Source organism: Ruminococcus sp. (genome assembly GCF_024691275.1).
In the GTDB taxonomy this organism is placed as follows: Bacteria; Bacillota; Clostridia; order Oscillospirales; family Ruminococcaceae; genus Ruminococcus.
Genome location: NZ_JAILNU010000088.1, coordinates 1 through 57671 on the forward strand (window position 1 = coordinate 1; position 57671 = coordinate 57671).

The 57671-nt window shown below is 44.4% G+C and carries 51 protein-coding genes, 1 tRNA gene and 1 riboswitch (1 of these 53 running past the window's edge); of the genes, 11 read left to right on the forward strand and 41 right to left on the reverse strand.

The genetic code is table 11. From position 1 onward, the window contains the following. Positions 1-126: 126 nt before the first annotated feature. The 6 genes from K6G33_RS10705 to K6G33_RS10730 all read right to left on the reverse strand — a co-directional run bounded on the left by K6G33_RS10705 (position 127) and on the right by K6G33_RS10730 (position 4147). Complete coding sequence (locus tag K6G33_RS10705; RefSeq protein ID WP_296779264.1) at positions 127-288, reverse strand: hypothetical protein; 162 nt, start codon at positions 286-288, stop codon at positions 127-129. 140 nt (positions 289-428) lie between these two features. Then, positions 429-983: an N-terminal phage integrase SAM-like domain-containing protein gene (locus K6G33_RS10710; RefSeq protein ID WP_296779266.1), complete on the reverse strand. Its 555-nt coding sequence runs from the start codon at positions 981-983 to the stop codon at positions 429-431. 448 nt (positions 984-1431) lie between these two features. Further along, positions 1432-1713, reverse strand: coding sequence for a hypothetical protein (locus K6G33_RS10715; protein WP_296779267.1), 282 nt, complete (start codon positions 1711-1713; stop codon positions 1432-1434). A gap of 252 nt (positions 1714-1965) precedes the next feature. Beyond that, complete coding sequence (locus tag K6G33_RS10720; protein WP_296779268.1) at positions 1966-2208, reverse strand: DUF3781 domain-containing protein; 243 nt, start codon at positions 2206-2208, stop codon at positions 1966-1968. Continuing rightward, positions 2208-3476: a DUF1015 domain-containing protein gene (locus K6G33_RS10725; protein ID WP_296779270.1), complete on the reverse strand. Its 1269-nt coding sequence runs from the start codon at positions 3474-3476 to the stop codon at positions 2208-2210. Before K6G33_RS10725 ends, K6G33_RS10720 begins: the two co-directional genes overlap by 1 nt. A gap of 116 nt (positions 3477-3592) precedes the next feature. Next, positions 3593-4147 (reverse strand): nucleoside triphosphate pyrophosphatase, encoded by a 555-nt coding sequence (locus tag K6G33_RS10730; protein WP_296779271.1) that lies wholly within the window; start codon positions 4145-4147, stop codon positions 3593-3595. A 293-nt stretch (positions 4148-4440) separates the two neighbouring features. Between K6G33_RS10730 and K6G33_RS10735 the strand changes: the two genes are divergently transcribed. After that, positions 4441-5991, forward strand: coding sequence for an MATE family efflux transporter (locus tag K6G33_RS10735; RefSeq protein ID WP_296779273.1), 1551 nt, complete (start codon positions 4441-4443; stop codon positions 5989-5991). A gap of 122 nt (positions 5992-6113) precedes the next feature. After that, positions 6114-6185, forward strand: a tRNA-Gln gene (locus K6G33_RS10740). 123 nt (positions 6186-6308) lie between these two features. On the opposite strand, the gene K6G33_RS10745 is transcribed toward K6G33_RS10740, so the two are convergent. Further along, positions 6309-8948 carry a CotH kinase family protein gene (locus tag K6G33_RS10745; RefSeq protein ID WP_296779275.1) on the reverse strand — a complete coding sequence of 880 codons (2640 nt, stop codon included), beginning with the start codon at positions 8946-8948 and terminating at the stop codon, positions 6309-6311. Between the two features lie 586 nt (positions 8949-9534). Here K6G33_RS10745 and K6G33_RS10750 point away from each other — a divergent pair. Then, a complete protein-coding gene (locus K6G33_RS10750) occupies positions 9535-10017 on the forward strand; it encodes a dCMP deaminase family protein (RefSeq protein ID WP_296779405.1) in 483 nt (160 codons plus the stop codon). A 122-nt stretch (positions 10018-10139) separates the two neighbouring features. Next, complete coding sequence (locus K6G33_RS10755; RefSeq protein WP_296779277.1) at positions 10140-10892, forward strand: radical SAM protein; 753 nt, start codon at positions 10140-10142, stop codon at positions 10890-10892. A 170-nt stretch (positions 10893-11062) separates the two neighbouring features. Here K6G33_RS10755 and K6G33_RS10760 read toward each other — a convergent pair whose 3' ends face one another. After that, a complete protein-coding gene (locus tag K6G33_RS10760; protein ID WP_296779279.1) occupies positions 11063-12994 on the reverse strand; it encodes a GGDEF domain-containing protein in 1932 nt (643 codons plus the stop codon). Positions 12995-13365: 371 nt separating this feature from the next. On the opposite strand from K6G33_RS10760, the gene K6G33_RS10765 reads away from it, so the two are divergent. The 3 genes from K6G33_RS10765 (at position 13366) to K6G33_RS10775 (ending at position 18265) form a co-directional block, all read left to right on the forward strand. Further along, on the forward strand, positions 13366-13896 hold the full coding sequence (locus tag K6G33_RS10765; protein ID WP_296779280.1) for an inorganic diphosphatase: 531 nt from the start codon (positions 13366-13368) through the stop codon (positions 13894-13896). 75 nt (positions 13897-13971) lie between these two features. After that, positions 13972-15117 (forward strand): ribose-phosphate pyrophosphokinase, encoded by a 1146-nt coding sequence (locus tag K6G33_RS10770; protein WP_296779283.1) that lies wholly within the window; start codon positions 13972-13974, stop codon positions 15115-15117. Positions 15118-15298: 181 nt separating this feature from the next. Beyond that, positions 15299-18265 carry an ABC transporter ATP-binding protein/permease gene (locus tag K6G33_RS10775; protein WP_296779285.1) on the forward strand — a complete coding sequence of 989 codons (2967 nt, stop codon included), beginning with the start codon at positions 15299-15301 and terminating at the stop codon, positions 18263-18265. A 261-nt stretch (positions 18266-18526) separates the two neighbouring features. On the opposite strand, the gene K6G33_RS10780 is transcribed toward K6G33_RS10775, so the two are convergent. The 8 genes from K6G33_RS10780 to K6G33_RS10815 all read right to left on the reverse strand — a co-directional run bounded on the left by K6G33_RS10780 (position 18527) and on the right by K6G33_RS10815 (position 25981). Then, entirely contained in the window at positions 18527-19516 is a 990-nt protein-coding gene (locus K6G33_RS10780) for a guanosine polyphosphate pyrophosphohydrolase (protein ID WP_296779286.1), read from the reverse strand. A gap of 4 nt (positions 19517-19520) precedes the next feature. Continuing rightward, positions 19521-19715, reverse strand: a complete 195-nt coding sequence (locus K6G33_RS10785; protein WP_296779288.1) for a hypothetical protein — start codon at positions 19713-19715, stop codon at positions 19521-19523. Positions 19716-19724: 9 nt separating this feature from the next. Next, a complete protein-coding gene (locus K6G33_RS10790; protein WP_296779290.1) occupies positions 19725-20648 on the reverse strand; it encodes a M14 family metallopeptidase in 924 nt (307 codons plus the stop codon). Further along, positions 20648-21586, reverse strand: coding sequence for a M14 family metallopeptidase (locus K6G33_RS10795; protein ID WP_296779292.1), 939 nt, complete (start codon positions 21584-21586; stop codon positions 20648-20650). Before K6G33_RS10795 ends, K6G33_RS10790 begins: the two co-directional genes overlap by 1 nt. 91 nt (positions 21587-21677) lie before the next feature. Continuing rightward, positions 21678-22448: a transglutaminase family protein gene (locus K6G33_RS10800; protein ID WP_296779295.1), complete on the reverse strand. Its 771-nt coding sequence runs from the start codon at positions 22446-22448 to the stop codon at positions 21678-21680. Further along, positions 22445-23146: an alpha-E domain-containing protein gene (locus K6G33_RS10805; protein WP_296779296.1), complete on the reverse strand. Its 702-nt coding sequence runs from the start codon at positions 23144-23146 to the stop codon at positions 22445-22447. Before K6G33_RS10805 ends, K6G33_RS10800 begins: the two co-directional genes overlap by 4 nt. Before the next feature lie 88 nt (positions 23147-23234). Then, on the reverse strand, positions 23235-24569 hold the full coding sequence (locus K6G33_RS10810; RefSeq protein ID WP_296779297.1) for a circularly permuted type 2 ATP-grasp protein: 1335 nt from the start codon (positions 24567-24569) through the stop codon (positions 23235-23237). A 128-nt stretch (positions 24570-24697) separates the two neighbouring features. Then, a complete protein-coding gene (locus K6G33_RS10815; RefSeq protein ID WP_296779299.1) occupies positions 24698-25981 on the reverse strand; it encodes an FUSC family protein in 1284 nt (427 codons plus the stop codon). A gap of 202 nt (positions 25982-26183) precedes the next feature. Between K6G33_RS10815 and K6G33_RS10820 the strand changes: the two genes are divergently transcribed. Beyond that, positions 26184-28106: an NAD(+) synthase gene (locus K6G33_RS10820; RefSeq protein ID WP_296779300.1), complete on the forward strand. Its 1923-nt coding sequence runs from the start codon at positions 26184-26186 to the stop codon at positions 28104-28106. Positions 28107-28170: 64 nt separating this feature from the next. On the opposite strand, the gene K6G33_RS10825 is transcribed toward K6G33_RS10820, so the two are convergent. The 9 genes from K6G33_RS10825 to K6G33_RS10865 form a co-directional block, all read right to left on the reverse strand. After that, positions 28171-29811 carry a hypothetical protein gene (locus K6G33_RS10825; RefSeq protein ID WP_296779303.1) on the reverse strand — a complete coding sequence of 547 codons (1641 nt, stop codon included), beginning with the start codon at positions 29809-29811 and terminating at the stop codon, positions 28171-28173. Positions 29812-29827: 16 nt separating this feature from the next. After that, a complete protein-coding gene (locus K6G33_RS10830; RefSeq protein WP_296779304.1) occupies positions 29828-30484 on the reverse strand; it encodes an HAD family hydrolase in 657 nt (218 codons plus the stop codon). Continuing rightward, a complete protein-coding gene (gene ribE / locus K6G33_RS10835; RefSeq protein ID WP_173449940.1) occupies positions 30484-30951 on the reverse strand; it encodes a 6,7-dimethyl-8-ribityllumazine synthase in 468 nt (155 codons plus the stop codon). The genes K6G33_RS10830 and ribE overlap by 1 nt, the downstream gene beginning before the upstream one ends. A 21-nt stretch (positions 30952-30972) precedes the next feature. Further along, positions 30973-31491 carry a hypothetical protein gene (locus K6G33_RS10840; protein ID WP_296779305.1) on the reverse strand — a complete coding sequence of 173 codons (519 nt, stop codon included), beginning with the start codon at positions 31489-31491 and terminating at the stop codon, positions 30973-30975. A 15-nt stretch (positions 31492-31506) separates the two neighbouring features. Then, positions 31507-31995 (reverse strand): hypothetical protein, encoded by a 489-nt coding sequence (locus K6G33_RS10845; RefSeq protein WP_296779308.1) that lies wholly within the window; start codon positions 31993-31995, stop codon positions 31507-31509. 11 nt (positions 31996-32006) lie between these two features. Further along, complete coding sequence (locus tag K6G33_RS10850) at positions 32007-33206, reverse strand: bifunctional 3,4-dihydroxy-2-butanone-4-phosphate synthase/GTP cyclohydrolase II (RefSeq protein WP_296779309.1); 1200 nt, start codon at positions 33204-33206, stop codon at positions 32007-32009. A gap of 159 nt (positions 33207-33365) precedes the next feature. After that, positions 33366-34010: a riboflavin synthase gene (locus K6G33_RS10855; RefSeq protein ID WP_296779311.1), complete on the reverse strand. Its 645-nt coding sequence runs from the start codon at positions 34008-34010 to the stop codon at positions 33366-33368. Next, on the reverse strand, positions 33995-35101 hold the full coding sequence (gene ribD / locus K6G33_RS10860) for a bifunctional diaminohydroxyphosphoribosylaminopyrimidine deaminase/5-amino-6-(5-phosphoribosylamino)uracil reductase RibD (RefSeq protein ID WP_296779314.1): 1107 nt from the start codon (positions 35099-35101) through the stop codon (positions 33995-33997). The genes K6G33_RS10855 and ribD overlap by 16 nt, the downstream gene beginning before the upstream one ends. Before the next feature lie 31 nt (positions 35102-35132). Then, positions 35133-35528, reverse strand: a complete 396-nt coding sequence (locus tag K6G33_RS10865; protein WP_296779317.1) for a DUF3021 family protein — start codon at positions 35526-35528, stop codon at positions 35133-35135. A gap of 78 nt (positions 35529-35606) precedes the next feature. Then, a riboswitch (FMN riboswitch) is annotated at positions 35607-35721 on the reverse strand. A 223-nt stretch (positions 35722-35944) separates the two neighbouring features. Between K6G33_RS10865 and K6G33_RS10870 the strand changes: the two genes are divergently transcribed. Next, positions 35945-36775, forward strand: a complete 831-nt coding sequence (locus K6G33_RS10870) for an Mrp/NBP35 family ATP-binding protein (RefSeq protein ID WP_296779320.1) — start codon at positions 35945-35947, stop codon at positions 36773-36775. 136 nt (positions 36776-36911) lie between these two features. On the opposite strand, the gene K6G33_RS10875 is transcribed toward K6G33_RS10870, so the two are convergent. The 14 genes from K6G33_RS10875 to K6G33_RS10940 form a co-directional block, all read right to left on the reverse strand. Continuing rightward, entirely contained in the window at positions 36912-37775 is an 864-nt protein-coding gene (locus K6G33_RS10875) for a hypothetical protein (RefSeq protein ID WP_296779323.1), read from the reverse strand. Positions 37776-37877: 102 nt separating this feature from the next. Further along, the gene (locus tag K6G33_RS10880) at positions 37878-38897 is read right to left on the reverse strand and encodes a rod shape-determining protein (RefSeq protein WP_296779324.1); all 1020 of its coding nucleotides are present in this window, start codon (positions 38895-38897) and stop codon (positions 37878-37880) included. Between the two features lie 14 nt (positions 38898-38911). After that, a complete protein-coding gene (locus K6G33_RS10885; protein WP_296779327.1) occupies positions 38912-41134 on the reverse strand; it encodes an ATP-dependent RecD-like DNA helicase in 2223 nt (740 codons plus the stop codon). A 90-nt stretch (positions 41135-41224) separates the two neighbouring features. Further along, entirely contained in the window at positions 41225-41578 is a 354-nt protein-coding gene (locus K6G33_RS10890; protein WP_296779329.1) for a hypothetical protein, read from the reverse strand. A gap of 21 nt (positions 41579-41599) precedes the next feature. After that, positions 41600-42373, reverse strand: coding sequence for a GNAT family N-acetyltransferase (locus K6G33_RS10895; protein WP_296779333.1), 774 nt, complete (start codon positions 42371-42373; stop codon positions 41600-41602). A gap of 56 nt (positions 42374-42429) precedes the next feature. Continuing rightward, the gene (locus tag K6G33_RS10900; protein ID WP_296779335.1) at positions 42430-43479 is read right to left on the reverse strand and encodes an acyltransferase; all 1050 of its coding nucleotides are present in this window, start codon (positions 43477-43479) and stop codon (positions 42430-42432) included. A 12-nt stretch (positions 43480-43491) separates the two neighbouring features. Continuing rightward, positions 43492-44319 carry a hypothetical protein gene (locus K6G33_RS10905; RefSeq protein WP_296779338.1) on the reverse strand — a complete coding sequence of 276 codons (828 nt, stop codon included), beginning with the start codon at positions 44317-44319 and terminating at the stop codon, positions 43492-43494. 14 nt (positions 44320-44333) lie between these two features. Further along, entirely contained in the window at positions 44334-45773 is a 1440-nt protein-coding gene (locus K6G33_RS10910) for a dockerin type I domain-containing protein (RefSeq protein ID WP_296779340.1), read from the reverse strand. 145 nt (positions 45774-45918) lie between these two features. After that, on the reverse strand, positions 45919-47217 hold the full coding sequence (locus K6G33_RS10915; RefSeq protein ID WP_296779343.1) for a hypothetical protein: 1299 nt from the start codon (positions 47215-47217) through the stop codon (positions 45919-45921). Next, the gene (locus K6G33_RS10920; protein WP_296779346.1) at positions 47214-47675 is read right to left on the reverse strand and encodes a sigma-70 family RNA polymerase sigma factor; all 462 of its coding nucleotides are present in this window, start codon (positions 47673-47675) and stop codon (positions 47214-47216) included. The genes K6G33_RS10915 and K6G33_RS10920 overlap by 4 nt, the downstream gene beginning before the upstream one ends. A gap of 312 nt (positions 47676-47987) precedes the next feature. After that, positions 47988-49499 (reverse strand): serpin family protein, encoded by a 1512-nt coding sequence (locus K6G33_RS10925; protein WP_296779348.1) that lies wholly within the window; start codon positions 49497-49499, stop codon positions 47988-47990. 174 nt (positions 49500-49673) lie between these two features. Further along, a complete protein-coding gene (locus tag K6G33_RS10930) occupies positions 49674-51008 on the reverse strand; it encodes a dockerin type I repeat-containing protein (RefSeq protein ID WP_296779350.1) in 1335 nt (444 codons plus the stop codon). Positions 51009-51045: 37 nt separating this feature from the next. After that, positions 51046-51897 carry a hypothetical protein gene (locus tag K6G33_RS10935; protein WP_296779352.1) on the reverse strand — a complete coding sequence of 284 codons (852 nt, stop codon included), beginning with the start codon at positions 51895-51897 and terminating at the stop codon, positions 51046-51048. Continuing rightward, positions 51884-52438, reverse strand: a complete 555-nt coding sequence (locus tag K6G33_RS10940; protein WP_296779355.1) for an RNA polymerase sigma factor — start codon at positions 52436-52438, stop codon at positions 51884-51886. The genes K6G33_RS10935 and K6G33_RS10940 overlap by 14 nt, the downstream gene beginning before the upstream one ends. A gap of 441 nt (positions 52439-52879) precedes the next feature. On the opposite strand from K6G33_RS10940, the gene abc-f reads away from it, so the two are divergent. Together abc-f and K6G33_RS10950 are read left to right on the forward strand one after the other, a co-directional pair. Beyond that, positions 52880-54406 carry a ribosomal protection-like ABC-F family protein gene (abc-f, locus tag K6G33_RS10945; protein WP_296779358.1) on the forward strand — a complete coding sequence of 509 codons (1527 nt, stop codon included), beginning with the start codon at positions 52880-52882 and terminating at the stop codon, positions 54404-54406. Positions 54407-54470: 64 nt separating this feature from the next. Beyond that, the gene (locus K6G33_RS10950) at positions 54471-56024 is read left to right on the forward strand and encodes an ABC-F family ATP-binding cassette domain-containing protein (RefSeq protein WP_296779359.1); all 1554 of its coding nucleotides are present in this window, start codon (positions 54471-54473) and stop codon (positions 56022-56024) included. A gap of 17 nt (positions 56025-56041) precedes the next feature. Here the strand turns inward: K6G33_RS10950 and K6G33_RS10955 are convergent, their stop codons facing one another. Both K6G33_RS10955 and K6G33_RS10960 read right to left on the reverse strand, forming a co-directional pair. After that, a complete protein-coding gene (locus tag K6G33_RS10955; RefSeq protein WP_296779362.1) occupies positions 56042-57409 on the reverse strand; it encodes an HD-GYP domain-containing protein in 1368 nt (455 codons plus the stop codon). A gap of 208 nt (positions 57410-57617) precedes the next feature. Continuing rightward, on the reverse strand, positions 57618-57671 hold the end of the coding sequence (locus tag K6G33_RS10960; protein ID WP_296779365.1) for a GNAT family N-acetyltransferase. The gene runs 606 nt beyond the window's last position; only the last 54 of its 660 coding nucleotides appear in the window; the start codon falls outside the window, past its right edge — the gene reads right to left on this strand; it ends in the stop codon at positions 57618-57620.

Here is a 57671-nt window from a genome sequence, read left to right on the forward strand (position 1 = left end):
TCGTATTCCTCCTATGTCTAATTTAGTCCTGTTTACTCCATAGACTATTTTAGATACTCTAATTTAGTCTATGGACTCGCTTAGACTTTATTATACATCAGATTCCTTTTGGAAGGAATACGTCCTTTATTTTACGCTTACCATTGAAAGCGGTAAATGTGTTGATATATTAGTATAAAATGCATTTGGGAATTTTGATTTAATATATGGAAAAGCACTGTCAAAAATAATTTCATCGCCTAAATTTAAAGTGCTTATTGACGGATTATACAATACTATTTGCTTCATATCCAGACACCTTTCTGTTATTTGATTTCACTTATGATTGAGATGTTGCTTTTTATACGTTACTCTTTTCAATATATGTTAAACATAGCATATGGGCAAACATAAAAATAAGAAAATAGTAAGGAGTTTCAAAGCCTACATTAGTTGATACAATAGCCCACCAGCTTCTTCTGCTGTTCATCGTCCATTTTGTGAGGCTTTTTCTTTTCCGCTTTCGGGAGCGACACGTTTTTTAGCGACAGCTTAAAGGAATATTCCTCCTGCGCATACGCCAAAAGTTCCTTGAAAACGGTGAATAGGTCACGCACATAGCCTGCGGACAGTCCGCTGTCCACTTTTTCCTTTATAAAAGCGTTAATCGTGGCTGAATTGATCGAAGTGCAGAGCATTTCCCCAAAATACGGCAGGATATGCTTCTCGAATTTCATCGTATAGTTGGCGTATGTAGACTCCTTAACACGGTTCACGATAGCATTGAGCCACTCGCCGTATACCTTTTTAATAGTAATGCATCTGCCGGAGAGATAATTGCTTTCGATCTCACGGGCTATGCGGAGCTTCTGCTCGGCTTCATCGTAGGACTTGCCATAGACATATTGATAGACAGGCTTTCCGTTCGACTCATGGTCGATAATGAATCGCCCCATAAAACGCCCGTCTTTACGCTTTGTGATTGTCTCTCTATCTTGCAGCATAATGTCTCTCCTTTTCTTCTTTTACTCCATCGTAAAATACAAACAGTATATTCAACACTATATATTACAGATAAATCATTCTACCATGATAAATGTGTAGCAATTAACGAAAAACCAAGCTCGGCAGTTTGTGAAAATCGCCTAATTTGTAAGAAAATTTTCGTATCTGCTTGATTTTGTATACATCAAGTAGTATAATATAAATATATTAGTGTATATTGTTTCCTATATCGTTTCAAGTCTCTGTCCAGTGATTTGAAGCGGTACGGAGCAGTTTTCTCGAAATTTGTAATTTTGCGAAATACAGGTTTCGGATAGAATGATTAGAATTATACTAAATAAAAAAAGAGTATCAACCCCCTATCTTATAGGAGATTGATACTCTTTTTGCTATATTTTGCTTTTAGCGGTATAAGGTCACTTTCGGGATACTACCCATTTTGGAATCTTATCTTGGTATGAAGCAATGCTGAAGGGCATAGAAAAAGGCGGGTATGAGTATTGTCGCATACTTGTTCCTGATATGGTTCACGCCGCAGCCAAGGTACAGACCGTCCTCGGCAAGAGCGGTCGTAACAGGCAGGACTGCGATGTTCAGCACAGCTGATATCAGCGGTATGGGCTCGACCATCATAGGCGAAGAATAGGGGAGAACTCCGTAACATATATAGCCTGCTATGTAAAGCCCTGCCATTCCTATCATAATGAAGCCGATTATCGGCAGGATCATTTTTTTTACAGGAGTTTTTCCTTTTTGCAGACCGACGAGCTCGCTGTAACTGCTTCCTGTTCGTTTAGCAGAAATGACCAGAAAAATAATAGTTGCTGCGTTAACGATGCTTGCGATTATTGACCACCAACTGCTGATATCGTCAACTTTCTGTTAAGTGATAAATGCTCCTGCGAGAAAGATGACAAGGAATAAAATGCAGCGGGCAGGGAGAAAGCATTTCAGACAGCTTGTATTTTTCATTCTGACACCTCAGTTATCTTTTATTTTATGAGCGGTTATAATCGTATAGCTGTAAGCATTTACAGTGATGATACAGCCGTTCACGGTTATGTACCAGTTCTTGCCGCGGCGCTCGATAACAGCGTCGGGCGAAAGTATCTTTTCCCTGCACCATTCCACAGCATCATCGTGATCGAGGGAAAGATTCCTCTTTATACGAACTGCGCCAAGCTCCGTGGTATGGAGCTTGGCGATATTGTTCAGTAATTCCATTATTCAGTAATTCTGCGAGTTTCGATGTAGAATCTCTTATCCTCAGCGTGTCCCATTGAGAATGTCTTTCGTGGGAGCGCTCCGTCCTTGATAACGGTAGGGAAGAGCTGCGACTTGTCCATATCAGGAAGAACGAATGAAATGCCGTTGTGCTTCTCGGCGAGAGACTTAACAGTATCAGCACCGTGGATATAGTCGATCTTGCCGCCGTTTGCCTTGATATAGCTGTCAAGGAAGTTCTGGAGCGAACCAACGGAAAGATTTGAGGACTTCTTGTTGATGTAGAGCTTCTTCTCGGAGCCGCCGCATGAGCAGATAACGTACTGGTCGGACTCCTTAGTCTCGGAAAGATCAAGTGCGGAAGTGAGCTCGTTTATGAGCTTTTCGCAGTCTACATCGTATACAAGGCGGTGTATAGCCTCGAATTTGAGAGCGTCGCTGTGGAGATTAACGATCTCGGCAAGTGCATAGCGAGCAGGGTGATTTGAGAGATCCTTGTCCGGGTTAGCTTTTTTCAGCTGCTCGTAGAACTCCTTTGCGGTAGCGAGAGAGTGGTTGCCGTCGCCCATAGCATAGAGGAGTACAGGAGTTTTGCTGAGACCGTACTTCTTGCAGAAAGTGTCGGGGTCAGCAAGTGCGCAGAGAGCCTTGTCGATAGTCTCCTGTGCGGACTTGTCTACCAGCCAGCCCTTGATGCTGCCGCCGTTCTGCATAAGCTCGAAATCGTAGAGCTTTCTGTCGTCGGAAACTGTCTTTGCGAGCGGCTCGATAACAGTATTGTCAGGATCGTCAATAAGTATCATAATATGGGGGAGCTCAAGAGGTGCGCCCTGTCTTACCTTGATACGGGGAGGTATACGCTCGATGACAGTAGCTTCGGTAGCTCTTACCTCGGAGGTGCTGCCCTTTGAGAAGTCGTACTTTTCGAGGTCGATAGCGCCAACGATGCCCTGACGGAGGATACCGTTGCTCTGGGTGCGCTCAACGTATACCATAGCGTCCTTATATTCTGTGAAAATACCGTCTGCAAGGTACTTGTCCATAGCTGTGTGGATATTGTCTATGCGCTGTGCAACTCCGTCCTGCTCAAGATAAAGCTCGGGGAGGATAAGGTTCAGCGTTGACGGAGCGTTTCCGACTGTAGCGCTGACCTCGTCCCAGTACTCAGGCTCACTGGTGTACTGGTCGCAGGCGATAACAGACCACTTGTGCATATCGCAGTCCTTGGGAATAAGAATGTCAGCAGAATGAAATGCGGTTGAGTTCATGGTAAATACTCCTTTATAGTTATTGGTTTTTAGTGCTTAGTGATTAGATATTTGTAGGGGCGGGTTTCGCTCGCCCGTGATATTTTATCGTGACCTGCGGATGCGCAATGCGCTGTCTACAGAGCACTTTTCAGTTCATTGAACAGTCTGCCGACAGGCAGTCCCACCACGTTGAAGAAGTCGCCGTCGATGTGGGAGATAAGAGCCGAGCCGCGTCCCTGTATACCGTAGCCGCCAGCCTTGTCATAGGGCTCGTCAGTGTCGGCGTAGGCTTCTATCTCAGCTTGGGTAAGCTCTCGAAAAGTAACATCTGTCATCTCTGAAAATGAGCTTGCCTTTCCGCCGCAGATTATGCAGCAGCCCGTGATGACCTGATGTGTTCTGCCTGACAGCTTCGATATATCGGTTATGCACTGAGCTTTGTCCTTGGGCTTGCCTAATATCTCGCTGCCAAGTATTACGGTCGTATCGCAGCCGATGACTATGCAGTCAGGGTACTTCTCAGCCGCAGCTTTTGCTTTCAGTACAGCAAGGTACTCGGAAGCCGCTGTCGGCTCGATATTATCGGGGAGAGTTTCGTCACAGTCCGTGGAGACTGCCTCGAAGTCCTCGGTTATGTATCTCATCAGTTCTCGCCGTCTTGGCGATGCCGAAGCAAGTATAATTTTCATGAGTTCTCCTTAAAGTATCTTTTACAATGCATAATTTTTAACTGTTAAGTTTTGTGGACTAAATTATTTTTGATTAATTAACGTAATTATGCTATATTAATTATTTTACCACATCTGGATAGAGCTGTCAAGGTCAAAAATGATAGCTGGTTGTTGAAAATGCATTATGATTGACAAAAAGTATTGATAAATTTTTACTATATCATTTTTGTGCCGCTTATTGTTTTTTGTCGTTAAATGTTGTATAATTAATTAGAATTTATGAATTGAAAAAAAGAAGGTTAGGAAAAATTATGTATGACAGAGCTTTAGACGGACCTCCCGTCGGCTATGGCGGACCTCCTCGCGGCAAAGGTGGACCGCCCCAGGGTGCAGGCGGACCACCACCGGGTGCAGGAGGGCCACCACCGGGTGTAGGCGGACCACCACCGGGTGCAGGAGGGCCACCGCGGGGTGCAGGAGGCCCCCCTGGAGGACCTATGGGCAATCCTCTTGGAAATGCCCCTGTGCGCTCACTTATGATAAAATTTGCTATCCCGAGTATCATTGGTATGCTGGTAAGTGCCCTATACAATATGGTAGACCAGCTGTTCATCGGCAAGGCAGTAGGTACTCTCGGAAATACGGCAACTTCTATCGCATTCCCTTTTACTACGGGCTGTATGGCGCTTGCATTGCTGTTCGGCATTGGCGGTGCATCGTGCTTCAACCTTACAATGGGAATGGGCGACAAAAAAAGAGCGCCTTATTTTGCAGGAAACGCGCTTACACTTCTTGTTGTGAGCGGCATCATTCTTTCAACGGTCACGTTATTGTATCTTACACCGCTTCTTAAACGTTTTGGAGCAACACCTGCGGTGCTTCCGTATGCGAAGGAATATGTCAGGTATACAGCATTCGGCTTCCCGTTCCTGATACTCACAGCGGGCGGCGGTCATATAATCCGTGCGGACGGAAGTCCGAAGATGACAATGATATGCAACATTACAGGTGCGGTCATAAATACTATTCTTGACGCAGTGTTCGTTCTCGGCCTTGGCTGGGGAATGAAGGGAGCTGCTATTGCTACAGTTATCGGACAGTTCGCTGCGGCAGTCATTGTTATCGTATACTGTATGAACTTCAAGACCGTCTACCTTTTTGGAAGGCATCTTCTCCCGTCAGGCAGTATCATAAGCAGGATTTGCTCGATCGGTATGGCTTCGTGTTTCAATCAGCTTGCTATTGCCATTGTGCAGATAGTTCTGAACAATTCTCTCAGACATTACGGTGCAGCTTCTCATTACGGTGCGGAAGACCCGATCGCTGTTGCAGGTATCGTAATGAAGGTAAATATGATCGTATTCTCAATAGTTATCGGACTTGCCCAGGGTACACAGCCAATTGAGAGCTTCAACTACGGTGCAAAGAAGTACGATCGTGTAAGGAGCGCATTCTGGATGGCTGTGAAAGCAGGCACAGTGATATCAATTGTTGCTTTTGTGCTGTTCCAGCTTTTCCCGAGGCAGATACTGGGGGCATTTGCAAATGAAAACGCAAGCGAAGGATATTATGAGTTTGGTGCGAAGTTCTTCAGGATATTCCTGTTCTTCACATGGATCAACGGATTGCAGCCTATAACATCAACATTCTTCACTTCAATAGGCAAGTCGATAAAGGGCGTGTTCCTGTCGCTTACGAGACAGATACTGTTCTTCCTGCCGCTTCTGATATGTCTGCCGCTCATTTTCGGCATAAACGGTATCACCTATACAGGACCGATTGCGGACGGACTTTCTGCTGTTGTGGCGATCTTGATGGCGATGCATGAATTTAAGCTCATGCGTGAGCTCGAATGGTACTGATTCGGCGGTATATGGTCGAAAGCTTTCAGTCTATCGGAAACGATATAAAGTTAAAATAAAAATAAAAATCCTGCGGTATTGATTTATTGCAGGATTTTTGTTATAATATTATGGTGATATTTTGGGGTGTAGCCAAGCGGTAAGGCACAGGACTTTGACTCCTGCACTCGTGGGTTCAAATCCCGCCGCCCCAACTGACTCAGCACCGCAGGTCGGCATAGCCGATCTGCGGTGCTTTTTATATTAGAAAAGCTCACCCGTTTCGTATGAAGTAGGTGAGCTTTCTGTTGCTGTTTGGTTATAATAAACTGTTGATATTACGAGAGGTCTTCGAGTATAGCTTTTCTCATGCTTACGACATCGAAGATGTCAAGTTTGCCGTCGACACAGAGGTCGCCGTTTTCCCATTCCTGGAGAACAGCATTCTTGTCTCCTGATATCCATCTCTGCATAAGTACGAGGTCGGCAACATTGAATTTTCCGTCTGCGTTTACGTCGCCGAGGATACTTTCCTCAGTTTCGCCCTCGTAGACTGCTTCGATCTGTGCAACTGAATCAAGCTTGATGCTGATAGATGCTGAGTTTACATCGCCGTCTGTTATCTGTGCGCCTTTTATCTTCCAGTGTGAGAAGGTCTTACCTTCAGCGGGGTGAGCCGAGACAGTGATATCATAGTCGGAGTGGTACTTTCCACTCCATTTGCCGTCAGTATCGAGGTGGAGGGTATTGAGGTCTATTGTACCGTTGTTTATGCGGTTCACAACGGTAAGGCTGCAAGCCTCTGATGAGAGCTTCAAGGCTGACCTTGTGGTTCGTTCAGCATATGAGAAGCGGTTTGCATAGAAATTAGAGATCGTTGAGTAGGCGTTCTCAAAAGTTCTTTCGCCGTTTGAGCCTGACATACTTCTTGACTGGAAACGTGCAAAGGTATCGAGTACCTGCTGTTTGTAGTTCTCTTTATAGCTGTTTATAACGGTCTTTGTCTTTTCGGGTGTGAAGTTGTAGTTTGCGAGATCCATAAATGTTCTTGCGAAATCAAGACGGAACTCCTGATTTTCGAGAAGCTTGTTGAACATCTTGCTGAAATCGTCATTGCTCTGACTTAAACGTTGGTAGCAGTCGGCGTTTACGGATTTGTCATTGCTGCCGTAAAGACCTTGTCCTGACTCCGTATCAAAGAGCACAGGTCTCCATTTTCCGTCTGCATAAGGATTTGTCTCATCTATAGCATCTGAGCGCCACATAATGTAGTTGCGTTTTGGCCAGTCTGCATTAGCCCAGTATATCTGAGCTGCTACATAGTCCATATAAGCCTGTATATCGACCTTGCTGCAAAATTCTTCGTATGATAACCTGCCCTCCGAAGATGCTTTTACAAGCTCATTCCAGTCGTTGAGATCCTTGTCAGTGCCTTCTTCGAGCTCGCCGTTCTTTATCATGGCGATATCGCTTTTCTTAACACCGAAGTGAGAGCTGAGATAGCTTTTATCGGTTTTTTCGAGGACCTGATAGATGCCCCAGAATTCGCCGTCGATGAATACGACTGCTGCTGAAGAAGCCTGATAAGCAAATGATCTGTCGGTTATAAGGCTCTGGTTTATGGAGTCTCTGAAGAATGCGGCTGTGTTGTCATTTCCGCCGTTCCTGAGGACTATGCCCTCGTATTTTTTAATAGCCTTGCCGTTCTTGGCTTTTGTTGCAGTACCTGAGAAGAAGTCGTATTCAAGCTCAGATTTGCCGTAGTCCTGACGGGCGTATATATTGAAGCTCTTCTGCGGGAGACAGCGTGAATAGTTGCCCTTGATGCGAATACCAACGTTCTGCTCAAGCATTTTTTCGCCGTTCTCGAAAAGAGTGAAGCTTGCAGGACGCTCCCATTCTCTGCCCTTCTTTGAGTAGTTTGCGATAATATCCCAGACGTTGACCATTCTGATGCTGCCTGCACGAGGATCCTTTCCGCCGCCTGCGGGTTTGTTTTCTTCGTCGTAGGCTTTTCCGAGGCAGTAGATACCTTTATCGTAATCAAAGAGATTATCTGGATCGGTGACAAGTGAGACCACTTTCATATTAGGGTAGTATCCCGAATTGGTCTTGCCGATGAAATATGTGTTTGTAACGATATCGCTGACGCGCCCCTCTTTATCAACGGATACAGCGCGGATAACAGCGGCCTTATCGACCTTTTTGTTGGGTTCTTCGGCTCTGTTTGGCGTGATATCCGTTCTTGCACTGAGACGGTTCTCGGTATCGCTCATATCCTTTATATCGATAGGAGCTTCATATTTTTTTGATCCTGTGGTCGGATCGCTGCAGTCTGTAGTATAGTAAACGGTGCAGCCTTCCTCAGCAGTCAGTGTCAGCTCGAAACTGCTGTCGTAGAAGCCGCTCTCCTTTGAGAATACAGGCTGACGAACAGCAGCGCTTCCTTCGGGAGCTGCGTTGGTCTTTTCAGGAGTACAGCTGAGTGTATAGAATTCACCGCTGCCGTCGGGGTACTGTCCGTATGAAGTATCGGAGGCGAGTGCTCCGAAAGTGATGGTATGAACTGTATTGCCTTTAGCGTCTGTGAGCAGGAGCGTTTCGCCCGATGAAGAAAGACCGAATGGAGCGATATTGCTGTTGGTCAGGGCAGCGTTGCTGTCGCAGAAGACAATAAGCCTTTCACCTGCGCGGATACGAGTAGCGTCAGGGAATACATAGCGGTATGGTTCTTCTGACTTGTCCGAGATGCCCCAGCCTGATATGTTGGCATCTTCCTTGCTGCTGTTGAAAAGCTCGATCCAGTCATAGCAGCTGCCGTCAGCTGCCTGATAAGATGTATTCTTTGAGCAGACCTCGTTGAATGTGACAGCGCTGCCTGTGGTCTCGGCTTTTGCAGGGAAATAAGCAGCTGCCTGCATGATGAGACAAAGGCAGAGCAGTCCCACAGTGGTTTTTCTCCTGAATTGTTTTTTCATGTTTTCCTCCTATTTTTTATTTAAGCTTTTCGCCGGTGCTTTGGCGTTAAGATACTGATCCGCTTTTCTTTTTTTCTTTAAGCGTTGTTCCGTATGAAAAAATAGGAATACAGAAAGGGCTTAAAATTGCATAGCCTTGTCAGCAATTTCAAAGTTAGTAGTTAGTTTGAAAAGTTGTTCGGTTAGAGCGTTGCAGCTGATAACTTATTTCTGTTCACTATTTACTAATTGCTCATATCAACGAGCAGCCCAGTGTTTTTTTATATTATACCACATATTAAATCAAATTTCAATATGAGAGTCACTTATTTTAATTTAATAACAGATAATTAAAAAGATATTAAGATACAAATAAAATGTTTTCGCGGTGTCTGTTGCTATTTTTGCGATAATGTGTTATAAGCGCGGAGTCCGCGCAGCTATGTTCGCGGCAGAGAAATGAAAAGCGGAAGTTTGTTCCCGCGAGTGTTGCTATTTTTGCGATTATGTGTTATAATTTATATAAATAAAAGCAGTTATCATTTATGTATACAGAATTCACTTATATAGTATACGCAGGACTTTTTCTGAAATCGGGGTGATCTATCTGAAAAGACAAGATTATATTAGCTGGGACGAATATTTTATGGGCATTGCTATGCTGTCTGCCCAGCGAAGCAAGGATAATTCCACACAGGTCGGTGCCTGTATCGTCAATGACAAGCACAAGATAGTTTCTGTCGGATATAATGGTATGCCAACCGGCTGCGACGACGATGATATGCCGTGGGAGCGTGATGGGGACAACACACTCGACACAAAGTATCCCTTTGTTTGTCACGCTGAGCTGAATGCTATACTCAACAGCAGCTTTGGCAGCCTCAGCGGCTGTACTCTGTACGTGACGCTTTTTCCGTGCAACGAGTGCGCAAAGGCAATAATACAGTCGGGGATAAAACGAGTGGTGTACTTCCAGAATAAATATGCCGAGACTGACAGCGTAAAGGCTTCGTGTATCCTTTTCAGCAAGTGCGGTGTCGAGGTGGAGGAGTACTCCGCAAGCGGCAAGGACATAGTTTTATCTGTCTAAGGAGGCAAAGGTGAGAAAACGAATTAACTGCTCGGTGCAGTAAGAAGGGAACGGCGCATCGGGTAAGAAATGTTCCCATACTGCACCTGTAATGATATTATTCTTATAAAGGAGCAGTTGATATGAACGAATATACAAGAAATATTGAACGCATAGAGTTCGTTGTAACAATGGGCTGTACGGGAAAGTGCAGGCATTGCAGCGAGGGAGACCACAAATTCAGCGGTGAGCACATTGACGGCGCTATCGCTGCCGGAGCTGTTGAAGATGTTTGCAGGCATTACCGCATTAAGTCGCTGATGACATTCGGAGGAGAACCGCTTTTGTATCCCGAGGACGTATGCAAGATACATGAAGCGGCAAAAAGAGCCGGCATACCGAAGCGCGAGGTCATTACGAATGGATTTTTCAGCAGGGATAAACGGCGGATAGAAGAAACTGCGGAAATGCTGGCGGCAAGCGGCGTGAACCGCATCATGCTGTCGGTCGATGCTTTCCATCAGGAGACGATACCGATAGAGTATGTTGAGGCTTTTGCCGAAAGCGTTAAAAAAACGGGAGTTCTTCTCGAACTTCACCCTGCATGGCTCGTCAGAAGGGAAGCGGACAATCCTTATAATGCGGCGACGCGGACGATTCTGGAACACTTTTCTGCAAAAGAGTATGAAGTTTCGGAGGGGAATATTATCTTTCCAAAAGGAAATGCACTGAAATTTCTCGGAGAATATTTTGATGGTGCGCAGGCAGTGTCTGATCCATATGAGGACGATCCGAGAGATATACGTGCACTGTGTTTTGATCATGACGGCAGCGTTCTGGACGGAAATATCTATAATACGTCTGCTGTTGATATTATAAACTCATACATACCATAAAAAAACAAGCCCGAAATTAAAGTCGGTACTTATACAGAAGATTTTACGTGAGATATTGAGAAAAAACCTTTTGAAAAAGGGAACGGGGGAAACCTTTCTTCAGAAAGGTTTCCCCCGATTATTTCGTGTAAAGTTTCTATATGAGTATCTTGCTTATTTCGGACTTGTTTTTATAAATTTTCCGGGTAATGGGACTTTTTCCTGCGTTTTTCGCTGTACATTTTTTTATCGGCTTCCGTGACAAAATAGAAAATATCCGTTCCTGGTTTTGGAGTTGCGATGACAAATCCGGTGCTTGCAGCAAGAGAGAAAGGCTCGGTGTGACTATTATTTCGCGTAACGATGTTACGGTTGATGCGTTTTGTCAGTTCATGAGCGTCCTTCTCGGTATAATCCGCCGCAAAAACGATGAACTCGTCGCCGCCGAAACGGCAGAATACTTCGCCGTTTGTACAGGAATCGCGCAGTACATGAGCAATTGACCATATAGCCCTATCGCCCATACTGTGTCCGTAGGTGTCATTGATGCCCTTGAGACCGTCCAGATCTATGAACATAAGCATTATGCTTCGCTGCTGTTCGGTACACTGGTGGTACAGCTCGCGGGTGGCATTGACAAATCCGTTCCTGTTGTAAATACCTGAGAAAGTATCTTTTGCGTACAGCTTTCCGAGGCGCACAAGTGCGTATTCCAAGCACATGAGCTTTCTTATATTTTCGAGAGAGTTGCAGATGTTTATGCAGAATGTCTCGAACATTATGTTCTGAAATGTCAGACGTTTGCTGCGTATGACCATATAACCGAGACATCGTTCGCCAAAGTGCAGAGGAGTGATATAGTACAGCTTTCCTTCTTTCTTCTCGTGAGCAACTGGCGGGAAGATATCGCTCGATTTAATTTTGCCGCATTCTATGAATTTTCCGTCGACATAAGCTATCTCAACATTCACATAGTCCGTATACGCCATTGGCACAGGCGGTTCAGCGCCCTCCATGACAGTTGACCTGTCGATAGCCGATTCAGAGTCCCAATTGTCACAGAGACAGAAGTAAAATTCATCGGGGCGTATCTCTACAGCAGCCTGCTTGAGAGCTGCGATGTACTCTCTGAAGTTGTTGCAGGCGAGGAGCTGAGTGGACATTCTGTTAAGAACAGCCATATAGTTCTGGATATTTTCAAAGTTGGAGTAATTTCTGTAATTGAGCTCCTTTATTTCGGAAAGATTGGTCACAGCGTTATGACCGCAGCCGCAGCTCTCTGTGAAACGAGCTGACATATTCAGAATGATGTTTCTTTCCTGAGGCATATTCCTGAAATGGTTGTAGAGCATTTTGCAGGCGAGCCTGCCTGACAGTCTGAGGGGACGGTCGACAGATGTGAGCTCTACGCGGTAATTATGAGTACTGTAGGTGTTGTCGAAGCCTGTTACGGCAACGTCCTCGGGGACACTGAAGCCCTCTGAGACCAGCTTGGTAATAGCTGACGAAGCCATGACATCATTTGCGCAGATTACAGCCTGAGGCATTTCGGAAAAATGCCTCATGAAATGCTCTACAGCAGCTTTTGCCGACGGAGCACGGAAGTCACCGTAATATATGGCTTCATCGTTGATCTTTATACCGTGTTCATGCAGTACCGTGCAGAAGGCCGCAAGTCGGTCAGCGCTTTCGGGGTTGTCGTCGGGACCCGATATATATGCGAATCTTGTGAAGCCGTGAACATTGATCAAATGTTCGGTTATATCGCGCATAGCAGTCCTGTTGTCTATGCCGATATGGTAGAAAAACGGCAGATCATTGTCTATACTGACAGCAGGAATACCTGCGATTCTGATTCTTGTTATTATGTCATTGACTACAGGCTGATGCGAAAGGGTATTTGTGAGAAGAATAGCACCGTCAAAGTCGCCGAAATCAGGTAAATTAAAGATATTGAACTCACCCATGTCGTGGCGCGGGTTGTTCATATCTCCGCTGAATGAGGTGAAGGCACATATATTGAGTCCGAATTCGATTGCTGCTGCTGATATTCCATTCAGTATAGAGCTCTGGTAGCTCTGACCGATCTCTTCAACGATAAGAGCGATCCTGTATTCACGCATAAAATCCCTCCCTTTGTCCATAAATCTCATCTCTAAAAACAAACTTTATATATATATTACTATATTCTTTTGAAAAAATCAATAGATTTTTATTATTATTTTCATTAGCAATATTCATTTTTTATTAACAGTACTATACAAATAGTTATTGTTGGGATATAAATTACAAGCATTTAATTATTTTGGAAAAGTCGAAAAAAGTCTCCGATTTTGGGATAATTTATAATAAATGCCGAAAATCAAGGCGTATATTGACAAATCACAAAAAAATGGTATACTAATTTGTAGGGGATAACGTCATTATTAATGGCTTATCAAATATTTCCGTTGCTGTGTGTGGTACACGGACGGATACGCTTCGGAGGGAATTTATGAATATCTGGCACAAGATCAGTCCAAAAAGAATAAATCCCGATGATTTCATTGCGGTGATCGAGATAGGAAAGGGAAGCAAGATCAAGTATGAGCTTGACAAGGAGACAGGTCTTATTAAAATGGACCGTATCCTCTATACTTCCACTCATTACCCTGCGAATTACGGATTTATCCCGAGGACTTATTCAGACGATAACGACCCCCTTGATGTTCTGGTGCTCTGTTCTGAACAGCTCATGCCGCTGACATTGGTAAGATGCTATCCTATAGGAGTTATCAGAATGCTTGATAACGGTCACCGTGATGATAAGATCATTGCGATACCTTTTGAAGATCCTAACTATAATATGTATAAGGATATCGAGGAACTTCCAAAGCACATTTTTGACGAAATGACACATTTCTTCACTGTTTACAAGGAACTTGAAAACAAAACAACAGCCGTTAACGAGGTCGATCATGCCGACGTTGCGAAAACTATCATAAGCGGAGATATTGAGCGCTATATTGATAACTTCTGCAAGTGAGCACGGCTTTGACCGAAAAATGACTAAAAAGCGAAAGGAGTATCGCACGGTATAACTTCGTGCGAAAAAAGGGTTATGACAGCTTCAAGTGAAATTTTATTCGGCAGCGATTCAAATGTCGCACCAATCGGTATCATTGCAATGAACAGCGTTACAGAGCTGGGCAAGAAGATCGACGATTATCTCGTTGACTGGGCAGGAAAGGGCGGCATCAATGTTGATTCCTTCCTCGTAGAGAGCGAATGCCCTCGTTTTTCATCAGGCGACGGTAAGGGTCTTATCAAGTCCACTATTCGCGGAAAGGATCTCTTTATCATCATTGATGTAGGCAATTACAGCATAAAGTATGATTATTTCGGAATGCAGAATGCCATGTCTCCTGACGACCACTTTCAGGATCTTAAGAGAATAATCCAGGCTGCAAGCGGTAAGGCTCACCGTATCACTGTTATTATGCCGACCTTATACGGCGGCCGTCAGCACAGAAGAAGCTACCGCGAGTCTCTTGACTGTGCCTGCGCACTTCAGGAGCTGGAGGCAATGGGAGTATCAAATATCGTAACTTTTGATGCTCATGACCCAAGAGTACAGAACGCTATCCCGCTTATGGGCTTTGATAATGTTATGCCGACATATCAGGTGCTCAAGGCAATGCTCAAGGATATCAAGGATATCAACTTCAATAAGGACAATTTCATGGTAGTCAGCCCTGACGAAGGTGCTCTTAACCGTAATATGTACTACGCTTCAGTTCTTGGCGTAGAGATGGGTATGTTCTACAAGAGAAGAGACTATTCAACTATAGTTAACGGAAGAAATCCTATCGTTGCTCACGAATATCTCGGCAATCCTGTTGAAGGCAAGGACATATTTGTTTCTGATGATATCATCTCATCAGGCGAATCCATGCTTGATCTGGCTTATGCTCTTAAAGAAAAGAAGGCAGGCAGGATCTTCACTTATGCTACTTATACTATCTTCACAAACGGTCTTGACAAGTTTGACAAGGCTTACGAAGAGGGTGTTATTGACGGTGTATTCGGTACAAACCTCACATACAGAACACCTGAGCTCCTCAGCAGACCTTGGTTCCATGAGGTAGATGTTTCAAAGTATATAGCATATTTCATTGAAGCTATAAATCATGATGTTTCGATCAGCAAGATCATTGATCCTCATACAAAGATCGAGACACTTCTCAAGAAGTACGGCATGAAGTAATTGATATAAATAAAAAAGGCACTGTTCACAAACAGTGCCTTTTTGCTTTATGAAAAATGTGTGATGGTTTTGTTAAATTATACAATGTGATTGACAATTATTCGTCAAAGTGCTATAATAAAGAATGTAAATTTTAATTTACAGTGTCATGTAATAGTAAAAAGATTTGAAGGGGGATTTTATGCTTCAACTTAAAGACATTGTGAAGAAGTATGGCACGGGCGAAAACATCGTGAATGCTCTGAACGGAGTAAGTGTTACATTTCGCGAAAATGAGTTTGTGGCTATACTCGGACATTCGGGCTGCGGCAAAACGACGCTGCTCAACATCATCGGAGGTCTCGATCACTATACGTCGGGAGACCTTGTCATCAATGGGGTATCAACTAAGGAATACAAGGACAGGGACTGGGACGCTTACAGAAACCATTCTATAGGCTTCATTTTTCAGAGCTATAACCTTATCCCACACCAGACAGTACTTTCAAATGTAGAGCTTGCTCTTACTATCTCAGGCGTATCAAAGGCCGAACGAAGAAAACGTGCAAAGGAAGCTCTCGAAAAGGTAGGGCTCGGAGATCAGCTCCATAAAAAGCCTAACCAGATGTCAGGTGGTCAGATGCAGCGTGTGGCTATTGCACGAGCTCTTATCAACAATCCTGATATACTGCTTGCCGACGAGCCAACAGGTGCTCTTGACTCTGAGACTTCCATACAGGTCATGGAGCTTCTCAAGGAGATCGCCAAGGATAAGCTCGTTATCATGGTAACGCATAACCCTGAGCTCGCAGATCAGTACGCTACACGTATCATAAAGATAAAGGACGGTAAGCTTACAGGTGACAGTGACCCGTATAAGTCCGGAGGATCAAAGGATAAATCGTCAGAAAATAAGAAAAAAAGAGTTTCAATGTCATTCGGTACTGCGGTTTCTCTTTCACTCAATAATCTCCTTACAAAAAAGGGAAGAACTCTCCTGACGGCTTTTGCAGGCTCTATCGGTATCATCGGTATAGCACTTATCCTTTCGCTCGCAACAGGTATCAATGAGTATATCGACAATATCCAGGAGGAGACCCTGTCATCCTATCCTCTGGAGATAATGCGCGAAAATACCGACACCTCCGGTATGATGGAGGCGCTTATGCAGAATCAGAAGGAGTACGAGAGCCGCGAGTTCAGAGACGATACGGTATACGCAAATACTCAGGTATATGATATGTTCAATTCCTTCAATACGTCTGCAAAACAGATAAACAACATGAAGGATTTCAAGACTTTCCTTGATAATGACAGCGTTATCGCCGAGAAAGCTACCTCCATCGGATATTCTTACGATGTTAAGATGCCTATATACACAGAATCTCCGTCGGGAGATATAATCAAGGTAGACTTCATGGATATGTACAGCAAGGCAATGGGAATGACTGATTCCGATATAATGGCAGCTTCCATGAATAACCCTATGGCAGGTATGGAGATGCAGGCGTTCGGTCTAAATGTCATGCAGGAGCTTCTCCCTGGTGAGAACGGCGAAACTATCAGCCCGCTTATCAAGGAGCAGTATGATATTGTAAACGGAAAGTGGCCTGAGAATTACGATGAAGCAGTTGTTATTCTCCGCAAAAACAACGAACTTCCTGATATAATCGCGTATGCAATGGGTCTCAAGGATCAGGAGGGCTTCAACGAGAAGCTCAAGGCAATAATGAGCAATCAGGAGATCAAGGATTACGGTCAGCTCGAATGGAGCTTCGACGATATCAAGAACAAGAAGTTCAAGATGGTAATGCCTTGTGAATACTATCAGAAAGATCTCGCAGGAAACGGCTATAACGACCTGACTTCAACAGAAACAGGTCTTGATTATATCTACGGCGCTGACAATATGGGCACAGATATTAAGATAGTCGGATTTATCCGTGCAAAGGAAGACGTAAAGGCTCCTATGCTGAACAGCTATATCGGATATACTTCAAAGCTTACGAAGTATGTTATCGACACTACAAATAACAGTGATATAGTTAAAGAACAGACAGCTGACAAAGAGAACGATATCATTACAGGTCAGAAGTTCATGACTGACGATTACGTTGAACCTACTCCCGAGGAAAAAGCTGAAACCGTAAAGGCATTCATAAAGAAAGCCGATACTGATACAAAGGCTGACATCTTCCGTCTTGTGGCGGCTCAGCCTGATACTGCACAGGCTGATGCACAGGTTGCAGCTGCTATGAAGGACTTTGACAGGAATGAGTTTATAAAACAGATAACGGATATGTACTCCAATGAGCTTGGCGTAGATACATCACAGATCACATCATTTGTTGCACAGATGAGCGATGAGGAGATAAAGAGCTATGCGGAGCAGGCTATCCGTGAGCAGATCGCTCAGGAGTATGCAAAGATGTCTCAGGAGAAGCTTGGCTCGCTTACGAATGACGAACTTGCAGCAATGCTTGATTCTGCCGAAATAAGCCTTGATAACTACGGTGTGATATTTGAAAAGTATACTCCCGAGGAAATATCAGATTCTACCTATGATGATAACCTGAAGCTTCTCGGCGTTGCCGATGAGAGCGATCCTTCTGCAATACACATCTACGTTAAGAGCTTCGAGGACAAGGACGATATATCCGATGCAATAGAACGCTATAATGACAGCGTTAAGGAAGCAGATGTGATACACTATACCGATATGGTAGCGCTCCTTATGTCATCTATAACAAGCATCATCAGCGGTATTTCTTATCTGCTGATCGCATTTGTCGGCATATCGCTCGTGGTTTCCTCAATAATGATAGGAATCATCACATATATATCCGTTCTTGAGCGTACACGAGAGATCGGTATACTCAGAGCTATCGGTGCTTCAAAGCGAAATGTCAGAACTGTTTTCAATGCTGAAACGCTTCTTGTGGGACTTACAGCAGGACTTATAGGTATCGGCGTGTCGGTACTTCTGACTATCCCGATAAACTTTATCATCCACTCAGTGACAAGTCTTGACACGCTCCGTGCGCACGTTCCTGTGGTTGGAGCTGCCGTGCTTATATTCATCAGCATGATGCTCACACTTATAGCAGGACTGATACCGTCAGGAGTTGCGGCAAGAAAAGACCCTGTTGAAGCTCTGAGGACTGAATGATTTAACTGTTGATGCTCCAAAGAGAGTATTTGATACTTCATCTTTCACAATAGACAAATATATATAAAGGACGCTGCGGAAAAACGTAAGCGTCCTTTTTCTATGTATAATATGTGGAGGTAAAAATGACTGAACAATATAAGTTTGATACTGATATAGAAGCTTTTGTACTGATTATTGAGGAAAACTTTTCTCAGGAAGGTTTCCCGCGATAAAACAATATAAACTTTTATATGGGCATTAACTTTATGTAGTGCAGACTTAATCAATAAGGTCGTTCTGGAAGCGTGACAAATGCTCGAAAGGCAGGATCTGACGTCCTCTGAAAAGTCCGCAGCCGTCGTTGATGAGCTGATTGTTGATAGCGCTGAACATATTTACGTCGATATTGGCAAGTTCAAGCTCCTGGAGCTTTGTAAGCCTTTCATAAGCTTCGTCAAAATATATGCATTCGCCTATAGGTATCTCATCGCGTTTGGTACGTCTTGCGCTCTGTAATTTTTCATATCCGAAATGATTTGCGTCACCTATTTCTGCAAAATCGTCCATCTCCTTGGTACGAAGCTGCAATTCCGTATAGCACCGTGCAAGATTGTCGTAGAAAGTAATATGCAGGGACTGGTATCCCGTACTGCGGGGACCTGAAACATAATCCCTGTAATACGGTCTGACAGCTTCTTTAAGGCGTTCGGAATACCTGTCCTCGGAAAATCCCGAAAGCTCTGCTGTAAAGCCTCTTTCTTCGAGAAATTCAGGCAGGACATCTGCTATTTCATACAGATATTTCAGTTCCACATCTCTTTTCTCATCATTTTCGGAGATATGACAGGCAGGCATTGATATAACGATGCGGTAGGCGATGAGGTCGCGGAAGCAGATCAGCCTGCTTTTTATCTCGGCTTCTGACGGGAATTTTCCGTTTTTCTTGTAATATTTGTAGATGAATTCGAGGATATAACCGTTGAATTTCTCCTCAGCGCGTATCAGTGATTTTATGCGGCCTTTGAAAGTGAAAGCCAGAAACGGGTATTCTCTTGTCATATATTTGTAGAATTCCTTTATTCTCTGAGACTGAGAGGTAAGGAAGTCATTATGTTCGAGCAGCTCAATTATCTGTATAAGGAAATTAGAGTGTGCAAGATCGATACTGTTATGCGTTTCTTTTGCGTTTTCTCTCAGATCGTTTGCATATCTGTGCAGGATTTTCAGCACAGTATTTCCTGAAAACAAGTAATCATTCAAAGATATCATGGGTCTACTCCTCTTTCTTTATTGATGTGACAGTGGTAGTGCTGGTCGAAGTAACAGTGGTAGAAGTTGAAGTGTTAGAGGTTTTGACAGTTGAAGTACTTTCGGAAGATTCAGTGCTGCCGTTTACTGTCAATGTAATAATAGTATTTCCGTCTGGGGATACAATTGTTTTTGTCTGTGAGAATTCTTTCCTGTTCATATTTTTCTCCTATTTGATTATCTTGAAGCATACTGTATTAGAATTTATCAGCGGGGAGCAGTACTCAAAATAAACTGTGCCCGAGACTGTGCTCCTTATCTCGGAAATGATCTCTCCGTCGAAAGGGTCGGAAATTATACCGAGGATATCGCCTCGTTCCACACGCTTGCCGATCTCGATACAGCTTTTGAAAATGCCTGCTGCTTCCGAGCGTATCTGCTTTGTCTTGCTTTCATCTATCAGTTTTGTGATATATCCGGGTGGAGTATTTGCGCTTATCATGTCATGCTTGTCGAGGAAGCGCAGTATGGCGTATACTGCCTCATCAGCGGCATTTTCATCAATAACGTCTGTAGCGTTAGCGTATACCGAGAAGGCTTTTGTTTCCCAGATCTGCCAGTTGTAGTTGAGCGTAGTCGTGTCATAAGGTCTTGGTTTGCGGAGTATTCCGAACTGAAGTCCGAAATCCTTCATCAGTTCAGGAGAAGCAAAGCCTGTATCCATCATCTTGACGTGGGGCAGGAAATTGCCCTGCTGATAGAAGCTCGCAAGCTGTATGCCGTATTCATAGCCCTGTATCTTTGAAAACAGACCGTCTGCGATACGCTGCGTAGTTTCACCCAGACTGTACCCCGGGAACATTCTGTTAATGTCGGTATTATCCATTGCCCAGAAGCGCTTTCCGATATTCATAGAGTAGTAATTCACGCACGGAATGACCATGATCTCGGTATCTTCTGCTATAAGACCTTTTGCTTCGATTATTTTCAATTCCTGTATCATTCGGCTGCAAACGTACATTTGCTGGACTTCGTTTCCGCGCATGGCACCGACGATAGCAGCTGATTTCTTACCGTGACCGAAACGGAAGCCTATAACGTCAAGCTGTTCACGATACGGAGATTTCAGTGAATACAATATTTGTTTCTTCATTATTCTGTACCTCCTGCAGCAGGCTTCAGTATTCTTGCAAGCAGAGAACCGCCGTATACGACCGGATATTCGCGAAGAGTAAACACCAGTCCATCACATACCGCTTCCACAGTTTCTACAGTTTTTGAAGACAGCGGATCAACTACATCGCCGATGTGATCGCCTTTTTCAACGGTATCTCCGAAGCTGACGCAAGGCACAAAGATTCCTGCCGCGTCAGAATTTACAAAGCCGACCTCCCGCCCCTCAGACACTATGGGTTCGCGTACAGGAGCAGTTTCTCCGCTCCACATACCAAGCTCGTTCAGGAGATTCAAGATGCCGTCAAAAAGCTGATCACAGTATTCCTTTGTTATACGCATACCCACGCCCATCTCAACAACGAGAGTCTTTGTTCCTATTGTATTGAGGGTATGGGCGAGGGTAGATTCAAGAACAGTTGCGGATTCGTGTATCCATACAAGATCCGCGTTCATCATTTTAGCGTAGGGGAGAAGTGCAGGTGCAGTAGGCACACTTATACGTATCTGCGGAATCTCTTTGAGGAAGATATTGCTTGAATGAACGTCAACGCACACATCTGAACCGCTTATATCGTCGATTATCATTGAGCAGAGCACCTCTATCATAGTACCGTCTTTTGAGCCGGGGAAAACTCTGTTCATATCGAGATCAAACATGGGGACACCGCGCGTCAGCGAGTCGATACCCATAGGATTCAGTGCAGGATAAATGTCAACGATGCCGTTAAGACATTCTATGTGCTCATCAATATAAGAGCCTATCATGTATGCAAGATATTGTCCTTCAAGCTCATCACCGTGAGTACCTGTCACAAGGCTCAGTCTTTTCTTGCTGCTGCCGTTTTTGATACGCCGTTTCTGAATGTTAAGGTTTTCATTGACTGCAAGAGCCGCAGACGCAATTGTTTCTATCATTGTTAATTCACCTCTTTAGCAGTTTAGGTGCAGTATTCGGGCGGAAAATATTCGCCCCTGCTTTTGCGGAAATGTATGCCGATACCTTTGGTCAGGTAAGTAATGAGCGAACTAATTGAAGCTGCTGGGTATACCTGCCGAACATTACGCCTCTGTCAATGGCACAGTCGCGGAAATCGCGTCCCATAGATATCACGAGGTAATCATCGTTTACGGGACAGTTATTTGCGGGATCAATACCTTCCCAGTGGTCGCCTGTCCAGTATTCCACCCATGAATGAGTTTCGCCGTCACAGAATGCAAGTCCCGCGATATATCTTGCAGGGATACCGTCCATTCTCAGAAGTGAGATAAGTATATGTGAGAAATCCTGACAAACGCCTGCCCTTAGTGCAAAGGCTTCTGCGGCAGTAGTAGCAGTAGTAGTTACGCCTTTTTTGTACTCTATGAGGTCAGAGAGGATATCGCTGAAATATACAGCCTTCTCAGGTGCATTTCCATTGTACTTATCCTTCAGCTCTGAGTAGAATTTTATTAGTCCGTCGTCAGGAGCGGTGAACTCCGACTGATAAAGGTAGCATGGCATAAGGGATGAGCTGTGCTTTGTGGAATCCACCTCCGCTGTTCCCTTGATGTCGAAATCAAGGAAGCGGTGGTCGCCGTGGATATAGCCTGCCGTCACGTTATTACCGAAAGCGTCAACAGTCTGTTTTGTTGAAACAGTCGGGGAGATATTGAGACTGCACGAGAGGATCTTCTGAGCTTCTGTATCAGGAGGGATTATCCTGAGAGCAAAGCTGTGATCGTGGACGTAATCGTCAAATGTAAGCTTTGTTGAGAAGCTGAAATTAAGTTTTTTCATACTGTTGCCTCCATTGGATCAAACAGGTGTTCAAGGCTTTGTATCGCCTTATCGCTGCCAAGCTTATAGTCATCTTCCGTACCAAGTATCTCGACAACGGTACACAAATATTTGGTGTTGTAACGGTAAGGGGTGTCTTTGGGTACGCGGTGAAGATTCTTGCAAAGCCTGATAAACTCCTTTTCAACTGTTGCAAAGGGATATTTCATTCTCATATACAGATCGAGGCGCTCGATAGTTTTCCCGATATATATGATATTTCTTATCTCATCGTCGTAGATATGTTCATTCACACTGCCCCAGAAGCTGTAGAGGATATCCTTCAAGGGGAGCAGTGAAAGTCGGACGTTTGCTTTACTCTGTGAACTTATAAGTGTATCCTTTGCCATTTGAAGGAAGGAAAGGGTCTTTGTAGATATCTCCTCACGAAGCACGATACCGTTATCGTAAGCCCTTTCGAGGCTGTATGCCGCAGAATTCTGATTACTGCCGTCATAGAGAAAGCTGTGGATAAAATCGTGGCTGTCCTTATATTTATCGGGCAGTCCGAAGTATCCGAGATATTCTGTATAGCCGTGTCTGCCATCGATCATTCTATCATACAGTTTGTCAAGTGACCTGAGCGTTATGAAAAATCTTTCAGTGTAACGTCCAAGCCAGTAAAGGCGGTCGCTGTGTTCCTTTGATATATTTGTCATAAATTCTCCTTTCTATCATTAGCATTTAGCAGCATTTCATCAGCTCACAATTACAGGCTGATGGTGTGCGGCTATTGCATGATAGCTGTTATTTTAGTACCCACGTATCTTTGAAGCCTCCTCCTTGTGATGAATTGACTACAAATGAATCGGGATTTCGTGAAAATCTTGTAAGTCCCGAAGCCCAGACTTTTGTGGTTTCGCCCGAAAGCACGAATGCTCTCAGGTCTGCTTTTCGCATTACAGTTTCACCTTCTTCAAGTATAGGGAGATCAAGGAAGTCAATAACTTCCTGAGCTATAAAGCGTCTTGGTTCGGCAATTATAGTCTTACGGAACTCCTCAAGCTTTTCTTTTGTAAGATTTCTGCCGAAGACTACTCCGTAACCGCCTGCTTCAGCAACGTCCTTGATAACGAGTTTATCAATTTTTTCCATGACATATTTCATATCATCTTCATAGAAGGGGAGATATGTCGGGGCATTTTTGAGTATAGGTTCTTCGCCGAGGTAATATTTTATCATCTTCGGTACGAAATAATATATGCCCTTGTCGTCTGCGACTCCGTTGCCCGGAGCGTTGATAATACCGACGTTTCCGCTGCGGTAAGCCTCCATAAGATTTGGTATGCCTATGAGAGATTCAGGCAGGAAAGTCAGCGGATCGAGATACTCGTCGGCGATACGTCTGTACAGCACACCTATTCTTGTTTTGCCGCCTGAGTAAGTTCGCTGATAGAGGATATTGTCCTCGACGAAAAGCTCGTCGTTCTGAACGAGCACCGAGCCTGTATGCTCTGCAAGATAGGAATGCTCAAAGTAAGCGGCGTTATATCTTCCGGGAGTAAGTATAGCGCTTATACCGCCGCAGTTTGCATATTCCATGGTTTCCTTCAGCAGCCTTGCGTAGTTTCGGTTATCAATGATCTCGTTTTCTGAAGATGCATGAGGTGCGGCGATCCTTGTCAGTTCACGGGCTATTAGGGGATAAGAGGCACCCGAGGGGATACGCAGATTATCCTCAAGGATATACCATTCGCCGTCCTTAGCCTGAACAAGGTCGATGCCCGAGATATGGCTGTATATTTTGTTTCTGGGAGTTATACCCTCGCACTGTGCAAGATAGCCCTTTGAGATGTAAATGAAATTTTCAGGGATAATGCCGTCTTTTACGATGTTTTTATCGTGATAAATATCAAAAAGGAACTCATTCAGTGCATTCACACGCTGAACAAGTCCCTTTTCAATGCTTTTGAAATCCTCCGAAGAAATAACACGGGGGATAGGATCAAAAGGAAAGAATTGCTCGTTGAAAACACCGTTTTTGTATATACCGAATTTTACACCGTAACGTCTTAGAAGTTCGTTTATCTCATCTGCATTGCCAACAGGCTTTGTAAACTGCTTATTATTTTGCTGTGTCATTATTACCACTCCAATCATCAACAAAAACGGCGCCTATCCATGCGGATAAGCGCCGTTGCTTGCTTTATTACACTCTTATGATATCATATATCAAAACGCTTGTCAAGAGTCTGACAATATTTTTTGTTTTACTCTTTGAAATCGCGCCCGTTGATCCTGCATATTTTCTTCAGTTTCTTCACAGTTCCGTTGCCGCCGCCGTTGTTGATATAGATGTCGTACTGTCCTTCGATACTTCCGAAAGTAACAGCTTCATCGACTTTTGCGTACTCCTTTAATTTTACCATCATATTCTGCTTTGAAGCCAGCGGTGAAAAGACTTTAAGGTACAGGAAACCGTCAAATTCCGACATGGAAATGCTTATCCTAATCTGTTCACCGAGCTGCTCCCTCAGTCTTTTTTCAAGCATGGCTGTGCTTGAACTGTCAGCGAGTACAGTTATATACAGCACACGTTCTTTACTGTCTGTTCTGCGGAATAAAGAGCTGATATAGTTTCTGTACGCTGAATGACGGTATGACTCAAAGAGCTCCTTTTCAGCCTGATTGCGAAAATCTCCGTAATATATCAGCAGCGTTGTATCGAGCATTACGTTCACGAAGCAGTGCAGCCCACATTCTCCGATGATCCTTTCCGCTTCATACGATACATCAGGCGGCAGATATATCATTTCGAGGTACTGCTTTCCTTTTGTATCATACAGCGCAGCTCCGTCCATAACGATAACAGGAAGCTGAAGCTCCACGCCTTTCATGATGTTCATGAGCACAGCGGGAGTATGGGTAGTTGAGATAGTAAATTTAACGCCGCGGCGAATGAGCCTGTTAAGTTCCACTTTGCTGTAATCGGAAGACGAGCCTGACGAAACGAGTACATCGTCGATGCCGCTGACATAGAGGGTATCTGTATCATGCTTTATTGGCAGACGGAAATCGTTGACTGTAACACCGATGATAATGCCGATAAAAGTGTCGATCACTCTGTTAAGAACAAACAGGTATGGATCGTTGTCGAATGAATGGGTCAGAGCAATGCTCAGGAATACCACACATGAGAAAAACGAAGCATTGCGCTTGTTGAATACTACCGTTGTGTAAATAACGGGAATAATAACTGCACTTGCCGAAATATAGAATATCATCGGCACGGAAATGTTGATAAGGCGAAAAATCAGCAGGAATACGAGACCGTATGCAGCACCGATAAGCGTTCCGACAGAGCGCTGTACAGCATTGTTTTTTGTAGTATCGTCATAAGGCTGCATACACCAGAGAGCAGCAAGAGCTCCGTAAAAGGGAATACCGTTCTCAATAGGCAGAAGAGTCCTCAGAAAGTATACGGTCATACATATCCCGACTGCGATTGAAGATTTGATGATTCTTGCCCCTATGGGCGGAAATATAAGTTTCAAGTTTCTCACTCCATGAAAAAAGCGCTTCTCATTTTCGAGAAGCGCCGTTGCTGTTTACCTGCATTATATCATGTGAAGTCTGATTTGTCAAGTAGCTGAACGGCACTTGACAAAATGACCTTACAGGTATATAATTATTATGTTAAAGGTTAAGCAAGGGAGCTGATTTTCAGCTCCCTTTTGTCTTTTTAGGAGGTAAATTATGAAAGATGGTTTCGTAAAGATAGCCTGTGCAACGCCTGATGTAAGAGTTGCCGACTGCGAATATAATGCAGAGAGAATAATAGAACTCATATCCGAAGCTCACGGAAAAGGTGTAAAAATAGTCTGTTTCCCCGAGCTGTCCATAACTGGCTATACCTGTGGGGATCTGTTTTTGCAGGACGCTCTTTTAACTTCGGCGAAAAAGCAGATAGCACGAATAATCAAGGAAACCGCACATCTTGACATTGTTTCTATCGTAGGTGCTCCGATAGCAGTCTGCGGAAAGCTGTACAACTGTGCTGTTGTGATAAGCGGAGGAAGGGCAGTCGGTGCGGCTGCAAAGAAGAATATACCGAATTACAGTGAATTTTATGAAGTGCGACACTTCACAGCAGCCGACGAGAGTTTATGTGCGGATATACAGCTTGATGATGAGTATTCCGTTCATCTCGAAAATGTTGTATTCACTTGCAGGGAACTGCCCGAACTTAGCTTCGGAGTTGAGATATGCGAAGATATGTGGGTAAGCTCTCCGCCGTCGGAACAGCTTGCAAGGTCAGGAGCAGTCATCATATTCAATCTTTCCGCGAGCGATGAGGTGATAGGAAAGGCAGACTACCGCAGAACGCTTATAAAAGCAAGATCTGGAGCACTTGCCTGTACATATGTTTACACGGATTCGGGTATTGGAGAATCTACCCAGGATATGGTGTTTGCAGGTCACGATATAATTGCGGAGAACGGCTCTGTAATAGCGGAGTCAAAGCCTTTTTCAAAGGGACTTTCCATTGCGGATACGGATATAAAGAAGCTTGCATATGAACGAAGAAGAATGAATACGTTCACAGCTTCACCGAGCATGAAAACAGCATATTTCAGCCTTGATATCGCTGAAACGCCTCTTGAGAGATACTTTGCGAAAACGCCTTTCGTGCCGACAGATAAAAAGCTTCTCGACAGCAGATGTGAGGAGATACTCACTATGCAGGCTGTGGGATTAATGACAAGGCTGCGTCATATCGGCTGCAAAAATGCGGTCATAGGGCTTTCGGGCGGACTTGATTCAACACTTGCCCTCATAGTAGCTGTCCATGCTTTTGATATGCTCGGACTTGACAGAAGCGGTATCCATACAATAACTATGCCCTGTTTCGGAACAACAGGCAGGACTTACAATAATGCCTGTACTCTTGCCGAAGCTTATGGAACTGCACTGACTGAAATAGATATCCGCAGCAGTGTTTTTCAGCATTTTGCAGATATATTCCAATCGCCTGATGTACATGATGTCACATATGAGAACTCGCAGGCAAGAGAGCGTACACAGATACTTATGGACAAGGCAAATCAGCTCGGAGGAATAGTTATCGGTACAGGCGACCTTTCCGAGCTTGCACTCGGCTGGGCAACATACAACGGAGATCATATGTCAATGTATGCGGTAAACTCATCAATACCTAAGACACTTGTGCGCTGGCTGGTGAGCTATGAAGCCGAAGCTTCGGACGGAAAGCTGAAAAGAGCTCTTCTGGATATACTTGATACTCCCGTAAGTCCTGAGCTTCTGCCGCCTGAAAGCAACGGGACTATCTCGCAAAAAACCGAGGACATTGTGGGACCCTATGAGCTGCATGATTTTTTCATGTATTATATGCTGAGATACGGATATACGCCTTCAAAGATCTTCCGCATAGCCTGTATAGCATTTGCAGGGGAATACACAGGCGAATTGATAATGAAATGGCTCAGAACGTTCTACCGCCGATTCTTCTCGCAGCAGTTCAAGCGCTCGTGCCTGCCTGACGGACCCAAGGTCGGAACAGTAACACTGTCTCCGCGCGGTGACTGGCGTATGCCGAGCGATGCCTGTGCAAATATCTGGCTTAAAGAACTTGAAGAAATCAATGCAGATAACCGCTGACAGGTATTGTTTCATGCTGAATAAATAGAAAATGGCTGAGCAGTATAAAATGCTCAGCCATTTTTCAATTATATTCTGCGTCGATCCTCATAACAAGATCGGCAAGCTCTGTGATGAATTCTTCGGTCATAACGTCTTTGAAACCTGCTTCATGTAAAGCAGAACGGAAAGATGAATCGAAGGTATGACAAGAAACATCGGCGATATTCTTATACCTTTCGAGAGCTTTTTCGGGAGCATTGAAAACGTCATCATACATCTCCAGAGCTGCGAGCGCGGAAACACCGCAGCTTATGCAGTAACCTGGTTTTTCCAGATAAGAGCTGATATTGCTTAGGCGATAGGTGTAGTCGTAATCTGAAAAGAGCTCATTGAAACGTTCGACCGCTTCCTCGGGAGTTATATCTTTTGAATCAATAGCAACACTGTATTCAAATTCGCCGATAAGGAAGCCTGATATGACAGAGTCAAGAAGCTCCTTTACAGTGCGAAGCTTTTCAAACTTGCTCATATCTTCGTAGATATCGTCGTAGAACTGCAAGAACAGCATCTGCATACCTGCTGAATGAAGCTGAGCGATATCAATGTTATTCTCGTATAAGAAAACAGGAGTATCATCTTCGAGTTCAGCGTTGAAATGACCGAACTGGCGTATAGCATCGGGAAGCAGATCGGTTCTGTTGTACGGATCGCCGATAAATATCCTTGCACTGTGCTGTGAAGGCATGATATCTGTGAACGACAGATCAGCAGCATCGGTATCATTGCAGATAGTGAAAAGCTCCTGATCTATGAGCTTTTGGGCATTTTCGGCAAATGGCGAAGAAAGCTTCCGAGCATACCTGTTTATGATATCGAATGGGTCATGAGTAATGCTTTCGATGTTGTTCTGATGTTCGTAAGATGTGAGGTAGGTAAGAGTAAGCTCATCGTAAGCAGGGAGAAGGATATTTTTTATGGCTTTGTTGAGTCTGATGATATCCTCGCCTGTATAGTCCCTGTTGTACTGAGTATATAAGTTGAATTTATGCTCCTTCAGGTTTGATATAAGAGTTTCGGCATATTCAAGGTCGGATTCATGACTGCCGTTTTTGGCAGATAGCTTTTGATGCTTATTAAGATAGAGGTTATAAGGATGCTCATCTAAATAGAACTCGCCACGGATTCTTATATCAACAGGAAGTGAATCGTCGTCTTCGAACTTTTGTACCATATCCTTGGTGAGATAGTCCTTGAAGAGTTCCTTGTAAGGGCTGTTGTAACCGCAGAATATGATGTATTCGGTCAGAAGATGCGAAAGCAGCATATCATTATATGCTTTTTCGGAGATATTGCTTGCAGCGTTGTCATTACAGTGTGAATAAAAGCTTATCTCGGCGAGGGTATTTGAGTCGCAAAGTTTATCCGAATAGTACAGCATATCCTTGAAGCCCAATTCTATCTCTTTACTGATATTTTCGTCGTACACATCGGATTCAAGTTTCTGAAAAATACCTGTTGCAGCATCTTCGACATCGGCAAGTCTTACCTGAGGTGTATACAGCTTATCTTTGCTGTTTTTGTCGGGAGCGTAGGATTGTCCAATGGCAAATTCCCGTTCCTTGTCACGGGAACGGGACTGACGCTTATGTGATAAACTGCACGAGCAGTATGAAGAAGTAAAAAACAGTGCAATTATTAGCGCAGAGATGCGTGATGCTTTCATATCTGCTCCTTTCGTATCATGATCTTAGTTTTTCAACGGCATCGGGAATATCCTGAATACTGTTAACGATGATATCAGCTTTTGAAAGCTCATCAGCCGAGCCGAAACCGTAACCGCAGCCAATAGACGGCAGCCCGTTTTGTACAGCTGTCTCGATGTCGTGGAAGCGGTCGCCGATGACTATGAAATCTCCCTCATGGTCGGGAGCTATTTTGCGGAATATTTCATACTTGGGTATGAAATCAAAGGCTTCGCAGCAGTAGAAATAGTCAAAATAGCGATCCAGCTTGAAAACGCGCTTGTGTTTTTCAAGGTAGTGGAAGCGGCAGTTGCTGAGGAATATCAGCGTATATCCGCGTTTTTTGAGTTCCGACAGCATAGCCTCAGCTCCGTCGTAGAGAGCACCTTCACCGTTGTCTACACGGCGAGCCATATCGTTGCCGAGCATCACTCTTGCTTTTTCGCGTATCTCAGGGTCAAGCTCAGGGTGGAACTGTCCCCACATATCCGTGGAGTTGAAGCCCAGCCAGCGGCTTATCTCATTGTCTGTGTACTCTTTGTCAGCTATGTAGCCGTTATCGGAGAGCCACTTCATAGTATCGCGGAAAGCAGGAGCGTATGTCAGCATGGAGTTGTGTATAGTTCCGTCGTAATCGAAGATAAGATTAGTCATTAGGACTCGATCTCTCTTATGAGGTTTATCATTTCGATAGCGCCCTCAGCACATTCGCTGCCCTTATTGCCTGCCTTTGAGCCTGCGCGTTCAATAGCCTGCTCGATGTTCTCGGTAGTGATAACGCCGAACATTACAGGGATACCTGTCTGAAGCGAAACCTGAGCGATACCCTTTGCAGCTTCATTGCATACAAGGTCATAGTGGGAGGTGCTTCCCCTGATGATAGCGCCGAGGCAGATAACAGCGTCGTATTTGCCTGAGTTAGCCATTTTTGAGGCAATGAGCGGGATCTCGAACGCACCTGGTACCCAAGCGATGTCAATAGCTCCCTCGCTTACATCGTGACGCTTGAGAGTATCAACAGCACCGCCGAGGAGCTTTGATGTGATAAACTCGTTGAAACGAGCAACGACGATTCCTATTCTTGTGTCCTTTGAGACAAGTTTTCCTTCATAAGTTTTCATAAATGATCTTCCTTTCAGATATTATATACCTTTATTGAGCTTGTAGTTGTCTTTCAGCAGTTTAACAAGCTCATCGTTTTTTTCAATTATAGTGAACTCTTTTGGCATGATGGCGTTGTTGAACCACAGCTTCAGAGTATCTCCTGATACTTTATACATGACTTTTTTCTTCTTGCGGGCAAGACCGAAATTATCAGGGAAGTACACCCTCTGTGAAGTTATGTATGCGAACTTGCCTATGAAGAAATCGAGCGCGAGAAGTATAGTTATCAGTATAAGTCCGATGAAGAGCAGACCATAGTTTATCATGTGGTATCTGTCGTTCATTGCTCTTGCGCCGTTCCATTCAAGGAATCCGACTACCAGCCAAACTGTCCAGCAGCAAGTCCACCACACAGCGTTCTTTTTAAGTCGTCTTTTCAGTTTTATCGCGGTTTTCTTTTCCTTTATGCGCCTGAGGAAAATGAAATAGCCGATGATGCCGAATACGAATACAGCACCTATGATACTCAGTACGCATATTGAAACGATTCTCATCATAATATGTGTGCTCCTTTATTTTGTGAGTGGATTTTCATAGTCGTGTTTGCTGTACCAGTCAGCGAGCATTTTTACAGTTTTCATATTTTTTATGCCGAGATGAAATACAGCAGGTCTGCTTGCACCGTTGCGGTAGATCTTTACGCAGTCTCCCATTTTATCCTTTGAGAATTCATAGCTGTATTCCTCACGCGGGATAAGTTTGCTTTTTAACGGTCCCGCACTTACTATGCCCTCAGGTGTTAAAGGTACGCAGAGACATAAAACAGAGAGGAGCATTATCACGGTCATAAGTATCCAGGGTACTGAGAAATCCTTATTGAATATAGCAAGGATTATTTCAACTATTATGGCTATGAAATATATAAGCAGGGTAGGAAGGTTAATGACTATTGCCGCTTCCTTGTGTCTGAGTATACCGCGGAGCAGGTTTATACAGCACAGTGATTCGATCATAACTCCGACAGAACACGCAATTGTAGCAAAATACCACCATATACTCATTTTAAATCACCTCAATAATCCAGGATATGTCCCATCTTGTCGCGCTTTGTCTTGAGATAGAACAGATCGTATGCGGTAGCGTCCACCTGTATCGGTACACGTTCCTTTATCTCCAGTCCGAAGCCGCTGAGACCGTATACCTTGTCAGGATTATTGGTCAGCAGACGGAGTGTCTTGCAGCCTAAGTCGCGGAGGATCTGTGCGCCGATGTAGTATTCGCGGAGATCTCCGGGGAAGCCGAGGGCAATGTTTGCTTCAAGAGTGTCCATACCTTTGTCCTGCAATTCATATGCGCGGAGCTTATTGATAAGACCGATGCCGCGTCCTTCCTGTCTCATATAGAGGAGTATGCCGCGTCCTTCCTTTTCGATTTGAGTCATAGCAGCAGCGAACTGCTGTCCGCAGTCGCATTTCAGCGAGCCGAAAGCGTCACCTGTGAGACACTCAGAGTGTACACGGCAGAGTATATCCTGTCCGTCGCCGATATCGCCTTTTACAAGAGCCACATGATGCTCGCCGTTGAGCTTGTTTACGTAGCCGAGAGCACGGAATTCGCCGTATTTTGTGGGGAGCTTTGTGTTTGCCACGCACTCGACCAGTACATCATGCACCTTTCTGTACTCCTTCAGAGCCTTTATGGTGATGAACTTCATGCCCCATTCCTTTGCTTTTTTCTGTAATTCTTCGGCTCTCATCATAGTGCCGTCATCGCGCATTATCTCGCAGCATAGACCGCATTCCTCAAGACCTGCGAGGCGCATAAGATCAACTGTAGCTTCTGTGTGTCCCTCACGTTCGAGAACGCCGTTTTTCTTGGCAGTAAGCGGGAACATATGACCGGGACGGCGGAAGTCCTCGGGCTTTGAGTCAGGTGAAACGCACATACGCGCTGTCAGACCTCTCTCCTCGGCAGATATGCCTGTAGTAGTGCTAACATGGTCAATGGACACAGTGAAAGCAGTGCAGTGGTTATCTGTGTTGTAGTCCACCATCTGCGGCAGATGCAGTCTGTCGCATAGCGCAGAACTCATTGGCATACAGATCAGACCCTTTGCATGAACTGCCATGAAGTTGACATTTTCTGTTGTTGCAAACTGTGCGGCACAGATCATATCGCCTTCATTTTCTCTGTCCTCGTCATCTGTAACGAGGATAATTTCGCCGTTTCGGAGAGCCTCGCAGGCTTCTTCTACAGTGTTGTACTGGAACATTAAGATTACTCCTTCTCTATGTTTATTTTACCTTTTGTATTGAAAAGCTGATATCGCAGGCTTCTGCGATGTGCCATCAGGATTTTCTTCTTTGGTCTCGTATGTGAGCTCATCATACTGGCTTGAACAGTCTGTCATGAGAATAATATCGTCTTCTCATCAAAAGCCGTTCTTCGCAAGAAATTCCATGGTAATTCCGCTTGCTTTCGGAGTTTCCGCAGGCTTCATGAGCTTTTCCACGTACTTGCCTATGATATCATTTTCAAGATTTACGATATCTCCTGCCTTTTTAGTGCCGAGAACTGTCTGAGCGGCAGTGTGCGGGATAACAGACACGCTGAAGGAAGTGTCTGTGACCGCTGCGACCGTGAGGCTGATACCGTCAATGGCAACGGAGCCTTTTTCAACGATATACCTCAGTATCTCGTGAGCTGCGGTGATAGTATACCATACAGCGATACCGTCGCCTTTTATTTCAGATATGGTACCTGTACCGTCGATATGTCCTGAGACTATATGTCCGCCGAAGCGGCCGTTTGCAGCCATAGCACGTTCGAGATCGACCTTGCTGCCCGACCTGAGCTGTCCCAGTGACGAGCGGCTGAGGGTCTCGTTCATGACATCTGCGCGAAAATGGGAGCTGCTGAGCTGCGTGACCGTCAGGCAAACTCCGTTAACAGCGATACTGTCGCCGAGGTGAGTTCCTTCCAGCACTTTTTTTGCTTCTATCTCAATGAATGAGGAGCTGCCGCTTCGCTGTACAGTTTTTACAGTTCCGACTTCCTCGATTATTCCCGTGAACATTTTTTCACCCGACTTTCTATCATTATATCATTTCCGATATTTACAATTCGGCTGTTTTCAAGCATGAATGCATTATCAGGTGCAGGTACGCCGAAGCCTGAGACAGGAGTTTTGCCGCTTCCGCCGAAGAGCTTGGGAGCGATATATGCCTGAACCTTTGACACTATGCCTGCGTTCAGCGCAGACCAGTTCATTTCGCCGCCGCCTTCAAGGAGTACACTGTCGACCTTTTCACTGCCGAGTGTCTTCATGAGTTCATATAAGTCCACATGATCGTCCTTGGGAGAGGTCTTTATTATACGGCAGCCTTCTGCTTCGTACAGAGAAATTCTTTCAATGTCATCGGATATGGTGGCGATAACTGTGGGGACTTCATTTGCGGTCTTAATGATATTGCTGCAAAGAGGAGTTCTCAGGGAGCTGTCACATATTATGCGCAGAGGGCCATGACCGTTTTCAAGACGGCAGGTGAGCAGAGGATCATCTGCAAGTACAGTTCCCACACCGACCATTATAGCACTGTGGCGAAGGCGCTCCTTCTGGACATGAGCGCGGGAAGTTTCTCCCGTTATCCATTTGGAATTGCCGGTATAGCAGGCTATTTTGCCGTCCATGGTCATAGCGTACTTCATTGTCACAAATGGCATACCCGTAGTTATGAAGTGAAAAAAAATCTCGTTGAGCTCGTCACATTCCGCGCGGAGTATCCCTTCGGTTACTTCGATGTCATGATCGCGGAGTATCTGAGTGCCCTTGCCTGCAACAAGCGGGTTTGGATCGGAAGAGCCTATGAAGACGCGCTTTATTCCGTGAGCGATAACAGCTTCGGTGCATGGAGGCTGTTTGCCGTAATGACAGCATGGTTCAAGAGTGACATACATATCAGCTCCTGTGCAGTCGATACTGTTAGCATCGCAGTATGCAAATGCGGAGCGCTCGGCATGGAGGTCTCCGTATTTTTTGTGGTAGCCTTTTCCTATTATCTCGCCGTTACGGACGATAACAGCTCCTACCATAGGATTTGGCGATGTGAAGCCCATACCTTTTTTTGCAAGATCAAGTGCTTCACGCATATATTCTTCGTGAGTCATAGCAGCTCCTTATAGTAAGTGGAAGATACATTTATTCGTCTTTGCTTTCGGTCTTGATTTTAAAACTGAGATCGCCGAAATGCTTCATGTAAAGAAAAAGCAGTATGTATATCGCAATAAATATCGGAAGAGTGATGATCAAAAGCTTCTTGAAATGCAGACTGCCGTTTTTAAAGAATGAATAACCTGTTCTCACAGCGAGAGTGATGGCAAAGCAGGTGATAAAATGAAGCGGGATACGGAATATCTGCTTAATTTTTTCCATGTCAAAAATAGAAAAGGAAAGACCGTAAAGGATAGAAGCTCCGAGCCATATGAGCACGGATATGATCGTCTTATTGAAGCCGTTGTCGATTATAATCATCGGAACGAATATCAGTGTGCCGAGACCGACAGTGAGAAATATATTTCGGAAAGTCTTTTTCATATTAACCTCCAAGAAAACAAAATAGAAAAAGCCCCTGTAAATGGGGCTTGAAGTTTTATATACTGCACTTGCTGTGCGGTTTATCTTCTTTCATCCGGACTTTACCGTCGGCTTCGGAATCTCACCGAATCAACCCATAAGGCTCGCAGGCTATACTGCCGGTAGGGAATCACACCCTGCCCCGAAGATAATAAGTGGATATTTAATTATTTTTCATTAGGATATGTCGGGAGCGGAGGCACTCCGCCTGCCGGTAGGGGATCACACCCTGCCCGAAGATTTATTTTCTAAGAGCTTAGCTAAGTTCTTAGCTCTAAATAATTATATCACTGTGTTATACATTTGTCAATATGCTATTGACTAAACATAAAAAAAAGGGTATAATAATTGTATTATATCATAAGGAGTGTTTATTAATGAGTGAATGTACGCATGACTGCTCAAGCTGCGGAAGCGATTGCAGCAGCAGACAGGAACCACAGAGCCTGCTCGAAAAGCCGAACGCGATGAGCAATATTGGCAAGGTAATAGGCGTTGTCAGCGGCAAGGGCGGTGTTGGTAAGACCCTTGTTTCTTCACTGCTCGCCGTTTCTATGCAGAGACTCGGCAAAAATGTTGGTATCATGGACGCTGATATCACAGGTCCTTCCATACCAAAGGCTTTTGGTATCCATCAGAAGGCAGATGCCTGCGAGTTTGGCATTATTCCTGTAAAGAGCAAGCTTGGAACCGATATCATGTCTATAAATCTTCTTCTCGAGAACGAGTCCGACCCTGTTGTATGGAGAGGTCCTGTTATCGCAGGAGTTGTTAAGCAGTTCTGGACTGATGTTATCTGGAAGGACATCGACTGTCTCGTAGTTGATATGCCTCCTGGAACAGGTGATGTTCCGCTGACTGTATTCCAGTCACTTCCTGTTGACGGTATCGTTATCGTAACATCTCCGCAGGAGCTTGTTTCTATGATAGTTGAGAAGGCTGTAAAAATGGCAAAGCTCATGAATATCCCGATACTCGGTATCATCGAGAATATGAGCTACTTCGAGTGTCCTGACTGCGGCAAGCGTCACAGCATCTACGGCGAGAGCCATATTGAGGAGATAGCTGCACAGTACGATATCCCAGTACTTGCAAAGCTTCCTATTGATCCACAGCTTGCAAAGCTCTGCGATCAGGGAACTATCGAGTTGTTTGAGGGCGAGTGGCTCACAGAAGCAGCCGAGAAGATAGTTTCAATGGAAAAGTGAATCAAATGTAGGGAGCGCCGCCCTCGGCGTTCCTATTAGTAGCAGGGGCGCACATTGTGCGCCCTTTTTCTTTGAAAATGAATATATAAAGAAAAACCCGCATCACTGGTGATTCAGTGATGCGGGAAGATTGTTTTTATTTTTGAAAAGATTGGATTAGGTCTTTTAGCTCCTCAAGAACTTTATACGTGAAGTGAACTTGTCCGTATTCCTTTTGTACGTAAGAATCATGCTGTAGTGGATTACAATGATTCTTAGCAGCAAATAATTTATCAACAAATTCCAAAGGAAGCAACTTATAGTCCTTGCATACATTGATATTGTCATCAAGTTCTTTTCTTAAGGAATAACTTCCTTTCCAATGAATGATGACGCACTTAACACCTTTTTCTAAACCTATGCGAATATCATGAAGCGCATATCCAAATTCGTCACATTTCATTTGATGGTGAGCTTTCTTTAATAATTCATCGATTTCCTTTGTCTTATTATTATAAAAATCAACTGTCATTTCGCCACGATCTAAGCCTTCTTCATTATATCCAGATCTATAATATCCGTCGGAATCTTTTCCAGATCGATCGTAGCCATCCTTAAACCCTCGCTTGTTATACCCTTCTCGGTCATATCCTTCTCGGTTATACCCTTCTCGGTCATATCCTTCTCGGTCATATCCTTCTCGGTTATACCCTTCTCGGTTATACCCTTCTTGGTTATATCCTTCTCGGTCATACCCTTCTCGGTCATATCCTTCTCGGTTATACCCTTCTTGGTTATATCCTTCTCGGTTATATCCTTCACGATCAAATCCATCTTGATTAAAACCTTGTTTGTCATAACCTTTTTTATCGTATCCATCGCGATTAAAACCTTGTTTGTCATAACCAGATTTATTGTAACCGTCTTTATCATATATAAGATTATTATACACATAGTTACAACCGGTTGCAAATACTCCGACAGCCGAGATAATACCACCAAATAAAAACTTTTTATTCATATAATCCCTCCATTTCAGTTAACATAAAATTATGCTCTCAACGTGTTCCGAAATTGCGCATATCCTATCCTTATATTAAATTAAAACACTGCAACGAATATCTTACCTATACTTATAAACCGTAGCTGCCTCGAAACCGTCGAGGAGAGTGGTCATTCTGCCGAACGCCATACCAGTACCCTTAGCAACGCAGTTGATAGAGTCCTTGGCGATATTGCAGCTTATACCCAGAGTACGCTTGATGAGCTGAGTAAGTCCGCCCAGCAGAGCGCCGCCGCCTGTGAGAAGGAGTCCGTTATCGTAGATATCACCCACAAGTTCGGGTGGAGCGTCCTCCAGAACCTTGCGGATAGCTTCCATAATAGTGAAGGTGTCGTCCTCGATAGCTTCAAAGAGCTCTGTTTCGCTGAGGAGCACCTGTGCGGGAAGTCCCTTGAGGAGGCTTCTTCCCTTGACAAGATAGGTCATCTCGTCGCTGGGGTCATAGAGGTTGCAGAGCTCAATCTTTACCTTTTCGGCAGTTCTTTCGCCGATAAGGAGCTTATACTTGTTCTGCATATACTTGATTATAGAGCGGTCAATGGCGTTTCCTGCAACTTTTACGGTATGCGAAGTAACTACGCCGTTCATGGAAACGATAGCAACATCGGTAGTTCCGCCGCCGATATCAACTATCATGTGACCCTTTGCCTTTGTGATGTTCACTCCTGCGCCTATCATAGCAGCGATAGGCTCCTGAATGAGGTACACCTGACGTGAGCCTGCGCTCTTTGCAGCTTCTACAACTGCACGGCTCTCGATATCGGTGATGAATGAGGGGATACAGATAACGATACGGGGCTTTACGAGCTGTCTGCCTGTTACTTTGAGTATGAATTCGCGTATCATACTGTGGGTGAGGTCGTCGTCGGAGATGACACCCTCGCTGATAGGACGCTTAACTGCGATATAGTCGGGATTTCTGCCTATCATTTCATAGGCTTCCTTGCCGACAGCAAGTACACGTTCAGTTCTTGTATTGTACGCAATGACCGAAGGTTCGCTGAGCACAACGCCTTTGTTTCCCATAGTCATAACGATATTAGAGGTACCGAGGTCGATACCGATATCAGTATTTGCCATATTATCTTCCTTTCTTACTGCCCGAACGGGGAGCTTTTCTTTGCTGTCCCTGCGAGCATATGGCGCAGGCAGGTATACCGCCTTGTGCGCTTGTTGTTGTCTACCATTTTATATATATTCTCCTCAGTTCCGATGACTATGAGGAGTTTTTTTGCTCTTGTAACGGCTGTGTACAGAAGATTTCTGTAGCACAGCTTGTCGAAGCCTCCCATTATGGGGAGTATAACGGCTTCAAATTCGCAGCCCTGGCTTTTGTGGACAGTAACGGCATAGGCGAGGTCTACCTGAGAGAGCAGGTCGAATGTATATGTAGCCTTTCTGCCGTCGAAGTCGATGAAAGCAAGGGAGCTTCTGTTGTCGATACTGACTATTCTGCCGATATCGCCGTTGAAGATGCCTGCGCCCTGTTCGCCGTCCTTAGACCATGTAATGTCGTAGTTGTTGCGGGTCTGCATGACCTTGTCGCCCTCGCGGTAGGTATAGACGTAGCCTTTTTTCTCCTGCTTGTTTTTTGCAGGAGGATTTATCTCGCTCTGGAGCAGCTTGTTCAGCTCAACAGTACCCGTAACGCCCTTCCTTGACGGGGTAAGTATCTGTATATCCTCAGTGGGAGAGTAGTTATAGGCTTTGGGGAGCCTTGTTTTAGTGAGGTCAACTATGAGCCGCAGCGCCTGCTGATAGTCTGTGCGCCTGAAGAAGAAAAAGTCGCTGTCCTTGCGTTCGAGGTCGGGGTATTCGCCTGCCACGATCTTATGTGCGTTGGTAACGATACAGCTTTTCTGAGCCTGACGGAATATCTCTTTCAGCTCTGTGACTGGAACGATACCGCTGTCGATGATATCGCCGAGGAGATTTCCTGCGCCTACCGACGGGAGCTGGTCGCTGTCGCCGACCATTATCAGTCGGCAGCCGAGGCGTACTGCGCGGAGAAGCTTCTCAAAGAGAACAACGTCCACCATAGACATCTCGTCAATGACAAGCACATCGCAGTCAAGAGGATTGTTCTCATTGTGAGCGAACGTGAGCCTGTCCCCCGAGTCATAGACAACTTCAAGAAGGCGGTGAATGGTCTTTGCATCACAGCCTGTAAGATCGGACATACGCTTTGCGGCACGTCCTGTAGGAGCAGCAAGAAGAACTCTCATGCCGCGTTTTTCAAAAATTGATATCATAGCGTTGAGGGTAGTGGTCTTACCGGTACCGGGGCCGCCTGTCAGCACCATAAGTCCCCGTGAAACGGCAGTTGTTATAGCCTTCCGCTGGAGTTTTTCATATTTTATATTATGTTCTTCCTCCTCGATATCAATGAGGGTATCGTAATTGAAGTCCTCGGGTGAGGAGAAGTCTTTAAGTATATGTATTCTGTCGGCAATGAAGCTTTCGGCGTAGTAGTAATCGGGAAGATATACAAACTCAATATCGTTTTTGATATACTCAAAAAGCTCATTGTCATCGAGCGCGGTATTGTAAGCGCTGTAGAAGTCGCTCTCTGATACTCCGAGAGTAGCCTGAGCCTTTTTGGAAAGGACTTCGAGGGGGAGGCAGGTGTGACCTATACTGCCGTTAGCCCGCAGAATATACTGAACACCTGCGATGATACGTTTGCTGTCATTGCGGGCGATGTGCATATCATGAGCAATGGTGTCGGCTTTGCTGAATTCGAGTTCAATCTGATCGCTGCACAGCAGGTATGGATTGAGCTTCAGCAGCGTCATTGCGTCCGAGCCGTATTTTCTGTAGGTATTCATGGCAAAACGTGATTTTACTTCATACTGTGAAAGAAATGCCATAAGATTTCTCAGGCAGAACAGCTTCTGAGCTTCTGCGGCAATGTCCTCACATTTCTTCGGGGATATGCCTTTTATCTCAGCCAGACGGAACGGGGAATTCTCCATAATATCGAGAGTTCTGTCACCGAAGACCTCAACGATCTTTTTTGCAAGTCCCGGACCTATGCCCTTGACAGCTCCCGAAGCAAGGTATTTTTCGATATTGACGACAGTAGATGGAAGCTTTCTTTCGCAGTATACCGCACTGAACTGAGTACCGAACCGAGGGTGAGAGATATAGCTGCCTTCGAGGATAAGACCTTCGCCCTCCTCGATGTCGCCGAGCTCACCTACGACGGTTATAAGTTCTCCGCCTGCATCGAGGTCGAGGACGATATATCCGTTATTTTCATTTTTGAAAAGGACATTTTCTACAGTGCCCTCGATGTGAAGGACCTCATGCTCCACTATTTTCACCTCTGCACATAAAAATACAGTATACATTATAACATATTTTTATTCCAAAAGCAACACAGGCAGAGAAAAAATCCCTGACATTCATATCAGGGAGCTTTTCGAAATGTAATTGCTCATGTACTTTTCGATAACTTGGGGGGCTGCGAGTTCGGCGGCGTGGTAGCGTAGGCAGAATTCGCGGCATACTTCAAGCTGCTCGTCGGTGCAGCCGTAATCAATTAGGAGGATATGGCTTATGAAGGTATCACCGTCCTCTATGAGCGAGCCTATGTGACCGAGACGGTGGAAGAGCTCCTTATCCTCAGCATACAGAGGGATAACAGCACAAAGAGGATAGCTTTTCTTTTTATGCTTAGAGCACAGATACAGGCAGAATATCTCCGCGGCAGCAATTACCCCCACGACTGTAACAGCGATAATTTCGGCAGTTCCCATGCGATCACTCCTTTCACACTATTATATGCTCGGGAGCGTCGGGACGTTACGGGAAATTAGCCGTTTTTTTATCATGAGACATTCTCCGCATTTCCTGAATCCGAGACTTTCAGCAATGTGTGCGGAAGCTTTGTTGCTGCGCTGACAAGTCCATGCAGGGCTTTTTTCCGGGAGTATATCTTTTATCAAAGCGGCGGCTGCCGCAAGAGCAAGACCGTGATGCCTGTAGGCTTCGGCAGTCTCAATTCCGATATCGCTCTCGTCGCTGCTTACCGCTGACGAAAATGCCCACGAAGCAGGCTCATTTTCATGTATTACGCAAATACCAAAGCCGTTTTTATTATATTCTTTATAGTCGTTCCAGTAAACTGATGGAGCAACACGCCCTGTAATTCTGCTGAAAAGTTCTTCATCTATCCTGCGGAGAGCAAAGCCGTCAGGGAGATTTATTTCAGGAGCTTTTTCGTGTGGATAGCTGTAGATATCTCTCGGAACAAGCTCTGTACCGCCGTACTGTATGAGCTTTTTAGCAAGTGAAGCGTCCTGACACAGGAATTTAAGCTCCTCCGACTGAATCATATCATGTATTTCGCGGAGCTCTGTTTCGTCGGGCTTTCCTGACATAAAAGTGAAGTTGCTTTTGTGGCGTATGAGTATAAGGCTTTCGTTTTTGTTTGTATATATGGAGCCGCTTTGCCTGCCCTCTGCAACGGAGAGTGGGAAAACTCTGCAAAATGGAATGCTCTCTGCGCAGGATAAAAAGCGGCTGTGTTCTGAAACAGGTATTTTTTTCATGTTATCACCTCGGTGAATGAACGAAATAAAAAGCTCCCCGAAGGGAGCATTTCGGATTATATGATTTTGTTAACATATGGTATCAGTTTTAAAATACGTGTAACACCATAAGATATAATCAGAGTAACAAGGCATATACCGACGATCACAATGACACCGCCGTGTTCAAAGGGGTTAAACTTGATAACTTCAAAGATCAGTTTCAGGAAAGCCATATGTATCAGATAGATGCCGAATGAACAGCTGTCTATCTCTGATGCGATAGTATCAAGTACAGGAACCGTCTGATTTCTGGTTTTTCTCATAAAACCGAAAGCTGCTATTGACAAAACGATATACAAAGGGAAGTTGTAAACGTTCAGAAGTTCCTTGACCTTATTGACTGTTTCCGAGGAAGCGGGATCAGTCGATATGCAGTATACTGTAAGCATTGTAGAAATACCTGCGCAAATCAGGAACATCAGTCCGCAGGCATTTTTTGGGAGCTTGATAAGACCGGTGTGCATTGAGTGTCCGAGGAATAGGAAGAGCGGGTATATTGTGTAAACGCATATATATACAGGCAGCTTCTTTCCCGAGAGCGTTTCAATAAACGGTATTACCGACAGGAACACTGCATATATGAGCATAAGGTATCTCAGCTCTGATGCGGAAGCGTTCTTGGCGATCAGCTTATAGAAGGGGAGCAGGAGATATATGGCTATCATAAGGTAAAGATACCACATATGTATCCAGCCCGTACCAAGAAATATGTCGCTGAATATATCATTTATTGTTTCTGTAACAGTGTAATGTTCTGTAGTTACGGCATCGAAAACCGAGAATATCACTGAGAATACCACTAATGTCAGCAGCATTCTCAGAATATATTTTCCAAACAGTTTCTTCATATTGAGAATGCGCTTGCTGTCGAGCAGAAGTGCTCCCGAAGCCATTACGAAGCAGGGAACAGCCCACATCATAGCGTTTCTCACAGATATCAGGCAGCTCTTTGTATCAATTGAGACCGCATAACTGTATGCCATATAGAATGTGTGCAGCACGATGATGGCGACACATGAAAGGGCTTTTATACGGCTCAGATACAATATCCTATTGTTACCCATGATCGTTTGTTATCAGAACCAGCCTGAGCAGCCGCTGTTAGGATTTGCTGTTGTAGGCTCAGCAGCAGGCGGATCAGTTACAACGGGAGCAGGTGCCTGTGTTGCAGGCGCTACATACTCTGTAGTAGGCTGTGTATAAACAGGCTCCTGATATACAGGCTCTTCATATGAAGGAGCAGGATTATATACAGGTTCGTTGTTGTTGTTGTTGTTGTTGTTGTTGTTTGCCTGAGCTTCTGTAGCGGCCTCGGTTTCAGCCTGTGTAGCAGGTTCATTTTCACTGAACATCTTTTCAGCTTCCTTAGTGCTAACTTTTTCGCCCTTGTCCTTTGTTGTGTACTCTAAGTATGCAACATCGCCTTCGATAAAGAGCGAAGCGTACTCGATCTCCTTGAACGGGAACTGGTGGAGCTCAACAGATTTCTTGTCAGAGAACTCTATCTTTATGGTATAGCCCATAGTTGCAACGTGCTCGCTGTCCTCGTAAGTGATCGTTTCCTGCTTTTCCGGGATAAAGTACATAAGGCGCTTTTCGTTCTTGACGAAAGGATCCTTTTCATTTATCATATTAGCGGAATAATCCTTGTCGATATCGGACTTTACAGAAATGCTTACGATATCCTTATTTGTCTTGTTGCTGACGGTGAGGAGGCATACGGAATTACCTGATGCTCTGTCACCTATGAGCTTCATATTGTCTGATGTAGTCGTTGTCTCTGTAGCTGCCTGAGTTGTAGCAGCTGTAGTTGTCTCAGAAACATTTGCCGACTGAGTTACGCTGCCGCAGCCTGTAAGTGCGAAAGCAGCGATGAATGCTAAAGTTGCGATTGATTTTCTCATTTTATTATCTCCTTTTAATTGATAACGCCTGTCTTTATGTAATCCCACATATTGGTACCGCCGTATCTAACCATGTAATATGCGAATCTGTTAGGCTGGTTGTTTGACAAACACTCCCATGCACAGTCAGGGTCGCATACATAAACTGTACCGTTTACCTTGATCTCGACCCATGAGTGAGGTCCTCTGCCGCCTGTTCCGAGGGATACTGTACCGCTCATCTGTGTTGCATCGTATCCGAGGAGCCTTGCCATTTCGCAGAACATTGAAGCCATTGTGTAGCAGTTGCCCTTTCTGTTCTTGAAGCCGTAATCTGCAAACTCCTTCATAGTACCGGTTACAGCGCCTTTTTCATATGCCATTTTAGTAGGCTCGCAGCAGTCATAGAATGCCGCCTTGATGTCCTTGATGCCCATCTGATCCATTCTTGCCTTAGCGAGCGGATAAGGACAGGTTGTGGTAGTTGTAGTAGTTGTAGTAGTTGTGGTCGTTATAGAAGTTACAGCCCATTTTGCAGATGAAGCGTAATATTCCTTCTTAGGTACGACTGCCTGAGCAATGATAGCAGCAGAGAAAGCAACATTTGCAGCCGCAGATTTTTCCAGAGCAGTTACAGTTACATTGCTCTTGTCGTACTTGACTGAGCTTATCTGGATATCTGGGATAGTTTTATATGAAGGAGCGAGATCGGATATCTTTCTGACATAGTACATATTTACGTATCCTGATATGCCGTTGTATGTAACATGACCAAAGTTGCCGTTGCCTGTACCGTTTGCATAGGTGATAGTGAACTGAGCGCCTGGGTAGATACGACCGAGTGAAGGAGAGTTATAATCATGTTCTTTTCTGATATTCATATACTCTGTAACTTCGGCAGACGGTGTATATATTCCGGCATAAGAAGAATCACAGCCGCAGGCGAGCTTCTTGACTGTCTTGTCCGAATACTTGCTCGGGTCGTAGTAGAATGGCTTTAAGAGGAGTACAGATGACTTAAAGAATGTGTCGTTGTACGTTGTGAGGTATTTATTCAAGGTGGTTTCGTTCAGATATGGAGAAAGAGCAGTCTTGAGTTCGGCTGTTGATTTGATGACCGACTCGCTCTTGGAATTGTCTATCTTTTTGATATTATCTGTATATCCTGTAGAAAGTCTGTCAACGGTAGCCTTGAAGCTGAGCTCTTTTGCTGTATTGAGGATAAGCTTTCTCAGCGTTGAAACATCACCTGAATTTATGACTTTATCGCCGTTTACGTCGGCTGATGCAGCCTGATCCTTGGTGAATTCGTTTTTTCCGAGGACATATCCCTGAAGGAGAGAGAGATCTTCGGAAGTTATTGCGCCATCATTGTTGACATCTCCGCTCAGGAGAGCATAAGCACAAGATGGTATAACAGCTGATGCTGAAAGTGTTGCCGCGAGCGCTAAGCTGAGCAGCTTTGGATATTTCATATATATCTTCCTTTCTTATATGGTTTTTACGTTCCATATAACATAACGAAGCAGAAGCAGGATTTGTGACACAATTTTGCAAATTAAAATTATGAATTTAATAAGAGGGATGCGTTTGGTGCGATATGCCAATAAATGGAACAGATCAAAATTTGTCAAAAAGTTCTTCCATGAACTGCAGCTGATTGTGTGCAAGGCAAGTGAAGCAGCCGTTGGCTTCCGTGAACACGCCTTCATCGCCTGTGCCTGTAAGAGAGTATGTGCCATAAGGCAGGTAAGGAGTGTAGCGCCTTAAAAAGAAGAGATATGTCTCTCCGCATTCCTGTTCTCCGACACAGCCGCCGCTATCATAAACGGTAACATAGCTTGTATCACTTAAATATATATCAGGGTGACTTTTGATATATTCATTAGCAGGCATATATCCGCCGCTGACGTAGACAGTTACTTTGTCATATGTTTCGACACTGCCCTTGTATACTTTCTGAATAGTTATATTTTCGGCAGTATAAGGCATGCCATTTATAGAAGTATACACTATTTTATCAATTTTTGCAAGTACCACTGCGTAGGAATTATTGAACATCTCCTGTATTTTTTGTTCAAAAGGCAGAGTAACTCCCACAGGAGCATTATCTGTTCCTTTTTCATTTGAGTTGACAGGAGAATCAGAATTTTCTTCCAAATTATCCGCATTTACTACACGTCCGCGAATACTATAGGTGATCTCAGGCTCGACAGTCATGTCGTGTCCGTCGGCTACAGGTGCCGCGTAAGTAGTTGAGACAGCAGGCTTGGTATAGTTTGCGGGAGCAGTGGTCATGGTGAAGGTTGATGCAGCAGCTGTAGTGATCCTTCGCGTGGTAGTCGAAACTTTCCCGATTGATGTAGAAGACCTTCTTGCCGTAGTTGTGGTATTGCGGGCTGTAGTATTTGTCTTTGAGACAGTATGTGAAGTCCTTGAGGACGTTTTATCGTTTTTTGGAGCAGCAGTTGTAACGGTGGTTCTGTGTCCCGATACGGCAGCTTTTGTGGTTACTGCATGGTTGCCGTTTTGCTGAGGAGAAGAAGCCGTTCCTGCCGTGACAGTGGCAGCAGTAACCGTGGAAGCGGTTGTTCTGCTGACGATGCTGTCCGAAGCAGCTGAAGTACTTGTCGTGTTTTCATCTGAATTGCTGATATCAGATGTACCGATCGAAGTAGTTTCGATCAAATTATTGTTGTTATCGTTGATATCCTTCGGAGAAACAGGCATATTTGCGCAGACTCCAACGACGATCAGCAGCATAGCGGCAGTAGCAGCCATACGCATGATGACGGGCGAGATACGTTTTTTATGTTTCTCATTAATGCGCTGCCTGAATTGTTCCGTAAAATCTTTTTTTCTGTCAGGTTCAGGTATGCCGAAGGCTTCCCTGAGCGCTTGTTTCTCTTTATCTGTCATGTAAGCTCCTCCTTTCCCATATACTCATGCAGCGAGGTGAGGATACGGTTTATCCTTCGGTTAAGTGCAAACCTTGAGATATTCTGCATCTTTGCGATAACATTTACAGGAACTTCATTTACATATCTCAGCAGGATTATTTCCTTGTCGTCTTCCGAGAGCTTGTTGAGAGCCTGTTTCAGGTCGAAGCCTGACAGTACGCTGTCCTCAATATCATCATTGGAAGGGGCTGTATCAGAAAGTTCAGAGGCTTTTTTCTTTCTGAACTCATCTTTACAGAGGTTGCCTGCAATGGTGTAAAGCAGCTGCAATGTTTTATCCACGCTTTTGTAGTCGGGGTGTTCGAGGTAACGGAGAAAAGTTTCCTGCGTGATGTCCTCGGCAGTTTCCTTATGCCGCACTTTCAGGAAGCAGTAACGGTATATCTTATCATATTGTTCGTTTATATCAAATGACATGAAATACCCTCCTCCGCAGTCTTACGCTTTATATTATAACATATAATTTAAAAAATAGCAACAGACGCGGAGAATTCTTTCCGTTTTAGTTAAATAATCGCAAAAAATGGTGATTTATGGTTTTCTGAGCAAAAAAATCGGGGAACTTTTTTGTAAAAAGCTCCCCCCTGAGTGTCCCCCTTACATGAACTTAAAAGCAATTTATGCTGAGTTCATGCGGAATAGGTTTGATTGTATGCCGCTAATGTGCAGATGCGGCATATTGTGTTAATTTATATCATATTATGCTTAAATTAACCTTAAGCAAAGGAATTATTCGAGTGAATTTAGTGCTCCGATAAATATGGGGAGATAAGTTTCGGTATCAAAGATACAGTATACGAAAGGTCTGTCGAATACAATGCGCTTGACTTCCTTATAGGAAGGCATACTGTTCTCCGTCATTGATACCAATGTAGCAGCCGCAGCTTTTGTACCGTTCTCGTCAAGCTCAATGAATGTCTTATGGATAACTCTGCCTATGGCTAACGGGTTTTTGTCAGAAATTGCGGACAAATTTGAAAAGTCGGCATAATCAGCGAAAGCTGTTGGCATACCCATTGATATGAGTTCGTCGCTAAGTTCGTTTTCGTATTCATATTTGAACTTAGGAAGCATTGCATCGGCTGCAATATCGGTATAGTTTTTGTAACTGCCAAGAATATTTCTCAGCTTTTCGGGAGTAAGATTTTCGATGTATGAGTCAACAGTAGTGTCCTTGTCGGGGAGAAATGCAGCGAATGCGAACTTTCCTCCGCTGTATTTTTTTATGATACCTTCGGTATTTTCGTCGCCGATGTAATGTTCTTGGCTGCAAAGCATATCTGCTTTTTGTTCTTTACCATTGGCAGAAGTAAATTTACCTTCTTCGACCTGATATTTGCTGTAAGGTTCCTGCCATTCTGCCTCGAACGCAACAGCGTTGACAAGGTACATTACCTCGTATGGGAGTATATAGTTGAGAATTTTGGGGATCATCTTATTTGTTTTCTCATTTACCCAGTTGTTTACATCGTCAAGAGTGGTATTATCAAAAGGAGCAACATAATACTCGGAATTGAAGTAATCAACACATTTCTGTACGAATTCAGGACGTGTAACTATTCTTTCGGGATCATTTACAGCCCATATGGAGTTTGCTGTGCTGAGCGACCATTTGTTTGTGTATTCTGTGCGGTAGTTATTGATATTGCTCAGACGCTGCTTGAGCAGATACTTGTCAAGCTCGCTTATTTCCATACCGTCACCGAGCACGTTTTCCATTTCTTTGAGAGTCTCTCCGTTTGCACCGTTTGCAGTCATTGCAAGAGCCTGCATTATAGAATATGGAGAGATGAGAGTATTTTTTTTCTCCTCGTTCTCGGCATAGGTCTTCTTTAACATATCGACAGTGAACTTTGTCTGGCTGTTTATGAACTTTTCGTCATATTCGTTAGGACTTGGGAGCGATGATTCTATTCCAGCACAGAGATTCTGAGCCTTTGGCTTGAAATCCGGCTCCGGAGCGTCATTTATGCAGCTGATGAGTTTCTTCCTCATTGCAATAAGGTCGAATACATCGAATTTTCCGTCACAGTTTGCATCAGCGCCTGAGTTGATGATAATACTGTTGTCCTTGCCGTTGAGCCAGCGCTGGAACAATACGATATCGGAAAGGTTGAATATAAAGTCGCCGTTTACATCACCCTGTGGCGGCGGAGTGAGTGCTGTCGATGTTGTCGGTAGGGTAGAAGGAGCAGCGATACAAAGTGCAGCGGCTGCTGCGAAGAGCTTCGTGAATTTCATAAGAATACCTCCCTTGATAGAATAAGTTGAGCGAATGCACTGATGTGCGTTTTCTATAATACATAACGTATCGGGATACAGAAATGTGCGGCTTGAAATGTAAATATTCTGTGAACAGTTTGGAGAGGTCAAAAAACAGGAACGCCGTGCGCGGCGTTCCTTAAAGATGGTCTTTTATTTATCGGCAGTGTAAAAGGAAATACCGTTAGTATCTGTAACAAGTCCCTCGACTGCGGACTTGTCAACAGCTGCCGAGATACGGGTGTATGCCATGTCACAGGTACATATCTCGGGGATCTCAGATGTGATCTCGGTTTTCAGTATGCCGTCTTCGGAGTATATTCTGTCCAATGTGTTATTGATACCGCTTGAGCCGGATAGCTTATACGCAAGAACGAGGGCTTTGTCATTGAAGAAATCGTCGTCGATGCCTGCGATATCAGCAGCTTTGCCGTCATTGATAGAAGTTATGGTATTCAGTTCATTCATTGATCTTACGATATATGTGGAATCTTCAAGGGATATGTTGCTGAAATCAGTGCTCTTTATCTGGTCAACGACATCAAAAGAAATGTTGTCATTTTCGTCATCATGGTCGCTGAGTATCTCTTTTTTTGCAGCTACAAGGTCGAAAACGTCTATTTTGCCGTCAGGGCAGAGGTCGGCAGCCTTGAAATTTATATAAGCAGCTCTTTCGTTCCTTACGAGCCAGTTCTGAAGCGAAATAATGTCTGATACGGCAAAATTTCCGTCGCAGTTTATATCATGCTCGGCTTTTTTAGGAGGCTTTATATCGTCGATGGTATCGCCTCTGCCGAGAAATACACATGGTCTGAGAGTACCTGTTATGCCGCAGTTATATGTGAACTCCATAGTTTTTTCGTCGTTGTCGAAGTGGTGTTCGCTCACAAGACCCACAAGCTGCAAGTCGTCAAGAACAGCATCTACAGCATTGACTCTCTGCACAGAATCGAGCATCATGTAATCATAGCCGTTTATGACATTGTAGATAGCGGTCATCACAGCACCTGTTTCATTCACGACTTCTTCACTGTGAGTGAGATATGAGAGCTGGTCGGAGTTGATGATGAAGAAGTGTTTTTTCATCAGGAGCTCTATCTTTTTTTCGGGACCGTCATCAAAAGTAAAGTTCTTATCGCTATTGCTTTCATCTAAAATATAGTGGTAGCCGTCAAGATCTCTGCCACAGTCTAAAACTGCATAAGTGTTTCGGGTGTCGATATAAATATCGGTCATCTCGATGGGATTAGCTTCCGAGGTATTGAAGCCGTCGAGGAATACGGCACCTGCCTGACCTGCGGAGCACTGCTGGCTTCCGACTATCATGAAGTCGGTATCTTCCGTGTAGAATCCGCCATCGTCCTCGTTGAAAACACTTATGAAGAGCTTGGCATTATTGTAATACTCAGCCGAAGCTGTAAGGCAGGCGAGGGACTGTACAGCTAAAGCAGAACCTGTGAGAAGTGATAATAACTTAGTTTTTTTCATAAAGATCGTCCTTTCTGAAGTGGATCACTCTGTCGGATCAACCGAAGTAATAAAGATAAAAGTTGTCGTCGTCGTCGAATTTGATGGCAATAGCCTTGTTTTCGCTGGTGTCGTTTATACGGTAAGCTTTTGCGGTGCATTCACGTAACTCACAATAATCTGAATCATATCCTGACATTTCGGCTTCTGCGATAAAGCTTCCGAGCTCGAATTCCCTGATGGGTATGCCTGAACTCAGATATCTTCCGTTCAGACCGTTAACATATGCGATGTTATATCGGTAATCAATGCTGAATTCCGACCATGGTCTGGTTACTGCACCTGATATGTTAGAGATTAGGGTAGTAGTCTGTGATACACAAACTGTTGTGGTGATCGTATTCGTCACAGTGACAGACGAAACAGTTTTTGCAGTTGATTCACACGGAGCAAGTCCCTGTTCTGAAGTTGTATGTGTTACGTGTATCTGTGTTTTCTCGGAAGTTGTATTTGTGTGTGTTTGTGTGAGATTACGTGTGGCAGTGAGAACGTTTCCTGATGCTGCGGCAGTAACGGAAGTCGTTTTTGCTGTTGAAGCAGTTGTTGCATTGCGGCTCACGGAAGATATTTTTGCGGTGGTCGTGCGGGTGACACTCGTTGATACAGATGTATGTTTTTCTGTTGATACAGGAGAAGCAGTTACAGTTTCGGTAGTCTGAATGATGTTTGTGTTGAACTTGTTCGGAGCAGGCATATTCCTCCACACTCCGAGACTGGCAATCAGGAATACACAAAGGCTTACTGCAAGAGGAGCACATCTTCTGACTATAATTTTTCGTTTTTGCTTTTTTCTCTCATGTTCATCGCGGACTTCAAGCACATATTTTGCCATTTCTTCATAATTTTTCATAGCTGAAGCCCTCCTTTTCAAGTTCTGCCCTAAGTGCTTTCCTTGCATTATACAGCAGATTTTCCACCTGCTTTATGGTCTTGCCCATTATCTGAGCAGTTTCGCTGTTGCTGAATTCCTCAAAGTATGACAGGTGGAGAACCTGCTGATACTCTTTTTTCAGACGCAGCAGAGAGTGCCTAAGAGCGATCTTCTGCTCGCTGACAAGATAGCTTTGTTCGAGGTCGGATTCGTCTGAAAGAGTTGTGCAGTCATCGAGAGAAACTTTCTTATGCTTGAAAAATCGTCTTTTATGATCGACAGCGATATTTCTGCCAATGGTATACAGCCATGTTTTGAAAGAGCTTTTGCCGTTAAAACGAGGCTTTTTGACTGCAAGCTTTATAAAAGTGTCCTGCACACAGTCCTCCGCTATACTCAGATCGCCTGTATAGCTGCTAAGGTACAGCATCAGACCGTCTTTGAAATCACGAACCAATTTAAACATTCCGCTGTCATCACCTGCAAGGAAACGGCGGTAGCTACTTTCACCGTTATCCATGTTGAGACTCCTTTCGTGTCGGAAATTGCGTTCTTACTTATTAGACGTATTCTGAATGAAAAAACACTAAGTTTTTTTTTGATTATTTTATTTTAGCATTCAAACGAAGTTATTTCAATATATATAAGGAAATTGCTTGACAATTTTAATGTATCGTGTTATAATGAAAAAAATTCCTTAAAGAGAGGTGTCATGATGAAAAAATGATCTGCTTTTGAACACATGAATATTTTTGCGGCAGTGCATAGTTTTTGTACTGTCTTATCATGTTGCCAAAAGTGGATTATGTTCTCATAACCTCTTTTTATGTGCGAATAGTGCTGCAGTGTCTTTTTCTGCGGTGTTGTGTCCTCCTATATGAGGTTATAGGTATGTAATGAACTGTTTGGCAGCAAGCGGTTCTTTTTTATTGCATACAGGACCGCGAAAGGAGGAGTTTTTATGTCACAGATAAGAGTCAACGATCTAACATTTTATTATGAAGGAAGCTTCGATAATATATTCGAGGGAGTCTCGTTTTCCGTAGATACAAACTGGAAGCTCGGTTTTATCGGCAGAAACGGCAAGGGAAAAACTACGTTTCTCGATCTTCTCATGGGGAGATACTCCTATAAAGGAACTATTGAGTCATCAGTAAGATTTGCGTATTTTCCGTATAAGCTCACTGACGAGCAGCGTACCCTATGCGCGTCCGAGTTCATTTCTGATATTCGTCCCGACTGCGAGGAGTGGCGCGTAATCTGTGAGCTTTCACAGATAGGCGAGGAAGCGGACATACTTTACCGTCCGTTCAGTACACTCAGCCCCGGGGAACGCACGAAGATATTGCTTGCGGTGCTGTTTTCCGGGGAGAACGATTTCCTGCTCATTGACGAGCCGACGAATCATCTCGATCAGGACGCAAGAGAAAAGGTAAAGAACTACCTTGCATCGAAGAAGGGATTTATCCTCGTTTCTCACGACCGCGACCTGCTCGATGCCTGTATCGACCATGTTCTTGTACTCAACAGGAAGAGTATAGAAGTCCAGAGCGGCAATTTTACCAGCTGGTGGGAGAATAAGCAGAAGAAAGATCAGTTTGCGGCTTCGGAGAATGAAAAGCACAAGAAGGAGATAAAAAAGCTGCGGCAGGCGGCAAAGCGCACATCGGACTGGGCTGATAAAAATGAGCGAACCAAGATAGGATTTGATCCCATAAAGGAGAATGACAGGTGTATTTCCACGAGGTCGTTCATTGGGGCAAAGACCAAGAAAATGCAGAGCAGAGTGAAAAGCATAGAAAAGCGGATCGGCCGTGAGATCGAGGAAAAAGAGGGACTGCTCAGCGATATCGAAAGAACTCCCGAGCTGAAGCTCTCACAGCTCATACATCACAAGAATACTCTTATAAATATGAAGGGATACACATTCAGGTACGAAAGTGCTCCCGAACCGATACTGCGCGGATTTGACCTTGAAATAAAAAGGGGAGAGCGTGTAGCACTGCACGGTGAGAACGGCTGCGGAAAATCCACGGTCATAAGGGCTATACTCAGCAAGTCAGGCGCTTACAGCGGAGATATCCGCTTTGAGGACAGCGGCTTATGCGAGATCGCGGGCGGACTTGTGATATCATATATCGACCAGAACACAAGCGGCCTCAGCGGTACTGTCGAGGAGTTCTGCACAGAAAACGGGCTTGACAGGAGTATGTTCTGTACTATTCTCAGGCAGCTTGACTTCGAGAGAGCACAGTTCAGCAAAAATATGAGGGACTATTCCGAGGGACAGAAGAAAAAAGTCCTTATCGCTTCAAGTCTTATGACACAAGCCCATCTTTATATATGGGACGAGCCGCTGAATTACATTGACGTTTTCTCGCGTATGCAGATAGAAAAATTGCTGCTGGATCATGCTCCTACAATGCTGTTTGTAGAGCATGATATAAGATTCCGCGAGAAAATCGCAACTAAAACTATCGAGCTGTGAGCGGCTGCTCAGGCAAAAAAATAAAAGCTCCGTTACTTCGGAGCAGGTAAACGGAGATAAGAATATGAGTATACTTAATGTTGAACACGTAACACACGGATTTGGTGCAAGGCAGATACTGAACGATGCTTCATTCAGGCTGCTCAGAGGAGAACACGTCGGACTTGTGGGCGCTAACGGCGAAGGCAAGTCCACATTCCTCAATATAATCACGGGAAAGCTCATGCCCGATGAGGGAAAGGTGGAATGGTGCAGACATATCACTACGGGATATCTCGATCAGTACAGTACTCTTGAAAAGGGAAAGACTATCCGCGATGTGCTTCGTGAAGCTTTTGTGCATCTCTCGGAGCTTGAAGCAGAGATGTTACAGCTCTACGAGAAAATGTCGGACTGCACCGAGGAAGAGATGAACGAGCTCATGGAAGAAGTCGGCGAGATACAGAGTATCCTCGACTACAGCGGTTATTACACTATTGATGCTAAGATATCCGAGTATGCAAACGGTCTGGGTCTGAACGAGATAGGTCTTGACCGTGATGTTGCGGAGCTTTCGGGCGGTCAGCGAGCAAAGGTGCTGCTGGCGAAGGTCCTTCTTGAAAATCCGATGATACTTATTCTTGACGAGCCTACAAACTTCCTTGACGAGAACCACATCGCATGGCTCACGAATTTCCTGCAAAACTATGACAATGCGTTCATACTTGTATCCCACGATGTACCATTCATGAACAGTGTCATAAACGTGGTCTATCATGTGGAAAACGCCGTAATGACCAGATATACGGGAGATTACGACAACTTCGTGAGAATGTACGAGCTTAAAAAGAAGCAGATCGAGCAGGCTTACGAAAAGCAGCAGAAGGAAATAGCCGATCTTGAAGACTTCATCGCGCGTAACAAGGCGCGTGTTGCTACTACGAATATGGCTAAATCACGCCAGAAAAAGCTTGACAAAATGGACAAGATAACTCTAATGCGCGAAAAGCCGAAGCCCGTTTTCTCGTTCAGAAAGGCGCGTACTCCGGGCAGAGTAGTCATTGACTGCAAGGACATAGTTCTCGGCTACGACGAACCTCTCACCAAGCCTGTTTCGGTACAGGTGGAGAACGGTCAGAAGATAGCTATCCGCGGAGTCAACGGAATAGGCAAGTCCACTCTGCTGAAAACTCTCCTGAAGATAATACCGCCCCTTTCGGGAACTGTCGAGCATGACCAGTTCGTTGAGGCAGGCTATTTTGAGCAGGAAGAGGAGAGCACCTCCCAGACAGCTCTTGAAGTGATATGGAACGAATATCCTTCTATGACAAATGCGGAGGTTAGAGCTGCGCTTGCACAGTGCGGACTCACCACCGAGCATATAACCTCGCAGATGAGAGTTCTCTCGGGAGGCGAAAACGCCAAGGTAAGAATTTGCAGGATCATGCTCAGGGAAATAAATCTCCTTGTGCTTGACGAGCCTACGAACCACCTTGACGTTGACGCTAAAGATGCTCTTAAAAAAGCTATAAATGATTATAAAGGCACAGTTCTTATCGTTAGCCATGAACCCGAATTCTATATGGACATCGCTGATGAAGTATGGAATATCGAGGACTGGTCAACGAAGATAATCTGATGATACAATTAACCGACTCAGCAGCCGCGGATATTTGAGATATCATCGGTGCTGCCGCCGCCCTGGTCGTTAGGATCTCTAAACTTGCCTTTTTCGACCAGACGAAGAAAAGCATCAACAACATCTTCGGCGAGCTGAGTTCCTGAAACTTCCTTGATAATGCTGACAGCCTTTTCAAAGTTCATGCGCTTGCGGTACGGACGGTTGGAGTACATCGCGTCGAAGGTATCTGCAACAGCGATTATCTGCGCAACGCGCGGTATCGCGTCGCCTTTCAGACCCAAAGGATAGCCCTTTCCGTCAGGACGCTCATGGTGAGCACGAGCACCTATCGCAACCTCAGGCATCAGACTGATATTTTTCAGTGCTTCGTAGCCGCGTTCGGTATGGGACTTGATAAGCTCGTATTCTTCCGGTGTCAGCTTTCCGGGTTTGTTAAGGACTTCATCAGGGATACACACCTTGCCTATATCGTGCATAAGCGCTATACTGTAGTACTTTTCGATAGTTTCCTGATCGTAGCCCAGCTCCCGCGTGAGCATGGCGGTATATTTGGCAACACGGCTTGAATGACCGTTGGTGTATGTGTCCTTCATATCGATAACTATCGCAAAGCTCTCAACTATCTCACGTATAAGAAGCTTATCACGTTTCTGTCGCTCGATGAAAAATTCCATATCATCAGCCTTGTGGTAGCCGATGGACATACGAACTCCGATTATGACGCATATAATAAGGAAAATCGTAGAGAAAAGAACGACCTTTATAGTGAAGCTGGTGACATATTCTTTAATATCTATCATGTCGATATCGGCACGTATATATGCAACACATCTGTCACGCTTATTCATAACAGGCTGATATACGCTTATTATCCACGAATTTGAAGTTTTTTTCTCGGTAGGAGCTATCTTTTCGCCGGATATCATGTCAGGTTTCTTAGATTTTAAAGAATCGCTTATCTTATAACTCGTGGCAAGCGGAGCATCTTCTTCCTCAGTTCCGTTAATGTCAAATATAACATATGTATCATTGGTAGTCAGGTGAAATACGAATATTTTTTTCAGGTCCGGAGAGTTGTGATAAATATTATCGAGAAGGGCTTTTGTACGGACATATTCCAGATCTGAGCCGAAAGCCAGCCATTTTTCAAGTCTTTCGGTATTGATAGTGTCTGCGATTATCTGTGCAGTGACCTGTCCGGATTGAATTCTCAGATTTTTGGTTTTTTCGGTGAACAGGTGTGCGCTAACGATAGTTATGACCGTAGTCATTGCAATCGCAAGGAATGTTAGCATGACGAGCAGACGAAAGTGGCGTATTTTACGTTGACTGTGTTTTTTTGTATATTTAATTTTATTAGAGGCGATTTTACTTAGTTTCATAATAGTCCCCCTAAAAATTATGTTATTTAAAAATGTTAAAACGTACAATATATGCACTTTACAGTATTATATCATATAATTTGTAAACGATTCTACCATTTTTTATTAAAATCACAGATTGTTTACAAAAAAGCAAAAATATGCGCAAAAACGCCTCTGACTTTATGTCAGAGGCGTTTTTATGCGATTGTAAGTGTTGATCGAGATATCACTTGCGGTTTATAACAGAATGGCTATGTATGTAAAATTCTTCCTGGCTTGG

Bases quoted from the DNA above. Each gene is read 5' to 3' on its own strand.
- K6G33_RS10705 (WP_296779264.1), bottom strand. From the start codon at position 288: ATGAAGCAAATAGTATTGTATAATCCGTCAATAAGCACTTTAAATTTA.
- K6G33_RS10710 (WP_296779266.1), bottom strand. From the start codon at position 983: ATGCTGCAAGATAGAGAGACAATCACAAAGCGTAAAGACGGGCGTTTT.
- K6G33_RS10715 (WP_296779267.1), bottom strand. From the start codon at position 1,713: ATGATCCTGCCGATAATCGGCTTCATTATGATAGGAATGGCAGGGCTT.
- K6G33_RS10720 (WP_296779268.1), bottom strand. From the start codon at position 2,208: ATGGAATTACTGAACAATATCGCCAAGCTCCATACCACGGAGCTTGGC.
- K6G33_RS10725 (WP_296779270.1), bottom strand. From the start codon at position 3,476: ATGAACTCAACCGCATTTCATTCTGCTGACATTCTTATTCCCAAGGAC.
- K6G33_RS10730 (WP_296779271.1), bottom strand. From the start codon at position 4,147: ATGAAAATTATACTTGCTTCGGCATCGCCAAGACGGCGAGAACTGATG.
- K6G33_RS10735 (WP_296779273.1), top strand. From the start codon at position 4,441: ATGTATGACAGAGCTTTAGACGGACCTCCCGTCGGCTATGGCGGACCT.
- K6G33_RS10745 (WP_296779275.1), bottom strand. From the start codon at position 8,948: ATGAAAAAACAATTCAGGAGAAAAACCACTGTGGGACTGCTCTGCCTT.
- K6G33_RS10755 (WP_296779277.1), top strand. From the start codon at position 10,140: ATGAACGAATATACAAGAAATATTGAACGCATAGAGTTCGTTGTAACA.
- K6G33_RS10760 (WP_296779279.1), bottom strand. From the start codon at position 12,994: ATGCGTGAATACAGGATCGCTCTTATCGTTGAAGAGATCGGTCAGAGC.
- K6G33_RS10765 (WP_296779280.1), top strand. From the start codon at position 13,366: ATGAATATCTGGCACAAGATCAGTCCAAAAAGAATAAATCCCGATGAT.
- K6G33_RS10770 (WP_296779283.1), top strand. From the start codon at position 13,972: ATGACAGCTTCAAGTGAAATTTTATTCGGCAGCGATTCAAATGTCGCA.
- K6G33_RS10775 (WP_296779285.1), top strand. From the start codon at position 15,299: ATGCTTCAACTTAAAGACATTGTGAAGAAGTATGGCACGGGCGAAAAC.
- K6G33_RS10780 (WP_296779286.1), bottom strand. From the start codon at position 19,516: ATGATATCTTTGAATGATTACTTGTTTTCAGGAAATACTGTGCTGAAA.
- K6G33_RS10785 (WP_296779288.1), bottom strand. From the start codon at position 19,715: ATGAACAGGAAAGAATTCTCACAGACAAAAACAATTGTATCCCCAGAC.
- K6G33_RS10790 (WP_296779290.1), bottom strand. From the start codon at position 20,648: ATGAAGAAACAAATATTGTATTCACTGAAATCTCCGTATCGTGAACAG.
- K6G33_RS10795 (WP_296779292.1), bottom strand. From the start codon at position 21,586: ATGATAGAAACAATTGCGTCTGCGGCTCTTGCAGTCAATGAAAACCTT.
- K6G33_RS10800 (WP_296779295.1), bottom strand. From the start codon at position 22,448: ATGAAAAAACTTAATTTCAGCTTCTCAACAAAGCTTACATTTGACGAT.
- K6G33_RS10805 (WP_296779296.1), bottom strand. From the start codon at position 23,146: ATGACAAATATATCAAAGGAACACAGCGACCGCCTTTACTGGCTTGGA.
- K6G33_RS10810 (WP_296779297.1), bottom strand. From the start codon at position 24,569: ATGACACAGCAAAATAATAAGCAGTTTACAAAGCCTGTTGGCAATGCA.
- K6G33_RS10820 (WP_296779300.1), top strand. From the start codon at position 26,184: ATGAAAGATGGTTTCGTAAAGATAGCCTGTGCAACGCCTGATGTAAGA.
- K6G33_RS10825 (WP_296779303.1), bottom strand. From the start codon at position 29,811: ATGAAAGCATCACGCATCTCTGCGCTAATAATTGCACTGTTTTTTACT.
- K6G33_RS10830 (WP_296779304.1), bottom strand. From the start codon at position 30,484: ATGACTAATCTTATCTTCGATTACGACGGAACTATACACAACTCCATG.
- ribE (WP_173449940.1), bottom strand. From the start codon at position 30,951: ATGAAAACTTATGAAGGAAAACTTGTCTCAAAGGACACAAGAATAGGA.
- K6G33_RS10840 (WP_296779305.1), bottom strand. From the start codon at position 31,491: ATGATGAGAATCGTTTCAATATGCGTACTGAGTATCATAGGTGCTGTA.
- K6G33_RS10845 (WP_296779308.1), bottom strand. From the start codon at position 31,995: ATGAGTATATGGTGGTATTTTGCTACAATTGCGTGTTCTGTCGGAGTT.
- K6G33_RS10850 (WP_296779309.1), bottom strand. From the start codon at position 33,206: ATGTTCCAGTACAACACTGTAGAAGAAGCCTGCGAGGCTCTCCGAAAC.
- K6G33_RS10855 (WP_296779311.1), bottom strand. From the start codon at position 34,010: ATGTTCACGGGAATAATCGAGGAAGTCGGAACTGTAAAAACTGTACAG.
- ribD (WP_296779314.1), bottom strand. From the start codon at position 35,101: ATGACTCACGAAGAATATATGCGTGAAGCACTTGATCTTGCAAAAAAA.
- K6G33_RS10865 (WP_296779317.1), bottom strand. From the start codon at position 35,528: ATGAAAAAGACTTTCCGAAATATATTTCTCACTGTCGGTCTCGGCACA.
- K6G33_RS10870 (WP_296779320.1), top strand. From the start codon at position 35,945: ATGAGTGAATGTACGCATGACTGCTCAAGCTGCGGAAGCGATTGCAGC.
- K6G33_RS10875 (WP_296779323.1), bottom strand. From the start codon at position 37,775: ATGAATAAAAAGTTTTTATTTGGTGGTATTATCTCGGCTGTCGGAGTA.
- K6G33_RS10880 (WP_296779324.1), bottom strand. From the start codon at position 38,897: ATGGCAAATACTGATATCGGTATCGACCTCGGTACCTCTAATATCGTT.
- K6G33_RS10890 (WP_296779329.1), bottom strand. From the start codon at position 41,578: ATGGGAACTGCCGAAATTATCGCTGTTACAGTCGTGGGGGTAATTGCT.
- K6G33_RS10895 (WP_296779333.1), bottom strand. From the start codon at position 42,373: ATGAAAAAAATACCTGTTTCAGAACACAGCCGCTTTTTATCCTGCGCA.
- K6G33_RS10900 (WP_296779335.1), bottom strand. From the start codon at position 43,479: ATGGGTAACAATAGGATATTGTATCTGAGCCGTATAAAAGCCCTTTCA.
- K6G33_RS10905 (WP_296779338.1), bottom strand. From the start codon at position 44,319: ATGAGAAAATCAATCGCAACTTTAGCATTCATCGCTGCTTTCGCACTT.
- K6G33_RS10910 (WP_296779340.1), bottom strand. From the start codon at position 45,773: ATGAAATATCCAAAGCTGCTCAGCTTAGCGCTCGCGGCAACACTTTCA.
- K6G33_RS10915 (WP_296779343.1), bottom strand. From the start codon at position 47,217: ATGACAGATAAAGAGAAACAAGCGCTCAGGGAAGCCTTCGGCATACCT.
- K6G33_RS10920 (WP_296779346.1), bottom strand. From the start codon at position 47,675: ATGTCATTTGATATAAACGAACAATATGATAAGATATACCGTTACTGC.
- K6G33_RS10925 (WP_296779348.1), bottom strand. From the start codon at position 49,499: ATGAAATTCACGAAGCTCTTCGCAGCAGCCGCTGCACTTTGTATCGCT.
- K6G33_RS10930 (WP_296779350.1), bottom strand. From the start codon at position 51,008: ATGAAAAAAACTAAGTTATTATCACTTCTCACAGGTTCTGCTTTAGCT.
- K6G33_RS10935 (WP_296779352.1), bottom strand. From the start codon at position 51,897: ATGAAAAATTATGAAGAAATGGCAAAATATGTGCTTGAAGTCCGCGAT.
- K6G33_RS10940 (WP_296779355.1), bottom strand. From the start codon at position 52,438: ATGGATAACGGTGAAAGTAGCTACCGCCGTTTCCTTGCAGGTGATGAC.
- abc-f (WP_296779358.1), top strand. From the start codon at position 52,880: ATGTCACAGATAAGAGTCAACGATCTAACATTTTATTATGAAGGAAGC.
- K6G33_RS10950 (WP_296779359.1), top strand. From the start codon at position 54,471: ATGAGTATACTTAATGTTGAACACGTAACACACGGATTTGGTGCAAGG.
- K6G33_RS10955 (WP_296779362.1), bottom strand. From the start codon at position 57,409: ATGAAACTAAGTAAAATCGCCTCTAATAAAATTAAATATACAAAAAAA.